Genomic DNA, 57,671 nt, shown 5'->3' with positions numbered 1-57,671 from the left:
GAACACGGTAAATATAACGGTATTCATACCTAAACCAATACCGAGCATTAAAATCGCTAACATTGCAATGACCGGTACTGTTTGAATAATGTTGGCAATAGTGATGATAACACCTGATAATTTGCCAAAACGTGCAATTAAAATACCTAATGGAATACCTATTAAAGCAGCGAATAATACACCATAGACTGACATTAAGAGATGATTAACGAATAGTTCCCAAAGGTAGCCAAAGTTTGTTTGATAATAATTAATTAATTGTTGAAATAAATTACCTTCCATTATTTTTGACCACCTTTCTGTTTATTGTCTTCATCGTCGAAATAATTGTGTTTCTTCAAGAAGTTTTCTGCAACTGTAGCAGGTTCTTGACCTTTACCGTCTGCTAAGTAGTTTAATTTTTGCATTTGTTCAGTTGAAATTTTATCTTCTAATTTCTTAATGATTGGTTTTAATTCAGGTTTTTCTTTTAATAATTCGTCTGTTGCTAGTGGACTGGCATCATATGGTGGGAAGAATTTACGATCATCTTCTAAGACTTTTAAGTCATATGCTGCGATACGTCCATCTGTTGAGTAACCTACTGCAACGTCTAATTGTCCTGCATTTAAAGCATCATAGACTAAACCAATTTGCATTGGTCTTACTGTACCAAAGTCCATGCCATATTCTTTCTTGAATCCAGGATAACCGTCACCTTTACGGCTCATCCAAGCGCTATCCATACCGATGCGTAAGTCTTTGGCATGTTTTTTCAAATCTGAAACCGTTTCAAGGTTATATTTTTCCGCTGTTTCTTTGGTTACCATTAATGCATACGTATTAGCAAATCCGTATGAGTTAAAGAATGTTTGATCATATTTATCTTTAAAGCCTTTTTTAGTTGCTTTCATTGCTTTGTCAGGATCTTTAATTGGATCTTCACCTAAGGCACCTGTCAAATCTGTACCTGTATAACGCGTACCTGACATATTTGCTTCACCACTTGTAATAGCATTATGTTGAATAACACTTGAACCTAAGTTGTTAATCAACGTTGGTTGAATTTTACCGTTTGTGTCATGTTCAATAAGTAATCTCAGCATATGTGAGATGATTTGCGATTCACTTGTGCCTAAACTTGTAATTCTAACATCGTCATCTGAATTACTGTTTTTCAAACCAGGTAAATTACATCCAGATAACACAGTTAGAGACAATATTAAAACTATGATATATTTTTTATAATTTTTCATAATGTCCTCCTTCATTTATTATCTGGAAACTCTAAGTCCTTTAGGGACCACCCATTTTTCAATAAGAGATAAACAGAAGTCTACAATTAACGCGAGTGCTGTAACTAAAATCGTACCGATAATAATCATTGCAGGTTCATATAAACTTAAACCGTTGAATATAAAGTCACCAAGACCACCTGCACCGACGTAACTGGCTAGTGTTGCCCAACTGATAACATAAACAGATGACAGACGAACACCACTTAGAATCATCGGTAAGGCTAACGGTAACTCTACGTCTTTCATTAATTGAACGCCTGTCATTCCCATACTACGTCCTGCTTCACGAACGTTACCATCAATATTTTGTACGCCAATAACCGTATTATTTAAAATTGGTAAAAGTACATATAAGAATAAAGCTATAATCGCTGGCGTCTTGCCGACACCGAATAACGGAATCATTAATGCTAATACGGCTAATGTTGGAATGGTTTGTAATATTCCGGCAATCGTTAATGCAATCTTAGAAAGGCGTTGTGTCTTTGATAACAAGATGCCTAAGGGTACTGCGATAATAATCGCGATTAAGAGTGAAACGACAGAAATGTAAAGATGTTCTAACGTTTTAGAGAATAATGTGCCTGCGTTGTCAGCTAAAAATTGCATCATTGTTGTTCAGCTCCTAAAGATTCAGGCTCAATAATGCCATCCTCTGAAGTTGACGCCGTTTCATCCTCTTCTCCCCAGATACTGTCATAAACAATATCTACTAAGTTTGCTCTAACTACTAAACCGACAAGTGTACGGTTGTCACTGTCTACTACTGGTACGTTTCTTACATTGCGTTTAAGAATCGTACGTACAGAGTCTTGCAATTTACTATCAATTCTGACGCTATAAATATCACGTTGCATTGTGTCGATTAACTCTTGTTGACGACGTAAGCCTTGGTTAATATCTTCAATATCAAGATAACCTAATAAGTGATTGTCATTGTTCACTACGAAAATGGTATCCACTCTACGTTCACGCATAATGTTTACTGCATCGTTTAATGATTGATCAACGTGTACTGTGACGGGTTTTACCATTGCATCTTCAACTGTACGGATATTTGGACGGTCTTGGATTAGACGATTTTGACCGATAAAGTCACGTACGAAATCATTAGCTGGGTTTCTTAAAATATTGTCTGGCGAATCATATTGAACGACTTTACCGTTTGTCATAATACAGATTTTATCTGCTAATTTAATCGCTTCGTCCATATCATGCGTAACAAAGATAAAGGTTTTACCCAGTTGTTTTTGTAATTTCTTAACTAAGTCTTGAAGTGTATCTCTTGTGATAGGGTCAAGCGCGCCAAATGGTTCGTCCATTAAGATAATGTCTTGTTCAGCGGCTAACGCACGAACAACCCCGATACGTTGTTGTTGACCACCTGATAATTCAGATGGATAGCGATCTAAATATTCCTCTGGTAAATCAGCTAATTTAATAAGCTCTTTTGCTTTCTCATCTTTTTTCGATTGTGACCATTTTAATAATTTAGGTACTAAAACAATATTATCTTTCACTGTCATGTGTGGCATTAAGCCAATTTGTTGAATCACGTAACCAATGCTACGACGTAACTCAACAGGGTTCATTTGACGAATACTCTTACCATCAATAGTAATGTCACCTTCTGTTGCTTCAATCATGCGGTTAATCATACGTAATGCAGTCGTTTTACCACTACCGCTTGTACCGATGAACGCAACAAAGTCTCCTGATTCAATATCAATATTCATATTGTCTACAGCTTTCTTTCCACCTGCATAGACTTTCGATAAGTTTTTAATACTTAACATTTGTCCATTCCTTTCTTTAAGATTGATAATGACCTAAAAAATGAGGACTTAATGTGGATGTTATACAAAGCGCACTAAGTAACAACAAGGCACAATAAGTCCTTCATATCGGGTGCTTCAACTTTTAATGCATGTCGTAGTCTTTCAACTACTTACGCTTAATTTGAATCTGGTGTCCTAACTGTTTAGGTGTTGTCTCTAATTCATGTGTTTCGAAATAGCGATGAATATGCTCAGCGATATGAGATGGGAAAGCATCAGGTTTACCTCTTTCAGTATTGATGCCCATTAACATCACTTCATATGTTGCGCATAGTTCGTCTTGTCCATCTCTTAACTCCATAAATGTGTGTAATCGTTTGCTGTCGTAATCGTAGAGATAAACATTGACTGTAATATCCTCATGCTCTTTCATTTCTTTTAAAAATGTGACATGGTTCTCTAACGTGAAGACAGTATAATTTAATGTCTCAATAGCTTCTAAATCAAGACCAAGATGTGCTAGCCAATCATCCGTAGCTTGGCTAAACACACGATTATATTCAGCATCATTCATATGGCCGTTATGATCGACCCACTCTGTCTTTACTTTTGAATGAAAAGCGTAGCGATTTGTCATTTAAAACACCGCCTGGTTAGATTTTTTCATCGCTGCTGTATCTTCTGGCCAATATTCTTCAGCTAATTTTTTAACTTTAATTAAGAATTCATTTCGTTTTTGGTCTAATTCTGACATTGTATAACCTTGTGATGATGCTTCACTACCGCTAACTACTTTTTCATATAAATCATCTGTAAGCTCTGGTGCGACTAATTTAGTCCATGGTTTCTTCAATGCTGGACCAAATTGTTTTAACATGTGACGCATACCGCCTTCACCACCAGCTAAGTGGAAGGTCATGAACGGACCATATTGCGCATAACGTAAGCCGGCAGCATGTGTAAATGCTTTGTCGACTTCTTCTGTAGTTGCAATACCATCATTGACGATATGCAATGCTTCACGCCAAAGTGCCTCCATAAGACGGTCAGCAATGTGTCCTTCAACTTCGTGTCTTACATGTAAAACATCCATGCCAATATCTTCATATATCTTCTCAGCTTTGATGATTGTTTCTTCTGAAGTTTGTTCGCCGCCTACAATTTCAACTAACGGTAAAATATAGACTGGATGGAATGGATGCGCTACAACAAGTCGTTCTGGATGTGATAAATTCTGTTGTAGTTCTGTAGGCATAATGCCAGAAGTACTTGAGCCAATTGTGGCATCCGCTTTAGCGTAGAAATCAATTTCTTTTAATACTGCGTCTTTAATTTCTTCTACTTCTGGAACATTTTCTTGAATATGATCTGCTTCTTTAACCGCTTCTTCTAAGTTTGGCGTGAAAGTCAGATTATCAAGTGAGGCATTCTCTGCTAAGCCCATTTCTTCGGCATATGGCCAATTTTGTTTAACTTGCGCTAGCATTCTTTCATACGCGCCTTCACTTGGATCTGTAGCGATGACTTCATGGCCATGAGCTAACATTCTAGTTATCCAGCCACTACCAATGACGCCTGTTCCTACAACTGCGAACTTCATTATTGGCCTCCTTTTGGATCCCTTAAATTAAATTTCTCTCTTGCTTCTGCTGGTGTTAATGGTTCGATATCTAATTCAGCTAATATTTTTTTAGCTTCTTCTACAAGTGCTTCGTTTGTTGCTTTAACACCTTTAGAAATATAAATATTGTCTTCTAAACCAACGCGAATATTACCACCGCGTTTTGCAACTTCTTTTACTGTTGGTAATTGCATTTTTCCAATCCCAAATGCTGACCAATGCGCATTCTCTGGAATACGTGATACTAAATAATCAATTGTTTCTGGGTCGTTCTCTGCGCCCCAAGGTATACCTAAACAGAATTGGAACATTGGGTCGCCGTCAATTAATCCTTCATTGATTAATTGCTTCGCAAAGCTGACATGACCTGTATCGAAACATTCTAATTCAGGTTTTACGCCTGCATCTTTGACCATTTGTGCTTGTTCTCTAAGCCATGCAGCTGGACTTATATAAATTGAATCTCCCATGTTTGCGCTACCACAATCTAATGTGCACATTTCTGGAAGTGAATCTTTAACTGGACGATGGCGTTCTTCAGGAGTTTGAATCCAAGTACCTTCACCGCCTGTTTCTGGGTGTTCTTTACTTGGCATGAAGTCTCCGCCACCGCCTGATGTAACGTTAATGATAATATCTTCATCTGCTTCTCTTATTAATCTTACTGTTTCTGCATAAAGTTCTGGATCATGACTGACAGCCCCTGTCTTAGGGTCTCTTACGTGAATATGAGCTACTGTTGCTCCTGCTTTCGCACATTTTATAGCTGAGTCAGCTATTTCTTGTGGTGTAACTGGTACATTTTCATTTTTTTCAATTGTATCTCCTGCGCCTGTAATCGCTGCTGTTAATACAACTTTTTGCATCGTTATCACCTCGGTTGATTTATTTATTACGTTAGTTACTATACCAACTGGTCGGTAAAGTTTCAACAATCTGTCACATAAAAAGAGCCGAGTAATGTGCTATACACTACTCGGCTCTAAGGCTATAGGAATTTTAATTTTTTTCTTTGATATATTCTTTTAAGCGATTAAGTACTTCTTCACGCATATCTTCATCAATGGCACTAATCCCAAATATTTCTGATAACCATAAGCCATCCACAGCTAAGCGAATAATTGTGGCATCCGCTTTATCTAAGCCATCTTGTTCGATATGTTGTTGCCAATCTTGATAAGACTCTCTTAAAGGTACAAGTAAATTTCTATTAGAGCCTTGAGCAGCTAACATTCCAGACGTGATAGGCGCATTTTCTGTTCGGTGTTCTCGTGTCGCTTCAATAAATGCATTTAGCCATTGACCTTTTATCTCTTGATCTTGATTGATATGTTGATTGACATTATATTTATATAATTCATTAGCATAATTCACTAATTCTTGTATTAAACCATCTTTAGACTTAAAGTGGTATAATAAACCACCTTTACTAACGCCGGCTTTCTTAGCCACGGCATCTAATGTTAAATAATCTGCGCCTTGCTCATTAACAATTGACGCGGCACATTCTAATAAATATTGTTTTTTTGAAGTTCTTGCCAATTTTCCACCAACTTCCTAAATACGCTATATTACTTTGATGTATTTATAGTTATAGTTATCCAACCATTTTTATATTAAACCTTTTTTAGAAAATGTAGAACAACTAATTTTTATTAAATTACTTTTAAACTAGACATAAAGCGTCTAACCCCATTTTTTATAATAGAGTCATATTCATAATATATAAAGGGGTTTTTATTGATGAAAAAAGTAGGTATTTTAGCAACTAGTGCTTTTGCAGGAACAGGCTTTGAAGGAAATCAAGCTCACGCTTCAGAATATAGTGATAGTAGTGTGACATTGGCTACTCCACAGGAATGGCAAAAAACACATGATGCTTTATTACAAGCACGCTTAAAAGGCGGAGCTGGAGAAGGCGGTGGCTTTGGTAGTGTTAGTAGTTACCAAAGTTCTTATGCAGAATATGTTAACTATTTAGTAAAATTAAAAGAAGAGTACCCTGATACTTATCCTACTCCAGTTATTCCAACTGAAGGAAAAGCATTTTTAAACACACAATCTACATCAGAGTCTAATAATCAACAAGCAAATGCTAATATTGCTTCTAATGCTCAATCATCACAAGATAACTCAACTATAACTTCTCAAACTTCTCAAGATGCTAACCATTCATCTAACGAAACTACATCAACTAAAGCTTTACCAGAAACAGGTAAAACTTCAAACAGTGGATTAGTAACAACTATCGCGGCTGTATTATTGGCAACAGGTTCATTCTTAGTATTCCGTAGAAAATCTACTACAAAGTAATGAATATAATAAAACCCCCAGGCTCATTTAGAGTGCTGGGGGTCTAATTTTTAGTTATTGTTATTCAATTGGTTCCAAATTCATGATTGCGCCAAAGTTTTGTTGGGCATTAGTAAACGTAATAAATGCTACAAGTTCTACGATTTCTTGGTCTGTTAATCCTTCTTTAAGCACTTCAATAATATTGTTTGGAATTTGATCACCCATTTTAATAAATACCTCGGTAAAGCCAATGCAAATAGAAGATTTTTCATCTTTTAAACTGCCGGTAGGTTGACCTTTTGCTTTACAGTATTTACATCCATTTTTCTGCGCCAACATTCTTCGTATTTCTTCTTTCAATTCTTTACTTAAAGCGCCATCGTTCTCTAATAAATCACTAAGTTGTGTCCATGAAGTCATTAATTCAGGCTGATGACCTAATAATTTTTGAAATGGTGTACTTCCATTATTTGATGGTTGAATGATTGTCATAATTTCTCCTCTATTTATACTAATGCGTTTTTTATTTTTTGTAGACCTTTTTTCATAATTTCTCGTGGAATGGCAATGTTTATTCTGACGTGACCTTCTGCATTATGAACAAATTGTTCTTCACCTTCAATAATGACACCTGCATGCTTAATAAAATATTTAGCTATAGGTTCGTCGATTTTTTTCTTATCAATGTAATAACTTAAGTCTACCCATGCTAGGTAAGTTGCTTCTGGTATTTTAAATTTTGCATGTGGAAGTTCATTTTCCAAGAATTCTGCTAAATATTTAAAATTGTCATCTAAATAATGATTCATTGCTTCCAACCAGTCTTCGCCCTTTTCATAAGCAGCTTGTGTTGCAACGATGCTCAAAGGATTCTCCGTACTAAAGTGACGTAACTTCCATGTCTTTAGTAATCTTTTATTAGGAATGATAATGTTTGAGAACATAAGACCTGCGATGTTGAACGCTTTACTTTGAGACATTGTGGTAATAATCTTATCGTAAACTGGCACAGCCCTAGCAAATGGAATGTGCGTTTGACCAGCGCGTTTAATATCACAGTGAATCTCATCTGAAATGACCCACACATCATTGTCTTGCATAATTTTTCCTAATTGTTGTAACTCATCTTCTGACCATACTCTACCTGTTGGGTTATGTGGATTAGCAAAGATACACAGTTTTATATTTTCTGTTTCTACTTTTTTACAGACATCTTCATAGTCGATTTCATAATATCCATTGTTATTAATAAGTGGTAAATAAACAGGCAACACATTATTTTTGTCGCATGCCATTTTGAATGGCCCATAACTTGGCGTAAGGATTAAGGCTTTGTCATCCTCGTCGCAAATATAATTTACTAATTCTATGAGGCCAGCCACAATGCCGTGAGAGAAGACGAGTTGTTCTTGAGGAAAAGTATAACCAAAACGTCGTTCAGTCCACGAAACGAAAGCTTCATAATACTCTGAGCCAAAAATATTAGTATAGCCTAGAATTTTTTTATCTAATCTATCACGTATAGCATCTAAAACTACCTCTGGTGTGGCAAAGTCCATATCTGCAACCCACATGCGAATCAATTCATCATTATCTGCTATATCTGAAACGTCAGCATCTCCAAATAAATAACCTTTGTAACCTTCCACATTCATAGCATTGGTATAGCGACGCTCTATAACTTCATCAAAATTGTAATTCAAAGTATCCCCTCCTGAAATTTATTTTCTTAATTATCATTTTAATACTTATTATTTTTAAATTCACTTTTTTAAAAAAGAGCATTATAGCCACCTATTTAAAAAAGCTATTTCCCCAAATACTGAGAAAATAGCTTTTTAGACTCTACTAAGCTAGGCCATCAATAACATAAGTGACGCCTAGTACTGCGAATGTGAAGGCAATCATTAATGATACGAAGATCATACCCATCATTGGATTAAATAGTAAGAGAATTCCTAAAATAAGACCTAGTATATTGACAATAATAGATAAAAATCGTAAGCGATTTTGATGAGAGATTGTAAATAAACCAATAGTTGAACTTACAATAAACCATGCTGCGAACATGAAGACGAAGAATTCAGAACTTGCGCCTACGTTAAACATTACTAATAACCCAAAAATGATATCGATAATACCAATAATAATGATTAAACCTGTACCGCCTCCAGCTAACGCTTTCGTCGCGCGTCTGAATAACAGTTGGATGATACCGTTAATAAAAATAAATAAACCGATTAACCAAGTTAATGTATAAAAGTTCTTTACAGGATAGCTAAATATAATAATTGCTACTATAAGGAGCAACGTTCCCATAATCAAACTTGACCATTTCAATTTGCCGTTGTTTTGTGACAATATAATAACTCCTTCCAACTAACAAAAACAATAACTTAAGTATAGTCAAGTTATAACTTGGTAACAATAAATAATACTTAAATATTAAAGTGATATATTTTATAATGCATCAATATCATCTTTAGTGGAACTTCGGTATAGATTCGTCACCCCTGTTTTTTCTAGTGCTTTTACAATATAATATCCAAATGCACCTGACAAAAATGTTCCACTTAGAATTCTAATCGTGTACAGCAAAATTATATTCCAAGTTGCTAACTCTCCCAAATAATTGAATAACCAATCAACTGGTATAGTAAATATTCCAGCAGTTGCACCAGCTAACATAGCCACTGCTAGTTTAGTAGATTTATATTTAAAAATTAAAAATATAATTTCACATGCCAAGCCTTGAGCTAAACTATGTAATAATATAGACATATTGATATCACCTGATAAAATTGTCTCCCCAGCTCCTGCAGCTAATTCTGCTAATAAAGCTACACCAGGTTTGCGAATTATTAGAAATGCTACAACCGCAGCGATAAACCAAAGTCCATAGGCTATTTGATCTAAGTGTAGTCCTAAAGGCTTTAACGCTGCCACAGTTAATCCTACACCTTTATAAATTAATCCAAAAATAAAACTAATTAAAACAGTAACTAATATGTCTGCCAGACTTAACTTTTTCAACGTTTTCTTACTCCTTTACACAATTGTGCAGAGAATAGTACATAAAAAAACACAAACTTATCTAACTAGATAGTTTGCGCATATAAAAAAGTATATATTTTTATTATTGATATATACTTCCCTACGCTAGTGCTAACTAGTTCAGGTTCGAAGGGTTTGGATTGCTCCATCTCAGTTTAAAAACACCCCTAGTACTTATATCTGCCTTAATTTAAATATAGTTTTCTTTTATTTTTTTGTCAAAAATTAGTTTTGATATTTAATTCACATTTCAATATAATATTAATAAGACTAAAATTATATATCACTATGGGTGCTATTTGCTGAGAGAAGTTGATAACTTCAACCATTGAACCTGATATGGCTAAAACCAACGTAGGAAAGTGATTTTAGATAGATAATATCCACTAAAGCAGGGAGCACTATAATTGTGTCTCTCTGTTTTTATATTATAAAGGAGTAGATATAAATGACCTTTGATCAAATCAAACAGTATATTTATCAATTTATTGAATATGGAAGCTCAAATGATTTCCCTACAGTTGCTTTAAAGCTATTTGAGTTTCAATATAATGAAAACCATGACTATCAAAAATTTTGCTTATCTCAAGGTAAAACGCCTCAGACAGTTAACGATTGGAAAGATATTCCAGCTGTACCAATTAATGCTTTCAAACATGCAACATTTAGTGCTATACCACCTAAAGAAGCTCAATTTGTCTATATGACTAGTGGTACTACTAGCGGAATTAAAGGTAAGAATTACCATAAAGATTTAGATGTTTATGATTTAGCTATGACTTCCTTTTTCAAAAAAATGTTCCTTTCAGATTGTAGTAAAATTGAAATGGCTATATTATTCCCTACTCCTCAAGAATTACCGAATTCTTCATTAGCTCATTACCTTGAAGTTGCAAAGTCAACATTTGGAACGGTAAATAGTGCTACTTATATAGATAAAAATGGAATTCAATATTCTGAACTCATTAAAGCTTTAAGACAATCTGAAGCACATAAAACTCCGTTTGCTTTACTAGGAGCGAGTTACAGCATTGTTCACTTAATAGAATATCTAGAAGAGCATAATTTAGCTTTTAAATTACCTGTAGGTAGCCGAGTATTAGATACTGGAGGTTACAAAAATCGCTCAAAAGAGCTACCTCAACAAGAATTTTACGATAAAGTATCAAATCTATTTAATATTCCAAAAGATATGTGTATTAATATGTATGGCGTCACTGAGTTAAGTACTCAATTTTATGACAAAGGAAATGAAACCTCTCCATCAATTAAATTCGCACCTCATTGGTGTCGAAGTCGTGTGGTTAACCCTATGACCATGGAAGATGTTGCTTATAATGAAAAAGGTATTTTAATCCATTATGATTTAGCAAACTATAATTCTGTTGCAACAATAATGATGGAAGATGTTGGAGAGCCTACTCAAGAAGGGTTTATTTTACATGGAAGAACTGAAGGAGCATTAGCAAAAGGTTGCTCATTAGCTGTTGAAGAATTTTTAAATTCTAAAAATTAAGGAGATACATATGAAGCTAAAAGTAGGACATGTTCCTTTTATAGACAGTCACGAATTAAGCTATAAAGAAATCAAATTTCAGAATTATACTGCTTTAGTACCTGATTTGACTAAAGCTCAATTAGAATTCGTTTGTTCTAAAATAAAAGAAAATAGAATAAATTTACAAAATTATTCAACTACTAAAATTATTAATTTAATTGATACAGCTATTCATATTTTTTTAGATTCACAGTCTAAATGGCGAAAAAGTATTGATGAAATAATACCTCAAATTACTGGCTATAGTTCAGAAATTCTTAAAGTAGGATTTACTAAATACTTAACTACTTTCAGAAAATATGAACTTCAGCAGTTCATATCAGAAGATTTTTATAATCCTAATATTTTAGAGCAATTTGTTCCTAATCATAAAGGGGGATTCTCAAAGGCCATTGCGCCAGATATTATCACTCACATATGGTCCGGTAATGTTCCAGGCCTTCCTTTATGGAGTCTAATCAGCAGCTTAATAGTTAAGTCTGGAAGTATTTGTAAGTTACCTAAGTCTGAGCCTTTTATTGCTAGCTGGTTTGTTCAACTTTTAACTGAAATCGACCCAATTATTGGAAATAGTATAGCAATTATTTATTGGCCTGGAGGCAATACTGAACTAGAAGATATTGCCATCAATCATTCAGATATCATAATGGGATATGGAAATAATGAGATTTTAAATAAAATTTCTAAACGTATTCCTATTACTAAAAAGTTTCTTAGTTATGGCGAAAAAGTAGGTTTAGCTATAGTAAGCCCCGAAGCTTTAAAATCTAATAAAGTTCAAAAGAACGCTAAAAACTTAGCTTTAGAAATAATGCGATACGATCAACAAGGATGCTATTCTCCACAAATGATATTTGTACAAAAGAGTGCTCAAATTAGTCCTAAAAATTTTGCTCAAATGGTGAGTAGCGCCCTACAACAATTAGAGAAACAATATCCTTTACGTCCACTCTCTTTAGAAGAGAGTATAGAACGTGCTCAAAGAATTAAAGAAATTGAGACACAATCAATTTTTGAGGACAATTTAAAATTATACAAAAATCAAAAATCCTCATGGGTAGTAGTTTATCAAGAAAATCACCTCTTTTACCCTACCCCTTTAAATCGTTTTATTCGAATCATGCCATTTAATTGCATAAATGAATTAGTACAATTAATAACTCCTTATAGAAAATACATACAAACTATAGGGATAGCAGGTTCTAAAGAAACAGTATTTGATTGGTGTGAAAAGCTATCTTGTACTGGAGTCAGTCGTTTTACTAGTCTTAAATCAATGACTCTACCTGAAGAAGGATGGCATCACGATGGCGGTTTTAATCTAAAAGATTTAGTTTCTTATGTAGATATTGAACAAGATTTATTAAGTGACAGTGAAAACTATGTAGAATATGAAATTTAGTGAATGAAGGATTGAATTTAATGAATCATTTTCAAAATAAAGTTATTTTAATTACTGGTGGAAGTAGAGGCATTGGTCGTGCAATTTCGTTAGCATTCGCAAAAGAAAAAGCAACAGTCATAATTAATTACAAAACAAATAATAGTGCTGCAAGCCAGACAGTTCAGGAGTGCAAAAATCTTGGAGCTAATGTCGAAGTTATAAAAACTGACATTAGTAACAAAGATGAAGTTCAAGATATGGTTGAATGCATAATTAAAAAGTATGGTAAAATTTCTTGTTTAGTTAATAACGCATTTGCTCCATTCAAATTTGATGCTGAAAATCGCCTAATGGCAGATGAAGTTTCTTGGGAGGAATATGATTCACAATTTCAAGGTGCTATTAAATACGCTCATAATACTATTCAATGTTGTCTGCCTTATCTTAAAGAAGAAGTTGATAGCTCGATTATTAATGTTACAAGTAATTTAACTAAGCGCCCTATTATTCCATATCATCAATATAATGTTGCTAAATCAGCATTAGAAAGTTTTACTAAAAATCTAGCAATGGACCTAGGCAGATATAACATTCGAGTCAATTGTATAGCCCCTGGTTTAGTTTATCCAACTAATGGAACACATCATACGAAAGAAAGGCTAAAAGAAGATATAATAACTCAAACTCCCTTAGGAAGAATCGCCACTCCAGAAGATATTGCAGGTCCGACTCTATTTTTAGCATCACCATGGAGCCAGTTTATGACTGGACAAGTTTTATACGTTGATGGCGGTTTTACCATTTAATTTAATTTTATAATCACACATAACTCCAGTTTTTTAAGTTTTTAAATAGGGTAGATAGAAAAATATAAAAAATTAGGAGGCTAATTTATGAGTACAAAAAGAGCGTTAGTTGTAGTTACAAGTGTTTCGAAATATCCAGATATGAATCGTCCAACTGGTTTATGGTTTGGCGAAGTGGTACATTTCGCAGATGTACTATATAAAAATGGATATAAAGTACATTATATTAGTCCTGAAGGGGGCTACACAGCAATTGACCCACAAAGTTTACAAGAAGATATGATGACAGATTTAGACTGGAAATATTATCAAGATAAAGATTTCATGACACGTCTTGGTCATACTGTGACACCAGACGCAGTTAAAGCTGAAAATTACGATATTATTTATTATGCTGGTGGACATGGTACGATTTGGGACTTTAAAGATAATGAAGATTTACAAAAATTAACACAAGAAATTTATGAAAGTAATGGTATTGTTTCTTCTGTTTGCCATGGCGCTATCGGCTTACTAAACGTTAAAGACAGCGAAGGACGCAATATTATTGATGGCAAAACAGTCACAGGTTTCTCTAATAGTGAAGAACAAGAAGTTGGCTTAGCTGATAAAGTGCCTTATTTAACTGAAGATGAACTTAAAAACCGTGGTGCCAATTACGAACAAGGTGACAATTGGACTGAATTTGCAGTAGCAGATGGTCGTATTATTACAGGTCAAAACCCACAATCTGGTAAAGCTGTAGCTGAAAAATTCTTAGAATCGCAAAAATAATATTTAAGACTGCCAGCATAGTCAAAATATAAATATATGCCTACTTAAAATGAATGTTTCTTTTATTTTAAGTAGGCATTTTTGCTATTTATTTTCTATAATCTAATTACTTTTCAATAAAAAAGGTAGCTAAAGCTTCACTATTGCGAAGCTCCGCTACCCTTTTTATTATTATACAATTTATATTGTTTCAAACATTTTATTCTTCAACTTTTGTAATATCTTCTAATATTAATTCTGAAGCGATTAAGCCACGATATTTAGCCCAACGTTCACGGTTAACTTCGTGTACGCGATTGTTTTTAACCGCTTCTACTTGTTTCCAAGCATCAGATTCTTTAAGATTGTCATAATCTGTTTGATTGTCATTGTCTACCATGATAAAGATACGTTCTGGGTTAAAGCTTGAAAGTTTATCTGTTTCAACTTTTAAGTAGTCAGCACCCATGTAATCTGGCAATTGATTTTCATCATTTTCAGAAATAGAACTATTAAAGCCAACTTTATTTAAGAATTGACCTACATAAGAATCAGATGCATGTACATATAAGCCTTCTTTAGTTGGTACTGCTGCGATTGTTGTTTTATCTTTATCGATTGTTACATCTTTACTTAAATCTTCAACTTTAGAATTGTGTTGTTCTACAACTTCACGACCTTTGTCGTCTTCTGATGCAATTTCAGCAATTTGTTTGAACACTTCAACACTTTCTTCATAATTTGCGTCAAAGCTTTCTAATAATACTGTTGGCGCAATTTGGTTTAATTGATCGAAGATTTTTTCGTGTCTATTTTTATCCGCTAAGATGATTTGAGGTTCTGCTTTTTTAATAGCTTCAGTGTCTGGTTCTAAACGTGTACCTACTGAAGTATAGTTACCAATTGAATCTTTAATTGATGAATCTAAATTATTTGCGTCATTGTCGTCTGCGATACCAGTTACGTTAATATTTAATTTCGCTAATGCTTCTACAAATGAATATTCTAAAGCGACTGCTGATTCGATTGTATCTGGAACTTTTACTGTAACGCCATTTGTTTGAATTTCTTTAGTCATAATTAAAAATCCCTCCGATTGAGAATACTTATCATTTCTCTTACATTATTTATTATTTACGTTATGGATATTTTTAAACATGATTTATACATAAAAATAATTTTTCGCAATAAAAAACGGTTAACTTACAAGCGTTAACCGTTATATAGCTTTCATTATTATTTCAAATTCTTTGGTACATTTTTATATGTCCATTTACGCCACAACATTTCTAATGGACCTTGGCGATGGTGTGCTAGCCACCAATATGTTAATAGAGTGAACACTACTAGAATAGGTATGCCAATATAAATCGCTTGTAATGGCGTAGGATGTGGATAAGGGAATACAAAAGATAAGAATAAATCTAAGACAATCATTTGAACTAAGAAGTTAGTAAATGCTGTTTTTCCTAATTTTTCAAAAGGTGTCATAACACGTTGAACACTTTCTCTATCAGTAATAAATAGTAGAAGAATAAAGTAAATTATACTTTGGAAAGGCGTTACCCCTAAAAACATAATATCAACGTGATTACTTTGAGGTAACCATATTATTATCGCTATATATGCTACAAGGAGTATTATTGAGACCCATAATGTATAGCGTGCTTTAGGTAGTAAAAATAAAAACATCAGAATAAAACCATATATAGCATATTCCGCGTATGGCAATATTAAGATTAATCCTGGAACGCCTACTACAAATAAGAAGATGAGACGGCGAAACATTAATTTAATGGGGGATAAATCTTTTTTACGTGCATTATTCATGAATATGCCCATGCCGATACCAAACAATAATGTAAATAGCGTAATAAAACGCATGTCTATAAACATCGCAAAGAATTGTTTAATAAAGTGATCTATTTGTGTGAAATGGGGTCGTTTCTCTCCTTCCACAATAGGCATAATTTCTCTTACATTGGCAAAGAGAACAATTGCAATCGCAAGTCCTCGAATAATATCTAACCCGATAATACGTTTTTGATTCATAAAAATAACCTCCTTACCTTTTATGGTAGGAGGTTAGAGATCTAGGCGCATTTATCTAATCTTACATTTGAAAGCCGCTTCTTTCACTTTTGAAAGTTATACTTTTTAAGTTTACTTAAATAAATGCATTGTATTTTGGCTAAAGATGTCTTTCTTTTCATTCTCACTAAAAGCATTAGTAGATTCAATATCTTGAATCATTTTAGCTATCCAATGATTAGGGGCATAGTGGGCATCAGATCCAAAGACGATATGTGGAGTAGTCGTTACTTCTTTTAAACTTGAAAAGGTCGATGAACCAGTAGATAAGCCTATATCATAGTAAAAATGACTCATATATTCAGAAGCCGTCTTCGTTAATGTCTTACTTGGTTGCAACCCATTACGGTACAAATTGAACATTTTCGCATATCTGACAGGATGCTTGATAACTTCTTTGACAATTTCAGTTTTTCCATTATTCATGAATGATTTAAGTCTCTTTTTAGGATCTTGAATAATATATTTTTGAGTTTCTAAGGTATTATGAACACGCCACTGGATATAAGGTAATGTTCCTCCTGCATGTGCAAGTATAAATTTAATATTAGGATAACGTTCTAACGTCCCACTAAATATTAAATTTGTTGCTGCGCGTGTGGTGTTAAATGTAAATTCTTGAATAAAATCTGCCACGACGTATTGCGGTGGTTTGAAGTCAGCTGAATTAGAACTTGGATGAATAAATACCTTCGCATGACGTTCATTTAACGTTGCCATCACCTTTTCAAAAGCATCATTGCCTAAAAATTCTGTTCCATAATTAGAGAATAACCCAACACCATCTAATCCTAAGACATCAAGCGCGTATTCAATTTCTTTAATTGTTTCTTTTACATAAGGCATTGGCACTAAAGCGAAACTTTTAAACCTATCGGGATAGTCTTTCTTTAACTGTGCTTGGTATTCATTCACTTGACGCGCTACCTTAGCTGCTTTCTTCTTTTTAAATGGTATGGTCGCTGGTTCAGAAATTGACGTGTAACCTACATCAATATTTAATTCATCCATCATATTAATACTATCTTGAGGCTCCCACTTCCTAATCGGAAAGCCACCAGCCGTTGTTACGCCTATTGATTTTAATGCATCTCTATACACTTTCGGAATAATATGGTGATGAATATCTATAATTTGACGCTCATTTCCCATAAATTTAACCCTCTTCCGTCTTTTATATTCAAAAAATCGGGCAATGTCGTGATACTCATTTGCCCGATTTTAATTAACCCTATTATAACTTTCTTACTTTACTTATTAAATTGTCATAAATTATTTATCTAAAAAGCCGTTTGGATAAACCATCACTTTCAAGGCGTCACCTTTACTAGTACGTGTTAATTCCATCGCTTGTTTAGTATCATCAAGCTCGAATTGATGTGTGAATAATGAATCAATGTCTGCATCTGTTGTGCTTAAAATTTGAATACCTTGTGGGTACGTATTCGCATATCTAAATACACCGACAATGTTAATTTCATGATTTGCGATAAATGGCACGTTAATTTCGTTCATGTCTTCTTGAGGTAAACCAACGATTGCTAATGTACCGCCATCTTTTAATGAATCTAACGCGTTCCTTAAAGCGATTGGGTTACCTGCAGTTTCAATCGCATAGTTAACGCCTTTACCATCAGTTAATTCATTAATACGTTCTAATACGTCTTCATTTTTAATGTTAATTGCTGTCGTTGCGCCTAGACGTTTTGCAGCTTCTAAACGATTGTCTTCTAAGTCTGAAACGATGATGTTTGTAGCGCCATATGCTTTCGCAGCTACGACTGCCATTAAGCCTACAGGACCCATTCCCATAATTACTACTGTTGAACCTGGTTTAATATCGGCACGTTTACATGCTTGTAAACCTACTGAGAATGGTTCAACTAACGTTGCTTGTTCATATGTAACTGAGTCAGGTAGATGATAAATGAAATCTGCTGGATGACTTACATATTCACAGAATGCGCCATCGTATGGTGGTGTCGCCATAAATTCCATATGTGGACATAAGTTATATTTACCTGATTTACAGTATTCACATTCACGACAAGGTTCACCTGGTTCGATAGCTACACGATCGCCTACTTTAAAGTCTGTTACTTCATCCCCAACTTGAGCGACCATACCTGCACATTCGTGACCTAAAACGATTGGTTTTTCAACTACGAATTCCCCTACACGGCCATGCGCATAATAATGAACGTCTGAACCACAAACGCCTACTGCCATCATTTTGATTAAGACATCTTTAGGTCCGATTGACGGTATGTCTCTTTCAATAATTTCAATATCATAAGGTTCATGCATTAATGCAACTTTCATTTTTTCTGGAATTGATTCACTCATTTTAAACATCCTCCTAAGTTTATGTATCTCTCCTTTATTTTTCCATTGAAAATGGTTTGTGTAAACGATTTCACAAATATTTTGATAGTAATTTTAAACAAAAATAATTAAATCACAACATTTTTTCGGGTAATAAAAATATACTAATCTTTAAAATAATGATTATCTTAATCTCTACCTACCATTTGTAGCTGCCATAAGTGATAATACTCTCCTTTTAGTTGTATTAATTCTTCATGTGTCCCACTTTCTTTAACCTCTCCATCCTTAAGTGCATATATTCTATCAGCGTTTTTGATTGTGCTCAATTTATGAGAGATGATAACCACTGTCTTCCCTTTCATAGTTAGTTCATCTATATTTGAAATAATTTTATGTTCTGTTAAGCTATCTAACGCACTGGTAGCCTCGTCAAAAATATTAATATCTGAATTTTTTAAAAAATTACGTGCTAAGGATAGACGTTGTGCTTGACCACCTGATAAATTAGCTCCCTCTTTTTCTAACATAGTATTAAAATGATCAGGCAGTTTTTGTATGAATGATTGTGCTTCTGCTAAACGACACGCTTCAAACATTTCCTTATCAGTTTTAAATTTATTACTGCCATACAATAAATTATTTTTTATTGTATCTGCGAATAGAAATGTAGATTGAGATACGTAACCAATGTGTTCACGTAAGTTAGCGAGGCTGATAGAATGTAGAGGTTGGTTATCTATCGTTATTTGACCTTCAAAATCCTTATAGTATCCATTTAATAATTTTCCAATAGTAGATTTACCACTTCCACTTTCCCCTACAATAGCTACCTTCTCTCCTTTAGAAATATTTATATTAATATTTTTTAACACTTGACTTCTAAAACCATATTGAAAGCTAACATTTTTCATACTAATATGATTTTCAAAATGAAATTCTTTTTTTGAGGAATTAAGCATTTGTTCTGTTTCTAAATCTGTTATTTCAGCAATTCGTCTTGCTGATACAAAGGAAGATTGCAATGATGGTTGAATATTGATTAAACGTTCAATTGGATCTAAATAATAAATAGTCAATGCATTAAATGCTAGTAAACTACCTAGAGTCATTTGATTATTCATAACTAAATAACTTCCAATCCATAAAATAATAAGACTAATCGTTAACTTTAAAAAGTTATTAATAGTTAACTGTGTATTAGAAAACCTTCCCAGTTTAAGCAAATTTTCAATTAATAATTTAAATTTTGTCGTTCCTTGATTAAAACGTTCATCTTCTGCTTGATAACTTTTAATCGTTGCATTGCCATCAAAAGACTCTAATAAATATGAACTTAAGTCTGCGTTATATTCTGCTACTTTTTGATTATATTTTTCAAAAGGTTTTCGTAAAACATAGCTACAAATAATAAATACAGGAATAAAGATAACAGTTATTAATAGTAACAATGGACTCTGCATATATAATAAAATAGCGCCAATAATAATCATTAATGTATCGACAAGCAATGTTACCGTTGAAGAAGATAGCGCTTCGCGTATTTTAGAGGTATCCATAAATCTTTGAAGAATTTCTCCTGATTTACGTGTATCATAAAAGTTCATCGGTAAATGAAGCACGTGATAAAAATAATCCTTCATTAAGTTAAGGTCTATTTTCAAGCTTAAACGTAAAATCAATTGATATCTAAAATAATTTATTAAAGCATTAACCATATATAACATTAAAATTCCTAAACTAACTAAATGTAAATGTTTCAAGATGTTAGATGGGATTATATCATCTGTTAACAGTTTAAAATACATCGCCCCTAAAATTCCGATGACATTAATAAATATGGACATTAATGCTACTAAAAGAAGTTTGCTATAATTCTTCTTGAAAATATCAACGAAAATTTTGAGATACGATGGTGATTCATCTTCTTTTGTAAATGTAGCCATCTTTTCGGTTAGTACTACAACATTAGTCCACATATATTGAAACTCTTGAGAAGACAATTTATATTTTCCTTTAGCTGGATCAACAATATGAAGGGTATCCTTTTTAATATGTTCGATTATTATAAAATGATCATAACCTTGATGATTAACGATGTGAGCTATAATCGGTAACTCTACCGTATGCAAATCATTAAACGATTCAGCTTGAACTCCCGTTAATTTAATACCTATTTGTTCTCCAGCTTTGACTAATCCATATAGATTTGTTCCTAATTTATCTGTTTTAGCGTATTCTCTAAGCCTTGGTATTGAAACACGTTTGCCATAATACTGAGAAATCATTGCTAAACAAGCAGGTCCGCAATCTTTTTCATCATATTGGTGAATATATTTAACTCCCATAATCTTAATTCCTCTCATTCAAGATGAACAATATCTTTTTAATATCTATCTTTATCGTACCTACTATTTTTTAACATTCATTTAATTCATTATTTGGATAATGTTAAAAAATAATTTATATTTAATTACTTAATGTAGAACAAATTCAGTAAAAAATAATTTTTAAAGGCTTAAATCTGACTTTTCTTCGAGTTAACTACTTATTTACATTCTCACGTTACAATGCAGTTGAAAGTTGATAAAGGAGGTGTAACAAAATGAAAGAATTAAACAACGCTGAATTAGAACGCATTAATGGTGGTGCATGTGCTCCAGATGGTGAAGATTCATTCATGTGTGATGTTGGTCAAAAAGCACATGAAATTTGGGATTCAGTAAGAGGTAATAACTAAATTTAATTTTAAAAAATATGACACTTTATTTTCATTATTACTAAAATGGAGGGCGCTTATATTGAAAACATTAGATATTGAAAAATTAAAAGATATTAACGGCGGTGGCATTATTAACATTGGCGCCGATGTGAGAGAATTAGGTCAAATGGGAAATAACGCTTGGAAAGATATTAAATCAGGTTGGCAAGGTAATCACGAAGAAGGCTAAACTAGTTTTAATTTAATCTTTAATTATATTTTCTAAAAACTGGAGGACTTTTCATATGAAAAAGTTAAATAACTCTGAACTTAAAGTAATCAATGGTGGCAAAGATTCTTTCATTGATATTAGTGGAGATATAAGAGAAATAGGCCAAATGATTAACAATGGCTGGAAAGATGTTAAAGACGGTTGGAATGGCAACCACGAAGAAGGATAAAAATAAAATATGAACGGATGAAACAAAATGAAAAAACTTAATATAGATATGATTAAGGCTTATAGTTTAATTGAGATTAATCTATAAGCCTTTACTTTACATAATTATATGAACTTTTTAAGTATAGTTTAAATTCATAAAACTACATATTGCCAATTGATAAATATTTCGTTTCTAAGTAAGGTTCAATACCTTCTGTACCACCTTCACGGCCATATCCACTTTCTTTCATACCGCCAAATGGTGCATGTGCCGCTGATGGACCACCATCATTCCAACCGATAACGCCATAATCAAGTGAATTATATAAGTGGAAACCTGTGCGATAATCGTTTGTAAAGAAGTAAGCAGCTAAGCCAAATTGCGTATCATTCGCCATTTGAATCGCATCTTCTAAGTCAGAGTACGTCGCGATAGGTACAATCGGACCAAACGTTTCTTCTTGCATTGCTAACATGTCTTGGTTCGCATTTGACACGACAACAGGTTTCAAGAAGTTACCGCCTAGTTCTTGGGCGTCTTCTAATGTACGAGATAATTTCGCCCCTTTAGATTCTGCATCTTTCAATTGATTAACTACTTTTTCTACGCCGTCCTTATTGATAAGTGGGCCAATTGTAACACCTTCATCCATACCGTTACCCACTTTTAAATCATGAACTTTTTGCGTTAATTGATCTACAAATTCTTTTTCAACCGCTTCATGTACATACACACGGTTTGCGCAAATACATGTTTGACCTGCATTACGGAATTTAGACGCAATGGTTTGATCTACGGCATAGTCAATATCTGCATCTTCGTGAACGATTAATGGTGCTAGTCCGCCTAGTTCCATTGTTACATTTTCAACAGATTCAGCAGCTTGTGCAATCAGTTTCTTACCGACATCAGTTGACCCAGTAAATGTGACTTTCTGCATGATTGGATGTTTCGTGAAAAGGTCTCCCGCATCTTTACCTGACATAATGACATATTGCACAGCGTCTTCTGGGATACCCGCTTCGTGTGCAAGTTCAATTAAACGAATGGTAGTTAATGGCGTTTGTGTAGCTGGTTTACATACAATCGTACAACCTGCAGCTAACGCTGGCGCAATCTTACGTGTAATCATCGCAGCAGGGAAATTCCATGGTGTAATCGCGCCTACTACACCCACTGGAAATTTCTTTACAATGATATTTTTATCAGGTGTATTGGCAGGAATCGTACGTCCATAAATACGTTTCGCTTCTTCAGCATACCAAGAGACATATGAATTAGCATAATCTACTTCACCTTGAGCTTCTTTTAAAGGTTTACCGCCTTCTTTAGTAATCAATTCTGCTAATTCATCTTTATGTTCATCAATAAGTGAGAACCATTGATATAATTTATCAGCACGTTCATATGCGTCTACTTCTCTCCAAGATTTAAAAGCCTCATGTGCCTTCTCAATTTGTTGCTTCGCTGTCGCTTCATCTGTGTAGTCCAACGTTTCGATTACTTCATTTGTTGCCGGATTTAATACTTCTAATGATGCCACTATGATCCACCCCTTTTAAAGTTTGAGAGTTATTGATACAAGTATATACCCGTACAAATAGATAATCTATCAAACCGTTTACATATATCAGAACATCGCTCTACTTCCTATGCTCTGTAATCCTTGATAAAATATGATAAATGCATTTAAATTACGAGTTTTTAAGGAGTTTGTTATGGATAAAAAGATTGTTGTAATCGGTGCTGGGCTAAGTGGTCTTGTTGCTGCGACAGAATTACTGAAAAAAGGTTATCACGTTACAATGTTAGACCAAGAGCCACGCCAAGCGATTGGTGGACAAGCGTATTGGTCATTCGGTGGATTGTTCCTAGTGAATTCTAAAATCCAACAACGTTTAGGAGTAAAAGATTCTTATGAATTGGCGTTAAACGACTGGCTAGGTTCAGCACAGTTTGACCGTCCCGATGATGAAGACTATTGGGCGAGACAATGGGCTGAAGCGTATGTTAGATTTGCGACATTTGAAAAGGAACAATATTTAAAAGAGATGGGCGTGCGCTTAACACCTATTTTAGGTTGGGCTGAACGCGGTGGTGCGTCGGCTTCTGGGCATGGCAATTCTGTGCCACGTTTCCACATTACGTGGGGTACAGGTCCAGGACTTGTGGAACCGTTTGTACAATACATTTTCCAAAAAGAGCAAGAAGGCAAGTTTCAATTTCTACCGCGCCATCAAGTAACAGAAGTCGGTATTGAGAATAATCAAGTGACGCATGTGGCTGGAAATATCTTAGAACCAAGTGACGTTGAACGTGGCGAGAAATCTTCTCGTACTATCATTGATACCTTCCATTATCCCGTAGATGAGTTGTTAATCACTTCTGGCGGTATTGGCGCAAATATGCCGTTAATTCGTAAATATTGGCCTAAACGTTTAGGTAATCCGCCTCAAACAATGATTCAAGGTGTGCCAGATTCTACAGATGGTCGTCTCATTCAGATTACAGAAGACGCTGGGGCAAATGTCGTTAATAAAGACCGTATGTGGCACTACACGGAAGGCATTCAGAACCACAGTCCAATTTGGTCGAATCATGGTATTCGTATCATTCCTGGTCCGTCATCTATGTGGTTCGATGCAACAGGTCGTCGTATGGACGCACCTGATTATCCAGGTTTCGATACGTTGCATACATTAGAAACCATCATGAAAACAGGCTATGATTATTCGTGGTTTATCTTAACGGAAGACATCATTAAGAAAGAATTTGTGTTATCAGGCTCTGAACAGAATCCGGATTTGACGGATAAAGATATTAAGTTGTTAATTCAAGAACGTTTGGGCAGTAAGGCAACTTCTCCTGTAGAAGCATTTATGAATAAAGGGCCAGATTTCGTAATGGCTGATGATTTAGGCACGCTTGTTCGAAAAATGAATGACCTTACAGGTGACGATTTATTAGATTACGAAGCCATTAAACACAAAATTAAAGCCAGAGACTTGCAAATTGATAATAAATTTAGCAAAGATCCTCAAATTTCATTTATTCATAATGCCCGCCAATTCTTAGGAGATAAATTAGTACGTACTGCAAAACCTCATAAAATTTTAAGTGGCAAAAATGGTAAGTTAATCGCAGTTAAATTAAATATTATTAGCCGTAAAACCCTTGGCGGTATTCAAACAAACCTTGATGGCCAAGCACTTAATCATGACATGCAACCTATTACAGGTTTATATGCTGCTGGAGAAGCGTCAGGCTTTGGTGGCGGTGGCGGTGGCGTTCATGGTTATCGTGCCCTTGAAGGTACGTTCCTAGGTGGTTGTATCTTTAGTGGTATCCGTGCAACTGAAGGCATCCATCACCATATACATTAAAACTAATAAATATTCACACTATAAATTATCAAATTTTATTCTGCATAAAATATCATTCTTTATACATTTTAGTGTAATATGAAAGCGTATTGTGACATGTCTATTCATGACTCACAATACGCTTTTCTTCTATCACAATTATTTAATTTTTAATCCTCTATAACGATTTAACGTACCAATGAATTCTTGTTTGCGTGGTAAAGCTAAATTGCCTGGATGCCCTTCAAAGTGTGATACCGCTTCAAGGCCTTCCTTTTCAATCAACGCGTACATACGATTGGTAGCGTCAATAAGGTTAGTATGTTCATCTATCAGATGACGTCTAAAGTAATCAATCATTACCGTAAGCGCATTCGTCTGACTATCATCAATCAATTGCTCTAAACCAGAAATATTAATAGCCTCTTTACCATACATAATGGTATGCAAACCTTTCGCTTTCAAACGATCATCTTTCCATTTTTTAGAAAATGAAGCCCCTAAAGGCACACGAGCTGGAATATCACCAAATTGCGCATTTGACTCAGCATCACGCTGATATCCATCTTCATCAGCAATTGCTTTAGCCTCGGACGTCACATCTTTCAAGTGATATTCATCCATCATCAAGACATGATCTGCTACATCAAAGTAATCGCCAGAACCACCAACAATGAGAATGGTAGAAACATTATAATCGTCATACAGCGGTTTAACTTTACTTGAAAATGGCGTAATCGGCTCTTTGTCAGGCGCAATTAACTTCTGCATGCGACCATCACGAATCATAAAGTTCGTAGCAGACGTGTCTTCATCAATTAATAATGTAGATGTTTGCGCTTCTAACGCTTCCATCACGTTCGTCGCTTGAGATGTACTGCCACTCGCATTCTCTGTTGAAAAGTGAGTCGTATCTTTCTTGCCTGGCAAGTTGTCGATAAATGGACTGATGTTTACATTTTGGATACTACGGCCATCTTCAGCGCGAATCTTCATGGCATCATGACGCGTAAGGACAAACTCTCGCCCATCATTAGGAATGTGGTTGTAAACGCCACGTTCAAGCGCTTCAAGTAGTGTTGATTTACCGTGGTATCCGCCACCGACAATGAGCGTGATGCCTTCTGGAATAGACATCCCTGTGACTGCCCGACCACTAGGTAAGTTAAACGTCGTTTCCACTGGTTCAGGACTTCTAAATTTAATGGCATCTTTCATAGGCGCATCAGATACACCACTTTTCCTAGGTAAGATAGAATCGTTAGCGACGAAAGCAACTAAGTTTTGTTGTTCAAGTTGTTCTCTAATATACGTTTGATCCAGTTTTAATGTCACTTGATTCTGAAGCGCTTGTTGATTAATATTTTTGAAAATGAGTGATTGGTCGACAATCGATGGAAGTCCTTGAATTAAAGTATGCGCGGCTGCTTTTCCAAGAATCTTACGCCCTGCAGCTGGCATACCTACTTCAATGCGTACTTCGATATCTTTATCGTTGATAACAACTGCAGTACGCTCCAGAATTTCTTGCCCACAATGGTCGATAAAGATTTTACCGTTTTTACCGGCGCCTTTAACCGTATGATTAAATTTCGCAGCTTGCTTAGCAAACGTTCTTGTTAGAAAGTCAGCCACTGCGATGCGTTTATCCTTCGTATCCAGTAAATTGTCTGGTATTTGAGCGCTATTACGATCAATAATCAAACGCATTTTTGAAGGTGGTGCGAAAGGATCTACTTGCACATGATCTATGGCTAATCGAAATTGATCGAAAGCATATGTGCCTTTTGTTCGTTTATACGCTCCATATTTTTGGCCATCTAGAGACTTCAATGTCTTTTCAAGTTCTGTCGAGCGTTTCATAGTTATTCCTCCGTTCAGTTAGTGTATATAAATTATTTACCCAACCTCCCCGGCCGCCATAACTTTATTCTAGAAATTCTTAATTTTAGGCATAAAAAATAACCATCCCTAACTTTGGCGAGTTAGATGGTTATTTTTTATCCCTAACTAAAAGCCACCGTCTTTTTAACGGGTTTGCTAGAGCAGTAGTGTTAGCGCACTAGTGCTCTTTTCATTTTTATAATAGCACTAGTGCCAAAAAAGTGCAAATTTTCCTTTCTCGTACGTTCAAAGAGAAACTATAATGCAGTGTAACCACCATCAATAGTGAAGACACTACCTTGTGCGAATGATGACGCATCAGAAGCAAGGTATACGACGATACCGCCTAATTCTTCTGGTTCACCTGGACGTCCCATAGGTGTAGCGCCCATCCAGTAATCAATCATTTCTCCACCAGTATTGAACATTGGTTCCGTTAACGCTGTTTTCATGTATCCTGGCGCAATTGTGTTCACTTTAATACCATATTTAGACCATTCCATCGCTAAGCTTTTCGTTAACATGATAACGCCTGCTTTAGAAGCGTTGTAAGATGCTTGTTCTTGTGGTTTGTTGGCGATTAAACCTGACATAGAAGATGTATTGATGATTGAACCATTACCTTGTTTAATCATTTGACGGCCTACCGCTTGTGCTACTAAGAATACGCCGTTTAAGTTTAAGTTAATAACTTTTAACCAGTTTTCGTATGACACATCTTCTGCTTTTTCATTGATTGTCATACCCGCATTGTTTACTAATACGTCAATTTTTCCATATTCTTTAACAACGTCTTCAACCATTTTGTTAACGTCTTCAGGATTTGTAACGTCTACTTTTAATGCTGTCGTTTTAACGCCTTCTTTTTCAGCGATAGCAGTAGCAGTTTCTTGAGCTAAGTCTAATTTAATATCGGCGATAACAATGTCTGCGCCCGCTTGTGCTAAGGCTTCAGCCATGGCTTTACCTAGCCCCATTGCGCCTCCTGTTACAATTGCAACTTTCCCATTAATTTTAAATTGATCAATAATGTTTGTCATGTTTCTCTCACCCTTCTAATTTGTTTGCGCATTAACTGCTGTATTTGATTGTGTGTTAACTGTAGTATTTACTTGTTTACTCGGTTGTTGCACTTTCATAAAGAACGTCAAAATAAAGCCAACAACGTAAAGAATTGCATAAATCCAAATAGTTACTTCTGCTGTTGTAAACGATAGTGCGACACTGGCAAGACCGTAACCAATAAAATTACTTAATCCAGCTGCTAAGTTATGTACAGAAACTGCAGCACCTTTATGATCAGGCACTAATGTTGGGAAGATAGCTGACATCGGCACATACGCTGCAACTGCAAAACCTAACATTAACGCTATTAATGTCGTGATGAAGACATTTGGACCACTCCATGATGGCAAGTAATAGAATGCCAACGTTGATATCGCCATACCAATACAACCGAACCAACGTACTTGACGTACCCAGCCAATCTTGTCACCAACGACACCCCAGAATAAGTTAGTAAAGATTGTGACAAAGTACATCAAGCCCCATACACGTAACCATTGTGATGTAGTGAAACCAAAATCAGATGTATAAACGTGTGGTAAGAATACAACTAAACCAAATAAAGACAATTGGTTGATAATACGTACCACAAAAGCAACAGCTACGTCTTTCTTACCTAAAATCGTAATACCGCGACCAAATTCTTTTAAAATTTCCCCTTTAGTCATGCGTTTAGCTTCAACATCTGCACCTTTATTATCTTTAACAAAGAACATGGCAATAAGACCGCCAATTGCGATAAAGATAATTGATGACCATAACGTACCTTCTTCACCAATAAATGGAATTGTGAAGCTTGGTAAGTATGAACCTAATACACCAATACCGATAGAATACATTGCCCAGAACCAACCCATTGCTGACGCAAGTTTATGACTAGGTGAAGAATATGTAATCCAAACTACAAAGCTATAAATAAACATTGGATACGCAAATCCACGAATACCATACATAATCATCATCATCGCGTAGTTATCTTGAGCTAAACCTAACGTTAAGAATCCAACATGGAAGACAATCCAAATAATAAATGCGATTGTCATGATACGTTTCGGACTGAAGATTTCAGCCATCACACCTGACATCCATGAGGCTACGGCTACGATTAAGCCGTAAACTGTTAATACATTCCCGGCTTCCGCATTACTGTAGCCAAGACTCATAATATATTTAGATAAAAATGCTTGTTCTACCCCATCACCAGTCATAAAGATTGCTACGGCGATATACCCCCAAATTAAAACCATAGGTAAACCTAAAAACTGGCGTTCCTGTTTTTGTAAATCATTAACCACCTTAATCCCACTTTCTACCTTTGTTTAATTGTTTATTTGATTATTTTGTACTAAATTGTTCATGTGCAAGACGTTCAAGCGGAATGCCTTGTTTGAAGCGTTCTGTGTAAGCACTGAAACTGTCGATTTCTTCTTTAGTAGGTTCAATCGTTAGAGATTCAGTACCTTTAAATGCAAAATCATTAAGATATGTTGCTAAATTCGTTGTTTCTTCTTCAATCATGTATCTTGCTAACACCGCGATACCCCATGCGCCACCTTCACTCGCCGTTTGCATCACTAGCACTGGACTTTGAAGCGCAGCCGCTAAGAATGTTTGTGCGACTTTTTCCGTTTTGAAAATGCCGCCATGACCGTACATTGAATCAATTTGAATATTTTCTTTATCTTTTAATAAATCAATACCGATTTTTAATGTACTGAAGGCACTGTAAATATGTGTCTTCATCAAGTTAGCAAGATTAAATTTACTATCAACAGAACGTACGAGCATTGGATAACCATGTTGTACATCTGTAATAAATTCACCTGATATATAGCCAAAAGATAATAATTTACCTAAATCTTGATCACCTTTTAAAGCGCTTTCAAATAACTTTGTAAAAAGTTCTCCTTTATCATATTTCACGCCCATGGTATCTAACACTTCACCAAATAAATCCGCCCAAGCGTTAATATCAGAAGTACAATTATTCGCGTGAATCATCGCAACTTCGTAACCATCTGGTGTAGTGACAATATCGACTTCAGGATATACAGCTTTAATTGGTTTCTCTAAGACAATCATTGAAAAAATACTTGTACCTGCTGAGATGTTACCAGTTCTTGGCGCTACACTATTCGTCGCAACCATCCCCGTTGCCGCGTCAGCTTCTGGGGCACATAAAGGGCACCCTGCTTGTAATTCACCATTTGGATCGATTAATTTAGCGCCTGTTTCTGTAAGACGTCCCGCACACTCACCTGCCACGACGACTTTAGGCAGAATATCGCGAATATCTTGGGTATACCCCTTTTCAGAGAACAAAGCATTAAAACGATCTAGAATATCTTGACGATAATCTTGTGTTTCGCTGTCAATTGGGAACATACCTGAAGCATCGCCAATACCAAGCACTTTCTCGTCAGTAAGATACCAATGAATATAGCCCGCAAGTGTTGTCATGTAACGTACATTCTCTACATGTGGTTCTTGATCTAAAGCAGATTGATAAAGTTGCGCAATACTCCAACGTTCTGGAATATTCACTTGGAAATCTTCACGTAAAATTTCTGCAGCTTTATTTGCATTGTTATTACGCCATGTTCTGAATGGAACGAGTAAATCATCTTTCTCATCAAAAGGTAAGTAACCGTGCATCATACCACTAATACCTAGTGAAGCGAGTTTAGTTACAGTAGCGTTGTACTTATCTTTCAATTCTTGTGTCATTGCGGCATAACTTTTTTGAATGCCAACCCAAGCATCATTCACTGAATACGTCCAATAGCCATCGCGATAGCTGTTCTCCCATTCAAAAGAACCAGTCGCTAGCGTTTGGCATTGGTCATCAATAGCTATGGCTTTAATTCTTGTTGAGCCAAATTCGATGCCTACGGTTAATTTTCCATCTTCAATATATTGCTTAACTTCTGTAGAATTCATCATCTCATCTCGCTTATCTTTTTATGAAAACGTTATCATAAATTAATCCTAGCATATGAAAATTTCATGAAACAAGGTAAATTTTACAATACTCACAACTTTTTAAAGTAAAAAAACACCTTTATTCTAGATTTACATCTATAAAATAAAGGTGTTGATTTTCACTCTATAAGTATTATTTTAAAATACCATATTTTTTCATACTATCAATTGAAGCTAGGATCGCTTCCTCTTTCGTATACATCGGATTCAAGCCTAACACTTCACGCACTTGTTGATTACTCACATTTCTATTCATTTCAAGTAACAATTTACCTTCCTGCACTTCTCTATATAAGACGTCTTACCCTCTTAATTCTCCAAAGCAATTTTAATATGTTCTAAATGATGTCTTTCATGCCAAGACAACTTCGCCAATAACTCAGCCACTGACACATCACTACCATCAGATAATGTAATATTGCGTGATAAATCTTCTTCCGTAACATGATTACCCATCTCTACAATACGTTGATTTAAACCTTCTAAAATATGAAGAGAGATATCAATTGGTAAAAATGAATCAGGCAACTCTACCCATTTATTTTGATTGAACATAAATGCTGTCACACCTTGTTCAGTTAAAGCCATTTTCAAACGTTCGTATAAATTAATTTGTGAATCTGCAATATGATGAACGAGTTGTCTTACCGTCCAACTCCCTTCACGATATTGTTTCTTTAATTGTTCATCACTTAAATGATCGACTGTTTCTTTTAAATGATCGATATAAACCTCAATTTCACTCATCCATTGTTTTACATCTACTAAAGTTGGATCCTTAGGCGCTTCAAATTGACCAATTGGAAATCTAACATCCATACTGTAATCCCCCTTAAATTTTAATACTTACATTTACCCATTCCATCCCAATTTAAAAGTGGCTCACACCTTTAAGGGTGTAAGCCACTTCATAAAAATATATGTTATTGTTCTATGCTAAAAGTAATGGGCTTGAAAAAATAACAAAGAAAACAATTGTTAAAATCAAAGTTGCACCATTTAATAGTCTATTGCCACTCATCATACCTACGATACTAGAGATTACAGATAACAGAATTACAAAAAAGCCTGGTAAATACCAAAACATACTTGTAAACATAATTGAAACAGCTAATAAAAATGATAAAATACATAAAATACTAGAAACTAAATTAATACTGTTTAACCTCATTTAATCTTTTCCTTTCTATAGGTTTAAACAATATTATATAACATTTACACAAAGAAAAGGAATGACTTTTATATAAATATATTTTTAATAAATAAAGCGCAATTATAATGATTGAGGTGATAGCTAATGAAATGGTTTAGTACTAAACTCTTTATCATTTACGCGATTATACTCGTCGCTTTGACTTACTGTATTTATACATTCACTAATCTCTACACACATAAAGGTTTAGGCTTTTATATCAATATCTTTTTAATAAGTTTAGGATGTTTTGTAGGTACCATGAATCATATTTATCGTAAAAAAAAGAAGAAAAAATAAGAGTAGGTTCAAGACTATCATGTCTTGAACCTGCTCTTACTCAATTTAAAATTATAGTTTTAATTAGTGGAATCTCATACCACCGTCAACGATAATTGTTTGTCCAGTGATGTAATCAGAATCGCTACCTGCTAAGAAACTAACCACATTTGCAACGTCTTCCGGTTTAGATAAACGTTTTAATGTAATTTGATCAGTAAATTGTTTCTAACCCCACTCTTCAGGTTGATTATTTTCTTTAGCTAATTTAATCGCAATACCTTCCATCATTGGAGTTTCAACGATACCTGGTGCATAAGCGTTTACTGTAATTCCTTTTTCCGCTAAGTCACGTGCAGCAACTTGAGTTAAACCACGTACAGCAAATTTAGTACTACTGTATAAAGATAAACCTTTGTTACCTTCAACACCTGCTTGAGAAGTGGCGTTGATGATTTTACCGCCATGACCTAATTTTTCAAATTGTTCTAACGCAGCTTGGATACCCCAGAAGACACCACCAATATTAACGCCGATAACTTGGCTAAATTGTTCAGGTGTTACTGTGTCAATAGGTGTCATTGGTCCTAAACCAGCATTATTTACTAATACATTAAATTCACCGAAATGTTCTACCACACCACGTAAAACATTAAAGACATTTTCACGGTCTGAAACATCTGCTTTAAATGCAACTGCTTCTTGACCTTCTGCTTTTAATGAAGCTGCTGCTTTTTTAGCGCCTTCTTCATTAAAGTCAACAAGCGCTACACTAAATCCATCGTTAAATAAACGTTCAGCGATTTTAAATCCAATCCCTTGTGCAGCACCTGTAACGACTGCGACTTTTTTCGCATTACTCATAAAAAACACCTCTTAAAATATTATTCATTTATTATATTATCACTTTTATATAATAATATTTTGAACGCTTTATGAATAATCTTTGGCAGTTTTGTGAGGTGTCTTCAGATAAATCATTTTTACTAATGCTTTAAATACTTTATAAAAGCTTGAACAGAGCTATCATGATTGCGCTCCTTGTGTGTTACAGCAACAAAGTTAATAAAATAATTGAAAGGCTGACCCAGAGGAATTGCTTCAATTAATTCATTATTCAAGAATGGTTCATTTTCTAACATTAAACTAGAAACAATACCCACACCTAACCCTTCCGCTACTGTTCTCATTAGTACCACAGGATTATTAGTTCGAAAGACAATTTTTAGTTCCCCGCTTGTCTGTTCAAATTGTCTTAAATGATGATGGTAAAAACTACGATCGTATAGTACAAACGGATAATCTTTGATATCTTCTAAATCGACTGTATCTTTAAACGTCAACTTAGATTTAGCTGGGACAATCAATTTAAAATTCGAGGTTAAATTAAGTGACGTTTCAATAATATTCTTCGGGGTTTCATTGATGGTCGTTTGACCAGTTAATCCCAAGTCAATTTCATTATTCTCAACCATTGAAACAATATCTTCACGATCCGCTTCAATCACTTCAATATCTACATTAGGATAATCTTGTTTGAACTGTGATAGTGCTTTAGGCACTAATTTATGGAAAATAGTTGGTATAGTTGCAATTTTTAACTTACCGGCAATATTCGTCTGTAAGCTATCTATTTCAATCATTAAATGTTCTTTAGCTTCAAGTATTTCTAAAATTTTAGGTATCAATTGCTTTCCTATTTTCGTTGGGACAGTGCCTTTTCGGGAACGGTAAAACAATTGATAACCTAACTCTTTCTCAAGACTAGCAATTGACTGACTCATTGCCGATTGGCTAATATGCATCATCTGACTTGCACGAACAATCGATTCTTGTTCATAGACCGTTTTAATATAGCTTAATTGCTCAAAGTTCATTTCACACCTCTTCAATATTAGCTCTACTTATATTAACTTCATTAATTCTAATTATACATTAGTATAATTGATTACTATAATGACTTTATATAGGAAAACACATATTCAGAATGATGATTTAGGAGGGAGAACATGGCTCAACGTCTATGGACAAAAGACTTCATCTTTGTAACGTTAGTTAATTTATTTATGTATTTAATCCATTATATGCTTATCGTTACAGTAACCTCATTTACTATTGATGAATACCATGCGTCAGAAAGCATGGGGGGCTTAGCTGCCGGCGTATTTATTATCGGTATGTTAGGTGGCAGGCTCGGTTCTGGTCGTATTATCGATAGTTTACAACCGAAAAAGGTATTACTCGGAGGCGTCATCGCTTCAATCATTGCGATTGCATTGTATTTCACAATTAATAATATTTGGGTATTAATGTTAATTCGATTTATTCATGGTTTAGCTTTCGGTTTTTCATCTACTGCGACTGGTACAATTTCATCACGTATTATTCCCGAAGAACGTAAAGGGGAAGGTATTGGTTATTATGGACTAAGCGTGACATTAGCCTCTGCATTCGGACCATTTCTTGGGTTAGTGTTAGACAACAATTTAGGATTTTCTTCAATTTTTGCAATTGGCCTAATCAGTATTCTTATCGCATTTGTCTTTACTATTTTTATTAAAAAGTTACCAATGGATGAAATGGACACAAGTGAAGATGCGACACGCAAGCCGAAAGGGATTAACGCATTTTTACAAAGAGAAGCTCTACCTATCTCAATGGTAGTTATTTTAGTCGGTATTGCGTATGCGAGCGTTCTTTCATTCTTATCTATTTATGCTGATTTACTCGACCTAGTCACAGCATCAAGTTTCTTCTTTGTCGTGTTTGCCATTGCGACATTCATTACACGACCATTTACAGGTAAGGTTTATGATCGTTTTGGGGAAAATAAGGTAATGTACCCAGTGTTAGCTAGTTTTGCGATAGGCTTAGTTATCTTAAGCATGACAACTTCTTCATTCACTTTACTTGTAGCAGCAGCCTTTATCGGTATTGGCTATGGTACTGTGATTCCAACTGCACAAGCAATTGCTGTTCAACAATCACCATCTAGTAAAATGGGATTAGCCACATCAACCTTTTATATTTTTGTTGATTTCGGTGCAGGTATGGGACCATTCATCCTAGGAATATTTATCCCTTTCTTAGGCTATAGAAATCTTTATTTAGCGATGGCTGGTGTTATTATCATAGCTATCATTGCGTATTACTTCATACACGGTCGCCATCATAAACACCCTCACAAAGTATCAACAAATCATTCATAAGGAAATAATATAAAAAAGAGGAATTTGAGCCACTTCAACTTAAATTCCTCTTTTCTTATTAAAAGCTGATATAACAAGGTTTTTAAGACGTCCCTCCTACTAACTTCAGACAAACCTCAGTCTTACCCCATCGCATTTTAATAACCAATTACCAAGGCAATAGACATTGCAATGGCACAAATGATTACCCATAACAGAATTAATTTCCAAACAAATTTAATCCATTCTGTATATGAAATACGACCTACGGCTAAAGCTCCCATAAGAATGGCTGAAGTAGGAAATAAAATATTACTAATTGAATCACCATATTGAAATGCGAGTACTGTAAGTTGTCGATTAATATGTAATAAATCAGATATTGGAACCATTAACGGCATAGTTGTTAGTGCTTGTCCTGATCCAGATGGTATAAAGAAATTTAGCAAGAATTGTAAAATGAACATAGCAATGATGACTAAAGATGCCGGTACATTGGATAATAAAGTTGTCATACCATGAACAATCGTATCGATAATTTTTTCCATTTTCCAAAATAACTACAATTCCCTTGGCAAAACCTACAATCATTGCTCCAAAAAGTATATTCTGCATACCTTCAATTAAAGCATCAAATGTGCCATTCATTCCTAAGCCACTGACTAAACCAGCGACAATACCAGAAAGTAAGAAGTTGGCACTCATCTCATTAAAAGTCCAATCAAACATAAAAATACCAAAGACATTAAATAAAATCGTCGCTACGATAATTAATAAACTGAAGGCTTGTCGCTTACTAAAATGTTGATATTCAACTTCTTGGTCGGCATGACCTTCTTCTTGTTCAAGATGATAAACGATACTTTTCGTTTTATCCTTTTTAACTTTATGTGCATATAACATGACAGTGGAAATTGCCGCCGTCAGAATAAATAAGTAGATAATTGTACGTAGCCCCCAACCTGAGAACATTGGCAATTCTGCTACCGTTTGAGCTACCCCAACTGTAAATGGATTGAGCATCCCGCCACTAAAACCACTTGCCGCACCTAAAATAACCATAGCCGCGCCTGTTAATGCATCGTAGCCTAATGTACGCGCAATAATAATCCCTATAGGTACAAATATAATTGTTTCTTCAGCTAAACCTATCGTAAATCCTAAAATTGAAAATACTGTCATTGTTAAAGGAATCATTAGAAAGTTAGCTTTACCTAGTGAACGCATTGCCTTATTAACTCCATTTTCAAAGGCGCCTGTTTTATGAATAATACCGAATGCTCCACCTACTAAAAAGATATAAAATACAATTTCTCCGCCACTGATCAAACCTTCAGGAATGGATCTAAATATTTCTAGAAAATTTAAATGTGCAGAATCAACAGTATGATACGTGCCAGAAACAACTAGCGTTTGGCCACCTTTCTTTTCTCTTGTATATTCACCTGCTGGAATAATATATGTTAGTAACCATGCGAGACCTACCACAAACATCAGTAACGCATAAGTGTGTGGTGTTTTAAATTTAAATCTTCTGGATTTCCTGTCTTCCATTTTTTATCAGCACCTTTATTCATATTTAAATTGATTGAATTTTACAAAAATTATTATTTTTATCATACCCTATTTAGAATTAATGCGTAAGACATAATTTAAAAGAAAAGATTCATTGCAAATCAAAAAAGACGGTAGCACTTGATTTAAAAGTGTTACCGCCTATAGAGGTATAGTTTGAATTTAAAACTTAGTCATGTTGTTTTAAATAAGTTGTAAGTAGTTCTGTATAATAATCAATAAATTTAAAGTATTTCTCTTTATCTACATGTTCGTTTACTTGATGAGGCACTGTTCCAGGACCAAACATTAAGAATGAGAAGTGTTCATCTTTACCTCGTAATAAGTTAGATGCATCTGTTACCGCGACAGTTGGTGATGCTACGATATCTTCATCAAAGATTTGTTTAGCGACCTGTTGTCCTGTCTTGATTAAATCATTGTCTCCAGTTGTTAAAACAGGATCTAAGTCTAAGTACATATTCTCTTCTAATTTACCGCCTTGTTTATTGATTTCTTCAAGGTATTTTTTAAATAATTCTTTCACTTTGGCATTATCGTATTCAGGCACCGTTCTAATATTAAACTCTGCAGTAGCTACGTCTGGCACTGAATTGACTTGATTGCCTCCGTGAATGATTGTATTGCTGATGACTAAGCCTGAGATGACACGTTTAACTTCATCTTCATCTAATTCACTATTTTGTTGTAATTGTGATTGGATACGTTCAATTAAATGAGAGAAATCTAATTTTTCATATTTTAATTCTTTCGAAATACGTTCATATTCTTCATCAATATTTTGAATAAATTGGATTAAAGGCTTAATCGCATTATGACCAATCACTGGCACTGAACTATGCGCTGCGCGTCCTTTAGATGTAATTCTGAAATCCATTGAACCTTTATGCGCATATACAAGGTTTTGTTCAGATGGCTCTGCAATAATTAACGCTTCAACATCATCCATATAACCTTTTTCATATAATTGAGCTGAACCTAACTGTTCCATTTCTTCGCCCGCAGTTGCCATAAATTTGATTGTACCTTTAGGTAAAGCGTCATTTTCTTTAATATCAATCATAGCGATAGCTAAGCCTAACAGACCTGCTTTCATATCTGATGTTCCACGCCCATATAACATGCCATCTTTTTCTGTAAGCTCGAATGGCGGGTAGTCCCAATCATCAGGGTCACCTTCAGATACGACATCCATATGTCCTGAAATACCTACGACAGGACTCCCTTCTCCGATAGAAGCAATTAAATTTACACGATTTTCTTCAACTTCATCAATTTCTGCTTGAATACCATGGTCTTCGAATAATTTTTTTAAATAACGTGCGACTTCAATTTCGTTATCATTTACTGTATTCATTTCAACAATATCGGCTAACATTTGAATTTTTTCTTTTTCTGAAAATATACTCATGAATTCATTACTCCTTTTAAAATAAATACAATTTTAATTATAAATTAACTGTATCATGTTAATTTAGCTAAAGAAAATCATCTAGTTTAAAAGAGAATTAATGTTATATATAAACCTAATAAAGTCATAAATAGCACAGGAATAGTAATAACAATACCTGTTTTAAAATAAATTCCCCAGGAAATTTTAACGTCTTTTTGAGCTAACACGTGAAGCCATAGAAGCGTTGCTAAAGAACCAATTGGCGTAATTTTAGGACCTAAATCTGAACCAATCACATTTGCATACACCATACCTTCTTTAAGAAAGCCTGTAACTTGCGATTGATGAATCGCAATCGCATCTATTAAAACGGTTGGTAAGTTATTCATTATTGATGACAGTATTGCAGAAATAAAGCCTACACCCATAATACTTGTGAATAATCCGTGTACTGAGATATTTGAAAAAATTTGTCCTAACACTGTCGTAATTCCTACATTTTTCAAACCGAAGACGACCAAATACATACCTAATGAAAAAATCACGATATTCCATGGCGCGCCTTTGATAACTTTTCCAATAGAAACCGCATGAGATTTACGAGCCAAGAGTAGGAAAATTATCGCGATACCCCCGGCAATGAATGACACAGGAATATGAAGGAATTCGCTACTTAAATAGCCTACAAGCAGGATCGCTAAAACAATCCAAGATATACGAAAGAGCTTTCGATCTTTAATCGCCGTGTTTGGACTTTGAATAGATTGCGTATCTACCCCCTTCGGAATAGAGGTTCTAAAATAAAGCCATAATACTCCAATACTTGCGATTAGAGAAAATAAGTTTGGAATAATCATTCGACTAAAATATTTAATAAATCCAATATTGAAATAATCAGCAGATACAATATTCACTAAATTGCTTACTGTAAAAGGTAACGACGTCGTATCTGCGATAAATCCACTGGCGATAATAAACGGAAAAATGACTTTCTTATTGAAACCAAGATGACGCACCATTGCGAGTACAATTGGCGTTAAAATTAGTGCCGCACCATCATTCGCAAAGAAAGCTGCCACAACGACGCCAAGTAGCATAATGTAGACAAACATCCTAACGCCATTTCCTTTAGCACCACGCACCATATGTAAAGCTGCCCATTCGAAAAAACCAATTTCATCGAGTATCAGCGAAATTAAAATAATTGCTACGAATGTCAAAGTCGCATTCCATACAATTCCCGTCACTTCTACAATATCCGACCAACCTACAACGCCAGTAATAAGTGCCAATATTGCGCCTATAACAGCAGTAATGGCAATATCTAAACCCTTTGGCTGCCAAATCACAAAAATTAACGTGATGATAAAAATCGCAATTGCTAAAAATGTCATCATAGTTGATCACCCAACAAGATAACATTTTTATAATTAAATAAATTGAATGTTGATAATAATTGTTTATCTGTCATATTCATCAAGTCCTCCTACGTCACAACTAAGCATATCACGAGCAACATTTTGAAATCTATCAGGCTATATAATCGTAGGCTTCAATAAATAAAAAATAAGACCTCCAACATATACGATGTTCGAAGTCTTATTATCGAAAATTTTACAAATTACTTACCGAGTGACTTAATGCCCTTTTTTCTTTTGCTTTGTTTTTTGCATTTTAAGCTGTCGTTTGTGAGCTTTCGTCTTTTCTTTCTGTAATTTGTTTTTCTTTTTGCGCTCTAATTTTTTAATTTCTTGTTCTTTTTTAATTGCTTGTTGTGCATAAGTAGAATACTTAGTTTGCTTTTGTTCCTTAGCAATTTGTCTCTGTAACCGTTTAGGATTAACTTTTTTCGGTTTCTTTTTTATAACCGATACTTTAGTTTGATTCATCAGTTCATCTAAGCGATTATGAATGAAATTAAAAATATCCACACTATTCAGTTCAGTTCCAAAGGTGAATTTTACAAATTTAATTTTATCTTCTTCCCTATATTCAACCAAACCTATAAAAAATTGACCATCATGAAATATTGATAATTCCAATGAGTGCCCCTCCTCTTAATATATAACTTGAAATGAGGGACGACCTGAGGAGGAAGGTTACTGACAAATTATTACATTTGCATTGGGACTACCAACCCAATTGTGTTTTTACATTTCTCCTTAAGCATAACTGATTCATTCAACGAAACCAACTTCAATCTTCTGTAAAAGTATTGTTCTTTCCTCTGAGATCTTCGTCAGACACTCTCTTACTATTGTCATTTAATCGTTCTAAAACTATAAGTTCATCAAATTGATCTTCATAATCTTCTATCGTTTGAAGTAAATTTTCATACTGTTGTTGAGTTAAAATGACGCCTTCAATATTTTTCTTATTTAAAATGTAGACGCCAGTTTGTAGTTTTCTTGCCATTTTAAAAATATTTTTAAGGTTTGAATTTAATTCAGTCATAGATGCAGTAGGAACAGTTTCAGTAAAATAAGATATAAACATATTCTAATGCTCCTTCTCGATGTTTGATTAACTACATTATACTTCTAAATCATTCTTAAATCGTTTATACAAACATCTCATTTTAATTTATATTTTTTGTTAATTACATCTTATTATGAAATAATTATATAAGTGAATTAAATAATTAAGGAGTTAATTATGAATATTTATCAGACTTACGCACTTTTGGTATTAGGCATTATCATTTTAGGAATAATTGTTAACATTGTGATTTCAATTTCTGAGAAACGAAAGTTAATCTCTAAAATTCAATATTTGTGGCAGAACAAACGTCCTTTAGAAACATTTATACGTCCAAATGCTCGCTTTGATTATCAATTTAAACTTAGACGCGATACATACCCTGACCGCAATTTCATTGATGATAAGACGTGGTCAGACTTAAGCCTTGAAGACATCTTTCATCGAAGCAACTTTAACTTCACCGCAATTGGTGAAATGAAATGGTATGCCACTTTACGACATATGTTTCAAACAAATAATAAACAACTATTAGACCAGTTCAATACAAACACACAGTTTCGCAATAGCGTTTCATATCGCTTAGCCCTAATTGGTAAAGTCGTCTATCCGATCTTCCCAGATCAACTTAAGCCAATTAAACGCAATAATTTATTTATGATATGTCCTTTCCTGCCAATATTAGGATTATTAATAATATTCATTTCTCCATCAACTGGTGTCCTAATCACAATCTTTGCAGTTTTACTCAATATCATCTTATCAGGCACCTTAAAACGCACTTATGACCAAGACTTAAAATCATTATTCTATACAGCTAACGTCCTTAAACAAGGATATTATCTTGACCAAATAGAAGGCACGCCAGAAGTTAAAACCAACTTCAATCACTTCAAAGGCGCACGTTTATTTAGTGGCCTACTCGGCAAAGTTGGCGACCAAGATATCGGTGGCGCTTTCGTCATGATGTTGAAAATGGCATTCATGGTAGATTACTTCCTCTTCCATACCATCCAACACACATACTTTAAATATCAAGACGAATTGCTAGCTTGCTATGACTACGTAAGCACCCTAGACAATCATTATTCGCTAGCCATGTACCGACGCACCCTAGACACCTACTGTGAGCCGACTGCCTTTTCAGAAAAAAAGAAGATAGAATTTACCAATTTAGTTCATCCTTTATTGGAAAATGCAGTGCCAAACGACCTCAACATCGATCACAATATTCTATTAACGGGTTCAAACGCATCAGGGAAATCAACATTTATGAAATCTGTAGCAATTAACCTGATACTCGCCCAATCTATCGAAACTGCGACAGCCGACAAATTTAGCTATCAACCCGGTTTAGTCTATACTTCCATGGCAAATGCCGATGACGTGCTATCAGGCGACAGCTACTTTATGGCCGAGCTTAAATCAATCCGCCGTTTATTTGATATAGAAACTGACATGCCAGTTTATTGCTTTATCGACGAAATCTTTAAAGGTACAAATACGACGGAGCGTATTGCAGCATCAGAATCTGTACTTAGCTATTTAGATCAAGAACTTGATTATAGAGTCATCGCAGCAACACATGATATTGAATTGTCAGAGTTATTACAACCTGACTATCATAACTATCATTTCAATGAATCTATTGAAAATAATGAAATCTACTTTGACTATAAGATTAAAGAAGGCAAAGCTAATACACGTAATGCGATTGAGTTATTACGTATCACGCATTTCCCAAATAAGATATATAAAAACGCGAAACAACAAGTTGAACAACTGTAGTTTCACGTCTCAAACTTTAAAATGTTTCATGTAAAACATTTTTCTAGGAATTTATTAAATTACAATAAATAATGCCCATATAAGCTAATTTCAGCATTAACTTATATGGGCACTTTTAAATGTTTAGGCTTCTTCGTGATAAGGTTTTAAGTTTTTAAATTTAGGACTTTCACCGTATTTATTTTTTTCAATTTTACTATTAAAACAAGTGATTACAAGTTGATAAATACCTAAAATAAATGTAATCAAACTAGCTCCTAATGTGAATCCTAAACTCCATCCACTTTCAAGATTAGGGTCATTAATATCAATAAAGACTTGGTTTATAAATACTATAATATTTAAAACTACGACAAGTACTGGTACCAACATAGTGCGATTCGTATCATGGAAACGTCTTGTAGTTAATGCAAGTTGAGGGATGAGAATCGCTAGTACATAAATAATCGTATAAAAGCCTGCACAAAGAACTAAAATAACTCCTGCAATCATGAAACCTTCTTCATGTAAGGAAAATGCTAGTATAAAGAAAATGATACCTGTGATGTAAACAAGTAAAGAAGGAATATAAAAGATTAAGTGCCATAATTGCATAAACCAATACTCACTACGTCTTGAACGCCCTTTAAAATTGAAGTAATTCTTCCAAAATAGTTTAAAGGCTTGACCGAAACCTACTTTTGGGTTCATATTTAATGCCTCCTTTATCCACCTTTTCTTTTATCTTATCATATGTAAAATTTATTAAAAATGAATATAAATAAATAATTTTTTCAATATTATACATGTAATTATTTTTCTAATTTTACGGAAAGCATATAGATTAAATAAGCTCAGAAAAGCAATTAATCTTGCTTCTGAGCTTTAATACCTATTATTTTATTTTTCCTGCTTTATCACTTTGCCATTAGGATCAAGTTTAGATATTTTCCCTTTTTCCATAACATATGTACCTAAGATTTCCCCATCTTTATTACGGTAATTCACTTTCCAATCACCTTTATTGCCTATTGGTTTAACATCATCCCATATGTAATTCGTTTTACTCACAGGAATGTCTTCAAAATCAGAAATAAGTTGATACGCTTGAGTACGGAAATGTGTATTTACCACTCCAGATTTTTCTAAATTTTTATCTGAAAGTGGGTTTTCTCCATCTTCCTCATCTTTTGGAGGTGTAGTTGAAATGTTCATTTTACTGATTAACTCAGGCAACGCTTTATTTCCTTTGTTTTTAAGATACACGTCTTTTAAATCTACCTCTTCGCCTTTAGTTAACAATTCATTGTAATCTGTCACATCTTTTTTCAAACGCCCTATAAAGATTTTATCTTTATTGACTCCAATCAACGCTTTAAAATTTCCTTTATCTGGATATACTGTATAAAAATGCATACCGTCTGGGGCATTATCGATTGAATCTTTAAATTTAACCAACGTAAAATCAACTAATTTAAGAATCTTCTTACCTGTAGATAAACGATATTCATAAATTCCTGTTAGAATTTCGTTTTTAGTTAATGTATATTGTTCAGCATCTTCAACACAAAAAGCTAAAGCTAATTTTGTCTTTTCAGATAATTTAGCTGTATTAATCGTAGTTGTTTTTGCTTCACTCTTATTAGATTGTTTATCTTTTTGTTCTGTATGAGAATTATCTTTATCTTCTTTAGAAGGATTGCTTGTACTACAAGCTGTTAATAATATTAAAAGCGCTCCGCTTAAAAATAAAAATTTCTTCATTCATTACTCCTTTAACGTTCACATTATTAAATAAAAATATTATACTTTATTTATACAATAGTTTTAACTTAAGTTAAATATAAATTTTTCTTTTCCTACGCTGATTTATATTAACGACTCTATTATTTTATTTGAAGATACTTAGAAAGGGATATTAAAATGAAAAAATTTTTTGCAACATTAATATTCAGTACTTTATTACTCACAGCTTGTGGTAATCATTCAAATAATAAAGATGTTTCTGACAATGATCAAAACCAACAAAATGAAGATACTCAAAATAATCAACATATAAAGAAAAATCATAAAAAAGTAACAAAAAATGGCTGTACATACATAGATAATATTTTAATTGTTAATAAGGAAGTCAGTCTTCCCTCTAATTTCAATCCTGGAGAGAATCCAGAGTCTCAACAAGCACTTCAACAAATGTTCAATCAAGCGCACAAAGAAGGCCTTAATTTATACAAAATTAGTGGTTTTAGAGATTATCAAACTCAAGTGCAACTTTTTAATCAATATGCCGCACGAGATGGTAAAAAAGCAGCTGATAAATATAGCGCACGTCCAGGTCACTCAGAACATCAAACAGGTTTAACGTATGATGTGGGAGCCGTGGGTTCAAATAAAAATTTATATAAAAGCTTTGGTAATACTAAAGAAGGCAAATGGATTGCTAAACATGCACATGAATATGGCTTTATCGTACGCCACCCAAAAGGGAAAGAAAAAGTCACTGGTTATCAATATGAACCATGGCATCTGCGTTATTTAGGTAAAGATACTGCTAATAAGGTTTATCAGTCTAATCAAGCTTTAGAAGAATACCTAGGCTTAAAATAAAAAATACCCATGAAAGTAAAGGCACGAAAAGTTTGCCTTTATTTTCATGGGTTTTAAATTAATACGAACGTTTAATTTATAATAAATGATTTTCTTTTAATTGACTCAGTTCAGAGATGATTTTTCGACTATCTGTATTTAAGTTTTTGACTTGAACCGTATTATGTTGATCTTCATATTTTTTCACAATAGTATCAATCGCATCTACAGCGGAATCATCCCATAAATGCGCATCTTTAAAGTCTAATTCAATCGTTTCATTTTGAATACTAAAATCAAGTTGGTTCATCATTGAATCAATAGAAACGAAGAAGATTTGACCTTTAAATGATAGTACGCGTTTGTTGTTTACCTTTTCAGATAAAACTTCAATATTAGAAATCTTCGTTGCAAAGAATAGCGCACTAAAGATAACACCTACGACTACGCCAAGTGCTAAGTTACTTGTAAATAACACAATAACAACTGTCAGAATCATCACAAATGCGTCAGTCTTTGGCGCATTTTTAATATATTTAAATGAACCCCAATCGACCGTGCCAATTGAAACCATGACCATAATACCAGCTAATACAGGCATTGGCATTTCAACGACTAAATGGCCAAGTACCATAATCATAAAGATTAAGAAGATACCCGCCGTCAATGTTGATAATCTGCTATTTGCACCTGAACGCACATTGATACCTGATTGACCAATCATCGCGCATCCGCCCATACCACCAAATAAGGCTGTAATAATATTTGCAATACCTTGTCCACGTGCTTCCTTATTTTTATTACTATAAGTATTAGTATAGTCATCCACAATTTTCGCTGTAAGTAAGGATTCTACTAAACCTACAATAGCCATGGAAACGGAATAAGGTAGAATGATTTTTAAGGTTTCCAGTGTATAAGGTACATCAGGAATAATAAAATGAGGTAATGCTTGTTTAATCGTTCCCAAATCACCAACTGTACGAATATTAGCGCCAGTATATAAGTAAAGTGCTGTCAGTAAAATAATCGCAATAAGCGGTGCAGGAATTGCAGTGAAATATCTAGGTAAAATGAAGACAATAAGCAAAGTAACAATCACGTAGATGTAAGTTGCAATTGAAATTCCAAAAATATGTTCAATTTGAGATAAGAATATCATGATACCCAAGGCATTCACGAAACCAATCATCACTGAACGTGGAATGAATTTCATTAAGCGACCTACTTTTAAAATCCCTAATAGCAATTGAATGATTCCCATTAAAATTGTCGCTGCAAAAAGATATTGAACGCCATGCTCTTTGACTAACGGCGTCACAACTAATGCCACAGCAGCCGTTGCACCTGAAATCATCGCAGGACGTCCTCCAACAATCGCAGTGACCGTTGCGATGATAAATGCGGCATATAACCCTACCATAGGATCTACACCCGCAATAATAGAAAACGCTATCGCTTCAGGAATTAAGGCAAGCGCAACTACAATCCCAGCCATAATATTTTTACCAGGATTGACTAACCATTCAGACTTTAATCTTTCTATCATTTTTGACTCTCCTTTTTTAGACAGAGCCTATTATAACAGTTAAACATTAAGTTGTTGAAAACTTTTTTAAAATTTAGTTATTGTGGCATATTATTTTCAATATACTCCCAAACTTTGGCATTAACTTCCTTATATTGACTAACAGGTACGGGTTCCTCGCTATAGTTATATACAGTGTCACCATTTCTATAAACATAATTATTGTAATATTTAACTAATATATTATAAGTTCCACTATCTATTTTTCCATTTTTAGGACGTAAAGGACCGTCTGGTGCTGGAGGGCCTCCATCTTGTTCAATTACTTCTCCAGTATATCTATTTAGAATTATATGACTTTTTGCAGAACCATTAATTCCAAATAACGGACTTTCAATAAATATTTGATTATCATCGCTTTTATCTTCTCTATACTCAAGATCACCCTCCTTAAAAGACACGCCGCCTTCTTTTTCCATTAAGTCATAAGAGATATTTTTAGCCTTATCAATCGAAATGGGATTAGATTCTTGATTGTTACTCTGAGATGTTCCATTTTCGACGTTCTGATTTTGATTATTACTAGTCTGTTGCTGATTTTGTTGAGTATTATTATCATTATTTTTATTCTTATCTAAATTTATATTGATATCACATGCACCTAAAAATACTGATAATAATAATGAGATACTTAGAAGTTTCTTCAATCTCAATTGTAACCCTCCTCAAATATATTGTAGACTACAAAATAGTTATATGAAACGTTAGTATCTAAATTGAAAATTTCCTTTATTTCAACAAAATAAGAGACTGAGACAAAATAAAATGTCCCAGCCTCAGTTAGCATTTTGGCAGTGATTAGTTTGAAATAGGCTTAAATCAAGCTTTTCAAATTTAGTCATCATTGCCAGAGAGGATTTCCCAATATTTCTAATGATTACGAAGTAATTTAACTTCATTTGTGGCTTGATCTCTAATTGCTTGTTCATAGTCTCGTGCCCATTTTGGGATTAGGAACACATCAATTAGTAACCAAATTAAAGTTGGAATATAGAATATCCACCAACTTACAAGTAAGGTAACTAAAAGTAAACCTACTGCTGACCCTGTTTTACCAAAATAAAAACGATGTGCCCCAAAGCTACCTAAAAAGAACCATAGTAGAAATGCAGGTGTTTTAGATTTACCTCTGTTAGCCACTTGCTGTTCAATATAGTTTTTTTCATCTAAATCCATGATTTAACACCTCTATTATATAAATATTTCATTTTATATTTATATAATATAATACCATACTATTCTAATCAGGATACCTGTTTAAAAAGTTTTACTTCCAACTTTTTAAACTTTGCTTTTATTTAATTAGCGAAAAATTTCGAGGGAAAGGTTCGCATCCTCTCCCTCGAATTTCAAATACTAATTTTTAAGACTGCCGGCTCACTTAATTATTTAATAATTGTGCCTTCTTTTTCATGAATCATTTGAATAATTTCGTTCTTTTCATTCATAACAGCTACTTTTGGCGCATGATCAATTAATTCACGTTCATCTAGTTGAACATATGTCATGATAATAACGACATCATCTACTTCAACTAATCTAGAAGCTGCACCATTTAAACAAATCTTGCCACTACCTCGTTCACCCGCAATCACGTATGTTTCAAAACGGGCTCCATTATTATTGTTAACGATAGCTACCTTTTCATTAGGCAAAATATCCACCGCATCTAAAATATCTGCATCAATCGTGATACTTCCAACATAATTTAAATTAGATTCCGTAACACGGGCTCTATGTATTTTACTATTCATCATTGTTCTAATCATAACTTACTTTCCACTTCCTAAAATAATATTATCTATTAAACGTGCTTTCGAAAACTTAACAGCTAATGAAATAAATATTTGCCCTTCAATGTCAGTAACAACTTCTAATTCTGGATAGCTATAAATCGCAACTTCATCAATATGACTACTTGTATTTTCAGCTAAATATGTTTTAATCGCACCGACTATTTTATTACTACGACGTTCGCCTTCTTCATATAAAGACTTAGCTAATTTTAAACTTTTACTTAAATGGACAGCTTCTTGGCGTTCGTTTTCTGTTAAATATACATTTCGTGAACTACGTGCTAAACCATCTTCTTCACGTACAATATCAATTCCTATTATTTCAATTTGATGGTTAAAATCTTCTACCATTTTTTCAATAATTGCGAGCTGTTGAGCATCTTTTTTTCCAAAATAAGCTTTATCCGGACGTACAATATTAAATAATTTATTTACAACCGTCACTACGCCATCAAAATGGCCAGGGCGTTGGGCACCTTCTAAGACTTCCGCTAGACGTCCCACCTTCAATGTCACGCTTATTTCGTTTGGATACATCTCTTCAACTTCAGGATGGAAAACGTAATCAACATTAATTTCTTCCACTAACGCTACATCTTGTTCAATTTGACGTGGGTAAGCATCGAAATCTTCATTAGGACCAAATTGTAATGGATTCACAAACACGCTTATAATCGTGACATCATTTTCTTCTACAGAACGGCGCATCATACTTAAATGTCCTTCATGCAACGCACCCATCGTTGGTATAAACCCAATTGATTTCTCAGAACGTTTCAACTCTTGCGTAATTTGTTGCATCTCTTTCACAGTCTTAATTACTTGTGTCATCACTATTTACCTCATCCAATATTTTCTTCTTATACGTATGTTCTTCTGCTGGGAAAAGGCCAGCTTTTACCTCTTCGTCATATTGCTTAATACCTTCAACACCTACTGAGAAATCAGCAAACTGTTTCACAAATTTAGCATATCGATCAACGCCGTAATTTAACATATCGTGATATACCAATACTTGACCATCCGTATTTTTACCAGCACCAATACCAATTACCGGAATATCTAATTGTTGACTAATAAGACCAGCTAAATCACTAGGAATGGCTTCAAGAACTAAGGCTACAGCGCCGGCTTCTTGTACTGCATGCGCCTCTTGAATTAATTGTTCCGCAGCATCTTTCGTGCCACCTTGCAAACGATAACCCATGACGCCAACGCTTTGAGGCATTAATCCTAAATGTGCCACGATAGGAATACCGATTTGAGTAGCTTTTTTAATGAAACTTACTAAATGCGCACCTTCTGCTTTTAGCGCATTCGCATTCGTTGCTTGATATAAAGTAATCGCATTTTTCAAATCATGCTCATCACTTACACCAACTGCGCCAATGGGTAAATCCACAACTACAAACGTGTCATCTGCACCACGGCGCACCGCTTTACCATGATGAATCATATCATTTAATGTAACTTGCGTTGTTGTTTCATAACCTAGCACCGTCATGCCTAGCGAATCTCCAACTAATATCATATCCACACATGCTTCTTGTGCTTGCTTCGCACTAGGATAGTCATAAGCGGTAATCATCGAAATTTTCGTTTTACTTTGCTTCATTTCTACTAATTTCGCTAAATTTTTCATTTATTTAATATCTCCTATAGTATGAGTTCATTTATATTAAAATTCATTATATAGCCTTATACGTAATAATACTTTAAAATACTCTCAAAATTTAAAATTTCGCCATAAATAAGCTTATTTAAAATAGTTAATACACTATTTCAAATAATTATTAAATAACATAGTGTTTATTATTTCAATACAAAACTTTATTTTCAATAAAAGTGTAAATTCAATATCCATATAATTACAGTACTTAGTTTATTAAAATAACCACATTTTCTTACAATAAAAAATTGTATAATAATGAATATATTTTTTAGGAAAGGAACTTTATCCATGAATATTGCGATTATTGGTGCTGGCGCAGTTGGAACTATCATTGCACACGAACTCAAACAAACCTTACCGAACGTCACTCTTATTGGACGTACATCAAAACAAATGACTATTCAGCCGGCTAACCAAACCATCAAAGTCCACGACATTAAAGAAATAAAGTCGACTTTCGACACTATCATCATTGCCGTGAAGACGCATCAACTTGACGCCTTGATGCCACAACTTCACCATCTTGCACATAGCGAAACAATTTTTATTTTGGCTCAAAATGGCTATGGCCTACTCCCACAGCTTCCTTTCAAACACACTTATCAGGCTGTGGTCTATATCAGTGGACAAAAGACAGAAGACAAAGTCACACACTTCCGAGACTATCGTCTACATTTACAACAAGACGCACACACTACAGAACTAAAGAAAATCTTTGATAAAACAAAAATCGAGATTGTTTTAGAAGAGAATATTGAAGAAAAAATATGGTATAAATTACTCGTTAATCTAGGTATTAATTCAATAACTGCACTCGGTAGAAATACCGCTCAAATTTTAAAAATTAATGAAGTAAATAATCTGTGTAGAAAGTTGTTAACAGAAGGAATACAAGTGGCAAAAGCAGAAGGGATTCATTTTTCAAATACTATTGTCGAAGATATCATGAACATTTATGCAGGCTACCCTAATCAAATGGGAACAAGTATGTATTACGACGTTATTGCGAATCAACCACTTGAAGTCGAAGCAATTCAAGGATTCATTTATCGCCAAGCAAGAAAGCATCAACTTAACACCCCACATCTTGATACCATTTATGCGCTTTTACTTTCACATCAATCACTTACTCAACAATAAAAAATAGTGGATAATTTGTGCTTAAACACTGATTATCTACTATTTCTATTTCTTCAATAAAATTCCATTTAATCGCCACAATTTTTTAATTTTAGAATTATACACATCACAAAAATAATATGGTACGATATAAATAATTTTTAAAGTAAGTTTACTTTCGATATAAAGGGGACAACATTCTTGGATAAATCGAGTCGTATACTTAACCTACTCACATTACTTCTTAATGGTCGTATCGTTACACAAGATGATATACGTAACTTCACAGATGTAAGTAAAAAATCTATTCAACGTGATATTAATACGATCAATACTTTTTTCTATGAAAGTCCTTATTGGAATCATACTAATACGCGTGTAGTATACAATCACAAACGTAATGGCTATGAACTTAAGCAAGAAACGAGTTCTAAACATAGCTTAGGTATTTTAAGTTTACTAATTAAATTACAAAGTTTAACGCCAATATTACATTATGACATTCATAAATATCTTTCGAGTTCTATTGCTGCGCTCAAACTTTCAGATAAACACATGCTAATGACAATGTTAAATCAGTTTAAAGTGCGACCAGAGGTTTTACCGGGCAAGTTATTAATGGCACTTCAAAAAGCCATAGTTAATAAAAACTTAGTTCGCATTGAAGTGAAGAATCAAAAATTTGTTATTAAACCACTCTCTATTTTATACATGCATTTCGATTATTGGTTTACTTATGAAGAAAAGCATAAGATTTATACTATATCGTTACGAGATATCCAATCATTTAAAGTACTTGAATCAAAATTTATCAAAGATTGTGCCTCAAACCCTGTTTTATTCGAAATAGATGAACAAATTTGGAACCAATTTCAACAACAATTTTCAATAAAAGAAGTAGTAGAACGCTACGACAAAAATTTACTCGTCTGGGTCAATTGCACAAGATACGATGCCTATTACATCGCTTACCAATTGGCACCATTAGCCAAAATGCTAGAACCCCAATCATATATCGATAGTTTCATCCAACGCTTAGATGAAATTAAACAAACCTATGAAAGTAAAACAGAGATCTAATTATATAAAATTAGATCTCTGTCTCATTTCTTCTTAATATCCGAATTTATTCCGGGTCTCCATTTTCATCATATTTCGTTACATCTCCATCAGCAGTAACAATATAAGAACCCGCTAAATCACCATTTTTATCAACAAACGAGAATCCCCAATCCCCATCAGAATTTTGTTCAGGCTCCTTATAAGTATAAGTAGACGTATCCAACTTATGACCCTCATAATCTTCAACCTTATCAATCACATTTTCACGCGTTACCTTTTCACTACTAGATTCATCAGTAGCGTCATCTTCAGGATTACTAGTCTGTGGTGCCTGACTAAATGAAATTTGGTTCGCTACCTCTTTATAATCTGAATTATTGCCATATTTTTCATATAAATCATGAATATCAAGCTCATTACCAGCTTGAGAATTTACAAAAGATTGATAATTACCAGGACTTTGAGTGCCTGCTATTAAAATCTTATCATTTCCAATTCCAACAAGCGTCACAAAATTACCCTTAGCAGGTCTCGCATTATAAAACTTCATATCACTTGGCGCACCTTCAATACCAGCTCCCGAATGTTCCATATAATAAGTATCAATATGATGTTGACGATCACCATCAAAACTTTTTGTCGTATATGAATGATTTCTCAATTCATCCGCTGTAATTGCATACTCTGAAATTGCTCCATCCTCTAACGCTAAAGCCAATTTCTCCGCTTGAGATAAATTCTGTACCTCATTATCAGTATTATTATTCTTTGATTCTTGATTAGAATTCTCATTCGATTTTGAATTATTGTCCGCTTTTTTAGATTCCTCAGATTTCGAATTGTCGCTACTCTTATTATCCGACTGCGACGTCTTATTACTATCCTCCGTCGACTTACCAGGCCCATTAATCGTCAAACTACAACCCGCTAACAACAACGTCCCCGTCAACGCACCAACCATTAAATAATTCTTTTTCATTTTCCCATTCCTTTCTCTTTTTGAAAATGCAGAACCAAATACCCCTTAATTAATCATACTTCCATTATAACTGTTAATACCGACATAATCCGTCGCTGCGCAAAATTTCCACAAAAAAAGCACACCCACTAAAACAATCACCTCTCGTAATTACTCCAGCAAGCATGCCCTATCAGTCTATAAACTTATATTATTTAATGTGCTGACGTACAAAATTCCCAGCATAACCTTTAAATGATTCCCCACCAGACAATTCTTGCTTCGCATAAGCATCTGATGAGCCACCCATTAAGTTATAACCATATGTTCTTAACCCGTACATTGTATTAAAACTACTATTTAACATTGGAGAACCTGAAGCACCTGATCTAAAGATATCTTTCGTTTGAATTTCTGTGCCATTTGATGAAAATTGTGTCACACGTAATTTATTAAAATATGGTTTCGTATTATCGCCATATTGCCAAGGATAACCTAACGAATAAAGTGGCGTATTGAATTTCAATTTATTAATTTCTGCATCTGTTGCAATGCGAACTGGTTTCACATATTTCGCCATATTTTCTTTTGTATGTACAATAGCAATATCATATTGAGGCACTTTAATAACTTCACTTGCTTGGAACGCATAAGGTATACGGTTTCCATCACGATTCATTTGAAACTTAATGTATTTAGGTGCCGCAGCTCTACCAAATTTATCATCAATAACATGCGCATTTGTAATAAATGTATGTGCGCCAATAACTGTACCAGTACCCATTGAATCCTGGCCTTTATATTCTGGTTTCCCTGCTTTCCAACCATTTAAGTTAGAAACACGTCCAACTGCTTTTAAATTATTTTGCGCCGCATTTGGGTAATATTGAATAGAAATATTATTATTGCTAATTTTTTTAGCTTTTAAATATGCTTGATAACTGCTTGATTGTATTCCATCATAATAATAGTTTGTTTCAACTGCCTTAGCTTCATCATGATGACCAGTATAGCCTAATACTGTTGCGCCAATAATAGCACTAGCAATTAAAGATTTACTAAATTTAGATTTCCACATAACCTATCTCCTAATTCCTTCCTTTTATAAAATGAACATTCCAACTCAATTGCATTATAATTATTTAAAAATTTTCACTATTATTATATTACATAACTGGGACATAATACGTCTTTTTCTTTAAAATTATAAAATAATTTGAATTTATTTAAAATTTACATTTAATTAATATTTATTTACAAAAATGAATTTATATAGTATGATACCTAAGTAATGACATGGAGGGGTGCTCAAGCCTGGCTTAAGAGGCCAACCATTTATGGTTGGTAGGAGCTTTTAGCTCGCGTTGGTTCAAATCCTTCCCCCTCCGCTACTAAGAGACTTGTAAGAAATGATTATTACAAGTCTTTTTTTATGTACAAAAATAAAATCACCTCCTATTGAGAAGATCTTAAATCTTATCAATGGAGGTGAAATTTTTATATTTACCTATTGTGCAAGCAGCCAAATGTCCACTTCTTATAGTTACCATTAGTTGCGGCTCGCATTTTGAGTGACGTCATCTATCTCACTGGCGTCTTCTGTTGCAGTTAAGGTCACTTTTTTAGCATGATTCTTCTGATCAACTTCATGACGTAATTCACTATTTAAACCTAGTAAATTGTTTGCTTGTGTTTCATCACTATTATAATCTTCTAAGCCATTTACAATTTCAGTTGCTAAATATTCACACGCATCTTCATTTTCAACATTTACTTTTTCATTAATAATACTTTGCATTACTTCGATTAATTCTGATTTTTCGATTTGAATATCAATCATCTTGTAAAACTCCCCTAATCTTCTATTGACATAGCAGAAAAACTATGTCTTCAAATTGTTTACCCAATTCTAATAAAGATATTCCAATAAATAATGTATGAATGATGCTATACCCTATCCAAATGAAATATAAGACTTTTTTCATAAAAATCTTAATGTAGAAGTATACCTTAAACTAAGATAATAAAATATTAATATAACGATATTGTAATAACTAACAATAATTATAAATTATTAAATCTAATCATCGGCTGGGTTAGGAATAAACACATTTGCTTCACTATCATTCGGATAATAATATCCATTAGGAATGGTTTGGAGCTCGATTAAACTGCCCCATGGACTCTTAACATAAACCGTCTTATTGCCGTCTGTGTCCTCATATTTCGTGTTAACATGCGGCTCAGAAATAGGCTCTCCGCCCGCTTCTTTCACTTTTTCCAACACACTATCGAACGCTTCTGTTTCTATGTAAAATGAAATATGCGTAAAGCCAATATCTTGTAATGATTGTGGTTTACCTTGTTGCGCATCTTTAAACTCAAACATTTCTATATTAGGACCATTACCAAAGACCATCATACGTTTATGAATGATACTAGCCCCTTTTTCTAAGCCAAGAATATGTTCTACATGCGCTCCGCCACGAGGTTCATCTGTTTTCTTTTGACTGTCGTAAGCAATCTTGCCATTTAAACCGTTCTTGAAAAAGTCTGTAGCAACTTCCATGTCTGGTACTGTTAAACCAATATGGTTGATTCCTCGATTGGCATTCATCGACTATCCTCTCCAATCATTGAAAATTGTTTTACATCGTATTTCATTTTTATCTTTGAAAATACCTTTTTTATTTATTAAGTATTCTCACCATTACGAACGCGATCTATTATGTTTTGAAGGCGTTCCCTTTTGTCGTTTTCATTTTCAACAAAAAAGACTGAAGGTTCATCCTTAATAGCGACCCACGGCACAATAGCATCAAACTCTAAGTCACGAATCATCTCTAAACTCTTAATAGAGGCTTCTCTATCACTTGAACTTAGAATGACAGTGCGCCACTCGCCATTATCTACACAAATAAAGTCGCCAGTAAATAAATAACGGTGTTCACCATTATCCCATAAATACATTGTTGTACCTGGTGTATGACCTGGCGCAGGGATCACTTCGATATCACTATCTAACATTTCGCGCTTTGTAAACTGACCGGCTATATTTACTGTTTTACTCATTTCCTTAGCGTCATCTTCATGAATCCAAAATGGTAAATCAATCTCTGTCTTACCTCCTAGCGATTCATGTTCATGATTAATAAGGATACGTGTCGCTCCACCTAAAGCTTTAATATCATGTTGCGCTTTTTCAAGGCTTGGAGAATGGTAAATGATAACATTACCTTGGGGACGTACTAAAACAAAAGATTTAATCATATATCTTTTGTCAAAGGGAAGCACTGTTGTTTCTGTTTCATATAAACCTGGTGCCACAAGACGCAACGACGTTAAATTATGTTGTTTAGAAGCATTTGTCATACTTTTTCTCCTTATAAATTAAGTACTTTGTGCAATTCCTTTATAGCGTCACTCAATATAGTTATACCCGATTTTTATAAAATAAAAAATTTAAGGTCATACTTAAGAAATAAAATTCTTAATTTGTATGACCTCAAGTAAAAAAATTATTTATAATCTACTACTCTATCTACGGGCATTCTAAATGAAGTGTGTGCTTCTTTCGCTTTTTTACCAATAGCGACAATCATCACAGGTACATAGCGTTCTAAATCATACCCAAAGGCT

General features: G+C 34.2%; 58 protein-coding genes, 1 tRNA gene, 2 pseudogenes and 2 riboswitches (2 of these 63 cut by a window edge). Of the genes and pseudogenes, 15 read left to right on the top strand and 46 right to left on the bottom strand.

Annotated elements, in window-relative coordinates:
- The 8 genes from E2558_RS08375 to E2558_RS08340 form a co-directional block, all read right to left on the bottom strand.
- Positions 1-282 carry the 5' end (the start) of an ABC transporter permease gene (locus E2558_RS08375; RefSeq protein WP_126564719.1) on the bottom strand. 366 nt of this gene lie to the left of the window's left edge, so the window shows 282 of its 648 coding nt (coding positions 1-282); its start codon is at positions 280-282; the stop codon falls past the left edge of the window.
- Positions 282-1,235, bottom strand: a complete 954-nt coding sequence (locus tag E2558_RS08370; RefSeq protein WP_126564720.1) for an osmoprotectant ABC transporter substrate-binding protein — start codon at positions 1,233-1,235, stop codon at positions 282-284. The genes E2558_RS08375 and E2558_RS08370 overlap by 1 nt, the downstream gene beginning before the upstream one ends.
- Before the next feature lie 18 nt (positions 1,236-1,253).
- Positions 1,254-1,889, bottom strand: a complete 636-nt coding sequence (locus tag E2558_RS08365; RefSeq protein ID WP_126564721.1) for an ABC transporter permease — start codon at positions 1,887-1,889, stop codon at positions 1,254-1,256.
- A complete protein-coding gene (locus E2558_RS08360; protein ID WP_126564722.1) occupies positions 1,886-3,073 on the bottom strand; it encodes a betaine/proline/choline family ABC transporter ATP-binding protein in 1,188 nt (395 codons plus the stop codon). Before E2558_RS08360 ends, E2558_RS08365 begins: the two co-directional genes overlap by 4 nt.
- 148 nt (positions 3,074-3,221) lie before the next feature.
- A complete protein-coding gene (locus E2558_RS08355) occupies positions 3,222-3,692 on the bottom strand; it encodes a thioesterase family protein (protein ID WP_126564723.1) in 471 nt (156 codons plus the stop codon).
- Positions 3,693-4,655: a 3-hydroxyacyl-CoA dehydrogenase NAD-binding domain-containing protein gene (locus E2558_RS08350; RefSeq protein ID WP_126564724.1), complete on the bottom strand. Its 963-nt coding sequence runs from the start codon at positions 4,653-4,655 to the stop codon at positions 3,693-3,695.
- Entirely contained in the window at positions 4,655-5,542 is an 888-nt protein-coding gene (locus E2558_RS08345) for a beta-keto acid cleavage family enzyme (protein WP_168210229.1), read from the bottom strand. Before E2558_RS08345 ends, E2558_RS08350 begins: the two co-directional genes overlap by 1 nt.
- Before the next feature lie 133 nt (positions 5,543-5,675).
- Positions 5,676-6,218 carry a TetR/AcrR family transcriptional regulator gene (locus E2558_RS08340; RefSeq protein WP_126564725.1) on the bottom strand — a complete coding sequence of 181 codons (543 nt, stop codon included), beginning with the start codon at positions 6,216-6,218 and terminating at the stop codon, positions 5,676-5,678.
- A 201-nt stretch (positions 6,219-6,419) separates the two neighbouring features.
- Between E2558_RS08340 and E2558_RS08335 the strand changes: the two genes are divergently transcribed.
- The gene (locus tag E2558_RS08335) at positions 6,420-6,989 is read left to right on the top strand and encodes an LPXTG cell wall anchor domain-containing protein (protein ID WP_126564726.1); all 570 of its coding nucleotides are present in this window, start codon (positions 6,420-6,422) and stop codon (positions 6,987-6,989) included.
- 60 nt (positions 6,990-7,049) lie between these two features.
- Here E2558_RS08335 and E2558_RS08330 read toward each other — a convergent pair whose 3' ends face one another.
- From E2558_RS08330 to E2558_RS08315, 4 genes are all read right to left on the bottom strand, one after another.
- Positions 7,050-7,463: a carboxymuconolactone decarboxylase family protein gene (locus E2558_RS08330; RefSeq protein ID WP_126564727.1), complete on the bottom strand. Its 414-nt coding sequence runs from the start codon at positions 7,461-7,463 to the stop codon at positions 7,050-7,052.
- 14 nt (positions 7,464-7,477) lie between these two features.
- Positions 7,478-8,674 (bottom strand): 3M3SH-releasing C-S lyase, encoded by a 1,197-nt coding sequence (locus tag E2558_RS08325; RefSeq protein ID WP_126564728.1) that lies wholly within the window; start codon positions 8,672-8,674, stop codon positions 7,478-7,480.
- A gap of 145 nt (positions 8,675-8,819) precedes the next feature.
- Positions 8,820-9,332 carry a DUF308 domain-containing protein gene (locus E2558_RS08320; protein WP_126564729.1) on the bottom strand — a complete coding sequence of 171 codons (513 nt, stop codon included), beginning with the start codon at positions 9,330-9,332 and terminating at the stop codon, positions 8,820-8,822.
- A gap of 99 nt (positions 9,333-9,431) precedes the next feature.
- On the bottom strand, positions 9,432-10,004 hold the full coding sequence (locus tag E2558_RS08315) for an ECF transporter S component (protein ID WP_126564730.1): 573 nt from the start codon (positions 10,002-10,004) through the stop codon (positions 9,432-9,434).
- Positions 10,005-10,105: 101 nt separating this feature from the next.
- A riboswitch (TPP riboswitch) is annotated at positions 10,106-10,204 on the bottom strand.
- Positions 10,205-10,303: 99 nt separating this feature from the next.
- Positions 10,304-10,403: riboswitch (TPP riboswitch) on the top strand.
- Between the two features lie 70 nt (positions 10,404-10,473).
- Between E2558_RS08315 and E2558_RS08310 the strand changes: the two genes are divergently transcribed.
- The 4 genes from E2558_RS08310 to E2558_RS08295 all read left to right on the top strand — a co-directional run bounded on the left by E2558_RS08310 (position 10,474) and on the right by E2558_RS08295 (position 14,547).
- Positions 10,474-11,541: a LuxE/PaaK family acyltransferase gene (locus tag E2558_RS08310; protein WP_126564731.1), complete on the top strand. Its 1,068-nt coding sequence runs from the start codon at positions 10,474-10,476 to the stop codon at positions 11,539-11,541.
- A gap of 10 nt (positions 11,542-11,551) precedes the next feature.
- Positions 11,552-12,985, top strand: coding sequence for an acyl-CoA reductase (locus E2558_RS08305; protein ID WP_126564732.1), 1,434 nt, complete (start codon positions 11,552-11,554; stop codon positions 12,983-12,985).
- Between the two features lie 20 nt (positions 12,986-13,005).
- On the top strand, positions 13,006-13,773 hold the full coding sequence (locus E2558_RS08300) for an SDR family oxidoreductase (RefSeq protein WP_126564733.1): 768 nt from the start codon (positions 13,006-13,008) through the stop codon (positions 13,771-13,773).
- Between the two features lie 87 nt (positions 13,774-13,860).
- Positions 13,861-14,547 (top strand): type 1 glutamine amidotransferase domain-containing protein, encoded by a 687-nt coding sequence (locus E2558_RS08295; protein WP_126564734.1) that lies wholly within the window; start codon positions 13,861-13,863, stop codon positions 14,545-14,547.
- Between the two features lie 199 nt (positions 14,548-14,746).
- Here E2558_RS08295 and E2558_RS08290 read toward each other — a convergent pair whose 3' ends face one another.
- The 5 genes from E2558_RS08290 to E2558_RS08270 all read right to left on the bottom strand — a co-directional run bounded on the left by E2558_RS08290 (position 14,747) and on the right by E2558_RS08270 (position 21,290).
- Positions 14,747-15,604 (bottom strand): ABC transporter substrate-binding protein, encoded by an 858-nt coding sequence (locus tag E2558_RS08290; protein WP_126564735.1) that lies wholly within the window; start codon positions 15,602-15,604, stop codon positions 14,747-14,749.
- Positions 15,605-15,762: 158 nt separating this feature from the next.
- Positions 15,763-16,578, bottom strand: a complete 816-nt coding sequence (locus E2558_RS08285; RefSeq protein WP_126564736.1) for a DUF418 domain-containing protein — start codon at positions 16,576-16,578, stop codon at positions 15,763-15,765.
- Positions 16,579-16,689: 111 nt separating this feature from the next.
- Positions 16,690-17,769 (bottom strand): amidohydrolase family protein, encoded by a 1,080-nt coding sequence (locus E2558_RS08280; protein WP_126564737.1) that lies wholly within the window; start codon positions 17,767-17,769, stop codon positions 16,690-16,692.
- A gap of 120 nt (positions 17,770-17,889) precedes the next feature.
- Positions 17,890-18,963: an NAD(P)-dependent alcohol dehydrogenase gene (locus tag E2558_RS08275; RefSeq protein ID WP_126564738.1), complete on the bottom strand. Its 1,074-nt coding sequence runs from the start codon at positions 18,961-18,963 to the stop codon at positions 17,890-17,892.
- Positions 18,964-19,130: 167 nt separating this feature from the next.
- Positions 19,131-21,290, bottom strand: a complete 2,160-nt coding sequence (locus E2558_RS08270; protein WP_126564739.1) for a peptidase domain-containing ABC transporter — start codon at positions 21,288-21,290, stop codon at positions 19,131-19,133.
- Between the two features lie 257 nt (positions 21,291-21,547).
- Here E2558_RS08270 and E2558_RS08265 point away from each other — a divergent pair, with 257 nt between their 5' ends.
- The 3 genes from E2558_RS08265 to E2558_RS08260 all read left to right on the top strand — a co-directional run bounded on the left by E2558_RS08265 (position 21,548) and on the right by E2558_RS08260 (position 22,104).
- Entirely contained in the window at positions 21,548-21,682 is a 135-nt protein-coding gene (locus E2558_RS08265; RefSeq protein WP_126564740.1) for a bacteriocin, read from the top strand.
- Positions 21,683-21,743: 61 nt separating this feature from the next.
- Positions 21,744-21,893, top strand: coding sequence for a hypothetical protein (locus tag E2558_RS12355; protein ID WP_168210228.1), 150 nt, complete (start codon positions 21,744-21,746; stop codon positions 21,891-21,893).
- A gap of 55 nt (positions 21,894-21,948) precedes the next feature.
- Entirely contained in the window at positions 21,949-22,104 is a 156-nt protein-coding gene (locus E2558_RS08260; protein WP_126564741.1) for a bacteriocin-type signal sequence, read from the top strand.
- Positions 22,105-22,246: 142 nt separating this feature from the next.
- On the opposite strand, the gene E2558_RS08255 is transcribed toward E2558_RS08260, so the two are convergent.
- Positions 22,247-23,629: an NAD-dependent succinate-semialdehyde dehydrogenase gene (locus E2558_RS08255; RefSeq protein ID WP_126564742.1), complete on the bottom strand. Its 1,383-nt coding sequence runs from the start codon at positions 23,627-23,629 to the stop codon at positions 22,247-22,249.
- 175 nt (positions 23,630-23,804) lie between these two features.
- On the opposite strand from E2558_RS08255, the gene E2558_RS08250 reads away from it, so the two are divergent.
- Positions 23,805-25,469, top strand: a complete 1,665-nt coding sequence (locus E2558_RS08250; RefSeq protein ID WP_126564743.1) for an FAD-binding dehydrogenase — start codon at positions 23,805-23,807, stop codon at positions 25,467-25,469.
- A 138-nt stretch (positions 25,470-25,607) separates the two neighbouring features.
- On the opposite strand, the gene E2558_RS08245 is transcribed toward E2558_RS08250, so the two are convergent.
- The 9 genes and pseudogenes from E2558_RS08245 to E2558_RS08210 all read right to left on the bottom strand — a co-directional run bounded on the left by E2558_RS08245 (position 25,608) and on the right by E2558_RS08210 (position 34,727).
- The gene (locus E2558_RS08245; RefSeq protein WP_126564744.1) at positions 25,608-27,311 is read right to left on the bottom strand and encodes an ABC-ATPase domain-containing protein; all 1,704 of its coding nucleotides are present in this window, start codon (positions 27,309-27,311) and stop codon (positions 25,608-25,610) included.
- Between the two features lie 278 nt (positions 27,312-27,589).
- Positions 27,590-28,372: a glucose 1-dehydrogenase gene (locus E2558_RS08240; protein ID WP_126564745.1), complete on the bottom strand. Its 783-nt coding sequence runs from the start codon at positions 28,370-28,372 to the stop codon at positions 27,590-27,592.
- A 15-nt stretch (positions 28,373-28,387) separates the two neighbouring features.
- Entirely contained in the window at positions 28,388-29,692 is a 1,305-nt protein-coding gene (locus E2558_RS08235; RefSeq protein WP_126564746.1) for an MFS transporter, read from the bottom strand.
- 40 nt (positions 29,693-29,732) lie between these two features.
- Positions 29,733-31,337 (bottom strand): xylulokinase, encoded by a 1,605-nt coding sequence (locus tag E2558_RS08230; protein ID WP_126564747.1) that lies wholly within the window; start codon positions 31,335-31,337, stop codon positions 29,733-29,735.
- Between the two features lie 175 nt (positions 31,338-31,512).
- On the bottom strand, positions 31,513-31,647 hold the full coding sequence (locus tag E2558_RS12540) for a hypothetical protein (protein WP_261763212.1): 135 nt from the start codon (positions 31,645-31,647) through the stop codon (positions 31,513-31,515).
- A 41-nt stretch (positions 31,648-31,688) separates the two neighbouring features.
- Positions 31,689-32,198: a YfiT family bacillithiol transferase gene (locus E2558_RS08225; protein ID WP_126564748.1), complete on the bottom strand. Its 510-nt coding sequence runs from the start codon at positions 32,196-32,198 to the stop codon at positions 31,689-31,691.
- 112 nt (positions 32,199-32,310) lie between these two features.
- A complete protein-coding gene (locus E2558_RS08220) occupies positions 32,311-32,550 on the bottom strand; it encodes a hypothetical protein (RefSeq protein ID WP_126564749.1) in 240 nt (79 codons plus the stop codon).
- A gap of 384 nt (positions 32,551-32,934) precedes the next feature.
- A pseudogene (locus E2558_RS08215) lies at positions 32,935-33,714 on the bottom strand ((S)-acetoin forming diacetyl reductase).
- Between the two features lie 122 nt (positions 33,715-33,836).
- Entirely contained in the window at positions 33,837-34,727 is an 891-nt protein-coding gene (locus E2558_RS08210) for a LysR family transcriptional regulator (RefSeq protein ID WP_126564750.1), read from the bottom strand.
- Positions 34,728-34,859: 132 nt separating this feature from the next.
- Between E2558_RS08210 and E2558_RS08205 the strand changes: the two genes are divergently transcribed.
- Positions 34,860-36,059 (top strand): MFS transporter, encoded by a 1,200-nt coding sequence (locus E2558_RS08205; RefSeq protein WP_126564751.1) that lies wholly within the window; start codon positions 34,860-34,862, stop codon positions 36,057-36,059.
- A gap of 137 nt (positions 36,060-36,196) precedes the next feature.
- On the opposite strand, the pseudogene E2558_RS08200 reads toward E2558_RS08205, so the two are convergent.
- The 5 genes and pseudogenes from E2558_RS08200 to E2558_RS08180 form a co-directional block, all read right to left on the bottom strand.
- Positions 36,197-37,592, bottom strand: a pseudogene (locus E2558_RS08200) (YfcC family protein).
- Between the two features lie 190 nt (positions 37,593-37,782).
- Entirely contained in the window at positions 37,783-39,024 is a 1,242-nt protein-coding gene (locus E2558_RS08195) for an ArgE/DapE family deacylase (protein WP_126564752.1), read from the bottom strand.
- 86 nt (positions 39,025-39,110) lie between these two features.
- Complete coding sequence (gene arsB, locus E2558_RS08190; RefSeq protein WP_126564818.1) at positions 39,111-40,400, bottom strand: arsenite efflux transporter membrane subunit ArsB; 1,290 nt, start codon at positions 40,398-40,400, stop codon at positions 39,111-39,113.
- Between the two features lie 243 nt (positions 40,401-40,643).
- Positions 40,644-41,048: a DUF2992 family protein gene (locus E2558_RS08185; protein WP_126564753.1), complete on the bottom strand. Its 405-nt coding sequence runs from the start codon at positions 41,046-41,048 to the stop codon at positions 40,644-40,646.
- Between the two features lie 154 nt (positions 41,049-41,202).
- Positions 41,203-41,502, bottom strand: a complete 300-nt coding sequence (locus E2558_RS08180; RefSeq protein WP_126564754.1) for a hypothetical protein — start codon at positions 41,500-41,502, stop codon at positions 41,203-41,205.
- A 159-nt stretch (positions 41,503-41,661) separates the two neighbouring features.
- On the opposite strand from E2558_RS08180, the gene E2558_RS08175 reads away from it, so the two are divergent.
- Positions 41,662-43,272: a MutS-related protein gene (locus E2558_RS08175; RefSeq protein WP_126564755.1), complete on the top strand. Its 1,611-nt coding sequence runs from the start codon at positions 41,662-41,664 to the stop codon at positions 43,270-43,272.
- Positions 43,273-43,395: 123 nt separating this feature from the next.
- Here E2558_RS08175 and E2558_RS08170 read toward each other — a convergent pair whose 3' ends face one another.
- On the bottom strand, positions 43,396-43,962 hold the full coding sequence (locus E2558_RS08170) for a DUF805 domain-containing protein (protein WP_126564756.1): 567 nt from the start codon (positions 43,960-43,962) through the stop codon (positions 43,396-43,398).
- A gap of 189 nt (positions 43,963-44,151) precedes the next feature.
- Positions 44,152-45,015 carry a hypothetical protein gene (locus E2558_RS08165; protein ID WP_126564757.1) on the bottom strand — a complete coding sequence of 288 codons (864 nt, stop codon included), beginning with the start codon at positions 45,013-45,015 and terminating at the stop codon, positions 44,152-44,154.
- 159 nt (positions 45,016-45,174) lie between these two features.
- Here E2558_RS08165 and E2558_RS08160 point away from each other — a divergent pair, with 159 nt between their 5' ends.
- Positions 45,175-45,858 (top strand): M15 family metallopeptidase, encoded by a 684-nt coding sequence (locus tag E2558_RS08160; RefSeq protein ID WP_126564758.1) that lies wholly within the window; start codon positions 45,175-45,177, stop codon positions 45,856-45,858.
- Between the two features lie 76 nt (positions 45,859-45,934).
- Here the strand turns inward: E2558_RS08160 and E2558_RS08155 are convergent, their stop codons facing one another.
- From E2558_RS08155 to panB, 6 genes are all read right to left on the bottom strand, one after another.
- Positions 45,935-47,386: a SulP family inorganic anion transporter gene (locus E2558_RS08155; RefSeq protein WP_126564759.1), complete on the bottom strand. Its 1,452-nt coding sequence runs from the start codon at positions 47,384-47,386 to the stop codon at positions 45,935-45,937.
- Positions 47,387-47,463: 77 nt separating this feature from the next.
- Positions 47,464-48,078 (bottom strand): hypothetical protein, encoded by a 615-nt coding sequence (locus E2558_RS08150; RefSeq protein ID WP_126564760.1) that lies wholly within the window; start codon positions 48,076-48,078, stop codon positions 47,464-47,466.
- A gap of 217 nt (positions 48,079-48,295) precedes the next feature.
- Positions 48,296-48,601, bottom strand: coding sequence for a TM2 domain-containing protein (locus tag E2558_RS08145; protein ID WP_126564761.1), 306 nt, complete (start codon positions 48,599-48,601; stop codon positions 48,296-48,298).
- A 209-nt stretch (positions 48,602-48,810) separates the two neighbouring features.
- A complete protein-coding gene (gene panD / locus E2558_RS08140; RefSeq protein ID WP_103298828.1) occupies positions 48,811-49,194 on the bottom strand; it encodes an aspartate 1-decarboxylase in 384 nt (127 codons plus the stop codon).
- Positions 49,195-49,197: 3 nt separating this feature from the next.
- Entirely contained in the window at positions 49,198-50,052 is an 855-nt protein-coding gene (gene panC, locus E2558_RS08135; protein ID WP_126564762.1) for a pantoate--beta-alanine ligase, read from the bottom strand.
- Positions 50,036-50,863 carry a 3-methyl-2-oxobutanoate hydroxymethyltransferase gene (gene panB / locus E2558_RS08130; RefSeq protein ID WP_126564763.1) on the bottom strand — a complete coding sequence of 276 codons (828 nt, stop codon included), beginning with the start codon at positions 50,861-50,863 and terminating at the stop codon, positions 50,036-50,038. The genes panC and panB overlap by 17 nt, the downstream gene beginning before the upstream one ends.
- 318 nt (positions 50,864-51,181) lie before the next feature.
- Between panB and E2558_RS08125 the strand changes: the two genes are divergently transcribed.
- On the top strand, positions 51,182-52,033 hold the full coding sequence (locus tag E2558_RS08125) for an oxidoreductase (RefSeq protein WP_126564764.1): 852 nt from the start codon (positions 51,182-51,184) through the stop codon (positions 52,031-52,033).
- Between the two features lie 180 nt (positions 52,034-52,213).
- Complete coding sequence (locus tag E2558_RS08120; RefSeq protein WP_126564765.1) at positions 52,214-53,092, top strand: hypothetical protein; 879 nt, start codon at positions 52,214-52,216, stop codon at positions 53,090-53,092.
- Between the two features lie 46 nt (positions 53,093-53,138).
- Here E2558_RS08120 and E2558_RS08115 read toward each other — a convergent pair whose 3' ends face one another.
- Together E2558_RS08115 and E2558_RS08110 are read right to left on the bottom strand one after the other, a co-directional pair.
- Complete coding sequence (locus E2558_RS08115) at positions 53,139-54,053, bottom strand: hypothetical protein (RefSeq protein ID WP_126564766.1); 915 nt, start codon at positions 54,051-54,053, stop codon at positions 53,139-53,141.
- Between the two features lie 190 nt (positions 54,054-54,243).
- Positions 54,244-55,110: a trypsin-like serine peptidase gene (locus E2558_RS08110; protein WP_126564767.1), complete on the bottom strand. Its 867-nt coding sequence runs from the start codon at positions 55,108-55,110 to the stop codon at positions 54,244-54,246.
- A gap of 220 nt (positions 55,111-55,330) precedes the next feature.
- Between E2558_RS08110 and E2558_RS12350 the strand changes: the two genes are divergently transcribed.
- Positions 55,331-55,420: transfer RNA gene (locus tag E2558_RS12350), tRNA-OTHER, on the top strand.
- Positions 55,421-55,581: 161 nt separating this feature from the next.
- Here E2558_RS12350 and E2558_RS08105 read toward each other — a convergent pair.
- From E2558_RS08105 to E2558_RS08090, 4 genes are all read right to left on the bottom strand, one after another.
- Positions 55,582-55,872: a hypothetical protein gene (locus E2558_RS08105; RefSeq protein ID WP_126564768.1), complete on the bottom strand. Its 291-nt coding sequence runs from the start codon at positions 55,870-55,872 to the stop codon at positions 55,582-55,584.
- Between the two features lie 240 nt (positions 55,873-56,112).
- Positions 56,113-56,649 (bottom strand): VOC family protein, encoded by a 537-nt coding sequence (locus E2558_RS08100; RefSeq protein WP_126564769.1) that lies wholly within the window; start codon positions 56,647-56,649, stop codon positions 56,113-56,115.
- Between the two features lie 77 nt (positions 56,650-56,726).
- Positions 56,727-57,404 (bottom strand): MBL fold metallo-hydrolase, encoded by a 678-nt coding sequence (locus E2558_RS08095; RefSeq protein WP_126564770.1) that lies wholly within the window; start codon positions 57,402-57,404, stop codon positions 56,727-56,729.
- A gap of 146 nt (positions 57,405-57,550) precedes the next feature.
- Positions 57,551-57,671, bottom strand: partial view of a nitroreductase family protein gene (locus tag E2558_RS08090; RefSeq protein ID WP_126564771.1) — the end only. 500 nt of this gene lie beyond the right edge of the window; 121 of the gene's 621 nt are visible here — the last part of the coding sequence; the start codon falls outside the window, past its right edge — the gene reads right to left on this strand; the stop codon is at positions 57,551-57,553.

This window comes from Staphylococcus pragensis (assembly GCF_004785665.1).
Classification (GTDB): domain Bacteria; phylum Bacillota; class Bacilli; order Staphylococcales; family Staphylococcaceae; genus Staphylococcus; species Staphylococcus pragensis.
The sequence above is the reverse complement of the archived record's forward strand: the minus strand, read 5'-3'. Positions and strand labels throughout refer to the sequence as shown.

What these genes read in the sequence shown, in the direction of transcription:
- E2558_RS08160 (WP_126564758.1), top strand. Translation starts at nt 45,175, where the DNA reads ATGAAAAAATTTTTTGCAACATTAATATTCAGTACTTTATTACTCACA.
- E2558_RS08350 (WP_126564724.1), bottom strand. Translation starts at nt 4,655, where the DNA reads ATGAAGTTCGCAGTTGTAGGAACAGGCGTCATTGGTAGTGGCTGGATA.
- E2558_RS08095 (WP_126564770.1), bottom strand. Translation starts at nt 57,404, where the DNA reads ATGACAAATGCTTCTAAACAACATAATTTAACGTCGTTGCGTCTTGTG.
- E2558_RS08220 (WP_126564749.1), bottom strand. Translation starts at nt 32,550, where the DNA reads ATGAGGTTAAACAGTATTAATTTAGTTTCTAGTATTTTATGTATTTTA.
- E2558_RS08370 (WP_126564720.1), bottom strand. Translation starts at nt 1,235, where the DNA reads ATGAAAAATTATAAAAAATATATCATAGTTTTAATATTGTCTCTAACT.
- E2558_RS08300 (WP_126564733.1), top strand. Translation starts at nt 13,006, where the DNA reads ATGAATCATTTTCAAAATAAAGTTATTTTAATTACTGGTGGAAGTAGA.
- E2558_RS08280 (WP_126564737.1), bottom strand. Translation starts at nt 17,769, where the DNA reads ATGGGAAATGAGCGTCAAATTATAGATATTCATCACCATATTATTCCG.
- E2558_RS08125 (WP_126564764.1), top strand. Translation starts at nt 51,182, where the DNA reads ATGAATATTGCGATTATTGGTGCTGGCGCAGTTGGAACTATCATTGCA.
- E2558_RS08260 (WP_126564741.1), top strand. Translation starts at nt 21,949, where the DNA reads ATGAAAAAGTTAAATAACTCTGAACTTAAAGTAATCAATGGTGGCAAA.
- E2558_RS08345 (WP_168210229.1), bottom strand. Translation starts at nt 5,542, where the DNA reads ATGCAAAAAGTTGTATTAACAGCAGCGATTACAGGCGCAGGAGATACA.
- panB (WP_126564763.1), bottom strand. Translation starts at nt 50,863, where the DNA reads ATGAAAAATTTAGCGAAATTAGTAGAAATGAAGCAAAGTAAAACGAAA.
- E2558_RS08210 (WP_126564750.1), bottom strand. Translation starts at nt 34,727, where the DNA reads ATGAACTTTGAGCAATTAAGCTATATTAAAACGGTCTATGAACAAGAA.
- E2558_RS08265 (WP_126564740.1), top strand. Translation starts at nt 21,548, where the DNA reads ATGAAAGAATTAAACAACGCTGAATTAGAACGCATTAATGGTGGTGCA.
- E2558_RS08310 (WP_126564731.1), top strand. Translation starts at nt 10,474, where the DNA reads ATGACCTTTGATCAAATCAAACAGTATATTTATCAATTTATTGAATAT.
- E2558_RS08360 (WP_126564722.1), bottom strand. Translation starts at nt 3,073, where the DNA reads ATGTTAAGTATTAAAAACTTATCGAAAGTCTATGCAGGTGGAAAGAAA.
- E2558_RS08330 (WP_126564727.1), bottom strand. Translation starts at nt 7,463, where the DNA reads ATGACAATCATTCAACCATCAAATAATGGAAGTACACCATTTCAAAAA.
- E2558_RS08285 (WP_126564736.1), bottom strand. Translation starts at nt 16,578, where the DNA reads ATGAATCAAAAACGTATTATCGGGTTAGATATTATTCGAGGACTTGCG.
- E2558_RS08100 (WP_126564769.1), bottom strand. Translation starts at nt 56,649, where the DNA reads ATGAATGCCAATCGAGGAATCAACCATATTGGTTTAACAGTACCAGAC.
- E2558_RS08240 (WP_126564745.1), bottom strand. Translation starts at nt 28,372, where the DNA reads ATGACAAACATTATTGATCAATTTAAAATTAATGGGAAAGTTGCAATT.
- E2558_RS08365 (WP_126564721.1), bottom strand. Translation starts at nt 1,889, where the DNA reads ATGATGCAATTTTTAGCTGACAACGCAGGCACATTATTCTCTAAAACG.
- E2558_RS08115 (WP_126564766.1), bottom strand. Translation starts at nt 54,053, where the DNA reads ATGAAAAAGAATTATTTAATGGTTGGTGCGTTGACGGGGACGTTGTTG.
- panD (WP_103298828.1), bottom strand. Translation starts at nt 49,194, where the DNA reads ATGATTAGAACAATGATGAATAGTAAAATACATAGAGCCCGTGTTACG.
- E2558_RS08170 (WP_126564756.1), bottom strand. Translation starts at nt 43,962, where the DNA reads ATGAACCCAAAAGTAGGTTTCGGTCAAGCCTTTAAACTATTTTGGAAG.
- E2558_RS08180 (WP_126564754.1), bottom strand. Translation starts at nt 41,502, where the DNA reads ATGTTTATATCTTATTTTACTGAAACTGTTCCTACTGCATCTATGACT.
- E2558_RS08105 (WP_126564768.1), bottom strand. Translation starts at nt 55,872, where the DNA reads ATGATTGATATTCAAATCGAAAAATCAGAATTAATCGAAGTAATGCAA.
- E2558_RS08335 (WP_126564726.1), top strand. Translation starts at nt 6,420, where the DNA reads ATGAAAAAAGTAGGTATTTTAGCAACTAGTGCTTTTGCAGGAACAGGC.
- panC (WP_126564762.1), bottom strand. Translation starts at nt 50,052, where the DNA reads ATGACACAAGTAATTAAGACTGTGAAAGAGATGCAACAAATTACGCAA.
- E2558_RS08225 (WP_126564748.1), bottom strand. Translation starts at nt 32,198, where the DNA reads ATGGATGTTAGATTTCCAATTGGTCAATTTGAAGCGCCTAAGGATCCA.
- E2558_RS08270 (WP_126564739.1), bottom strand. Translation starts at nt 21,290, where the DNA reads ATGGGAGTTAAATATATTCACCAATATGATGAAAAAGATTGCGGACCT.
- E2558_RS08110 (WP_126564767.1), bottom strand. Translation starts at nt 55,110, where the DNA reads ATGTGGAAATCTAAATTTAGTAAATCTTTAATTGCTAGTGCTATTATT.
- E2558_RS08195 (WP_126564752.1), bottom strand. Translation starts at nt 39,024, where the DNA reads ATGAGTATATTTTCAGAAAAAGAAAAAATTCAAATGTTAGCCGATATT.
- E2558_RS08250 (WP_126564743.1), top strand. Translation starts at nt 23,805, where the DNA reads ATGGATAAAAAGATTGTTGTAATCGGTGCTGGGCTAAGTGGTCTTGTT.
- E2558_RS08305 (WP_126564732.1), top strand. Translation starts at nt 11,552, where the DNA reads ATGAAGCTAAAAGTAGGACATGTTCCTTTTATAGACAGTCACGAATTA.
- E2558_RS08230 (WP_126564747.1), bottom strand. Translation starts at nt 31,337, where the DNA reads ATGAATTCTACAGAAGTTAAGCAATATATTGAAGATGGAAAATTAACC.
- E2558_RS08205 (WP_126564751.1), top strand. Translation starts at nt 34,860, where the DNA reads ATGGCTCAACGTCTATGGACAAAAGACTTCATCTTTGTAACGTTAGTT.
- E2558_RS08355 (WP_126564723.1), bottom strand. Translation starts at nt 3,692, where the DNA reads ATGACAAATCGCTACGCTTTTCATTCAAAAGTAAAGACAGAGTGGGTC.
- E2558_RS08165 (WP_126564757.1), bottom strand. Translation starts at nt 45,015, where the DNA reads ATGAAGAAATTTTTATTTTTAAGCGGAGCGCTTTTAATATTATTAACA.
- E2558_RS08155 (WP_126564759.1), bottom strand. Translation starts at nt 47,386, where the DNA reads ATGATAGAAAGATTAAAGTCTGAATGGTTAGTCAATCCTGGTAAAAAT.
- E2558_RS08245 (WP_126564744.1), bottom strand. Translation starts at nt 27,311, where the DNA reads ATGAAACGCTCGACAGAACTTGAAAAGACATTGAAGTCTCTAGATGGC.
- E2558_RS08295 (WP_126564734.1), top strand. Translation starts at nt 13,861, where the DNA reads ATGAGTACAAAAAGAGCGTTAGTTGTAGTTACAAGTGTTTCGAAATAT.
- E2558_RS08290 (WP_126564735.1), bottom strand. Translation starts at nt 15,604, where the DNA reads ATGACTAAAGAAATTCAAACAAATGGCGTTACAGTAAAAGTTCCAGAT.
- E2558_RS08145 (WP_126564761.1), bottom strand. Translation starts at nt 48,601, where the DNA reads ATGGATTTAGATGAAAAAAACTATATTGAACAGCAAGTGGCTAACAGA.
- arsB (WP_126564818.1), bottom strand. Translation starts at nt 40,400, where the DNA reads ATGACATTTTTAGCAATTGCGATTTTTATCATCACGTTAATTTTTGTG.
- E2558_RS08175 (WP_126564755.1), top strand. Translation starts at nt 41,662, where the DNA reads ATGAATATTTATCAGACTTACGCACTTTTGGTATTAGGCATTATCATT.
- E2558_RS08275 (WP_126564738.1), bottom strand. Translation starts at nt 18,963, where the DNA reads ATGAGTGAATCAATTCCAGAAAAAATGAAAGTTGCATTAATGCATGAA.